47 protein-coding genes, 3 tRNA genes, 1 rRNA gene and 1 pseudogene are annotated in these 57,671 nt (G+C 24.5%); 21 read left to right on the top strand and 31 right to left on the bottom strand.

The window, feature by feature from the left end; genetic code table 11:
• Positions 1 to 46: 46 nt before the first annotated feature.
• Both cls and hns read left to right on the top strand, forming a co-directional pair.
• Positions 47 to 1,513 carry a cardiolipin synthase gene (cls, locus tag LDP10_RS00885; protein ID WP_265196865.1) on the top strand — a complete coding sequence of 489 codons (1,467 nt, stop codon included), beginning with the start codon at positions 47 to 49 and terminating at the stop codon, positions 1,511 to 1,513.
• Between the two features lie 729 nt (positions 1,514 to 2,242).
• Positions 2,243 to 2,650: a histone-like nucleoid-structuring protein H-NS gene (gene hns / locus LDP10_RS00880; RefSeq protein ID WP_265196864.1), complete on the top strand. Its 408-nt coding sequence runs from the start codon at positions 2,243 to 2,245 to the stop codon at positions 2,648 to 2,650.
• A gap of 486 nt (positions 2,651 to 3,136) precedes the next feature.
• Here hns and ribA read toward each other — a convergent pair whose 3' ends face one another.
• The 10 genes from ribA to mnmA form a co-directional block, all read right to left on the bottom strand.
• Entirely contained in the window at positions 3,137 to 3,745 is a 609-nt protein-coding gene (gene ribA / locus LDP10_RS00875; RefSeq protein ID WP_265196863.1) for a GTP cyclohydrolase II, read from the bottom strand.
• A 450-nt stretch (positions 3,746 to 4,195) separates the two neighbouring features.
• Positions 4,196 to 4,906: an orotidine-5'-phosphate decarboxylase gene (pyrF, locus tag LDP10_RS00870; RefSeq protein WP_265196862.1), complete on the bottom strand. Its 711-nt coding sequence runs from the start codon at positions 4,904 to 4,906 to the stop codon at positions 4,196 to 4,198.
• A 228-nt stretch (positions 4,907 to 5,134) separates the two neighbouring features.
• On the bottom strand, positions 5,135 to 6,004 hold the full coding sequence (gene lipA / locus LDP10_RS00865) for a lipoyl synthase (protein ID WP_265196861.1): 870 nt from the start codon (positions 6,002 to 6,004) through the stop codon (positions 5,135 to 5,137).
• 225 nt (positions 6,005 to 6,229) lie between these two features.
• Positions 6,230 to 6,865, bottom strand: a complete 636-nt coding sequence (gene lipB, locus LDP10_RS00860; RefSeq protein WP_265196860.1) for a lipoyl(octanoyl) transferase LipB — start codon at positions 6,863 to 6,865, stop codon at positions 6,230 to 6,232.
• A 78-nt stretch (positions 6,866 to 6,943) separates the two neighbouring features.
• A complete protein-coding gene (locus tag LDP10_RS00855; protein WP_265196859.1) occupies positions 6,944 to 7,585 on the bottom strand; it encodes a YchE family NAAT transporter in 642 nt (213 codons plus the stop codon).
• A 217-nt stretch (positions 7,586 to 7,802) separates the two neighbouring features.
• A complete protein-coding gene (locus LDP10_RS00850; RefSeq protein WP_265196858.1) occupies positions 7,803 to 9,749 on the bottom strand; it encodes an exoribonuclease II in 1,947 nt (648 codons plus the stop codon).
• Between the two features lie 250 nt (positions 9,750 to 9,999).
• On the bottom strand, positions 10,000 to 10,779 hold the full coding sequence (locus LDP10_RS00845) for an enoyl-ACP reductase (protein WP_265196870.1): 780 nt from the start codon (positions 10,777 to 10,779) through the stop codon (positions 10,000 to 10,002).
• Positions 10,780 to 11,286: 507 nt separating this feature from the next.
• Positions 11,287 to 12,660: an adenylosuccinate lyase gene (purB, locus tag LDP10_RS00840; RefSeq protein ID WP_265196857.1), complete on the bottom strand. Its 1,374-nt coding sequence runs from the start codon at positions 12,658 to 12,660 to the stop codon at positions 11,287 to 11,289.
• A gap of 67 nt (positions 12,661 to 12,727) precedes the next feature.
• The gene (gene hflD / locus LDP10_RS00835; RefSeq protein WP_265196856.1) at positions 12,728 to 13,363 is read right to left on the bottom strand and encodes a high frequency lysogenization protein HflD; all 636 of its coding nucleotides are present in this window, start codon (positions 13,361 to 13,363) and stop codon (positions 12,728 to 12,730) included.
• A gap of 55 nt (positions 13,364 to 13,418) precedes the next feature.
• Complete coding sequence (gene mnmA, locus LDP10_RS00830) at positions 13,419 to 14,531, bottom strand: tRNA 2-thiouridine(34) synthase MnmA (RefSeq protein WP_265196855.1); 1,113 nt, start codon at positions 14,529 to 14,531, stop codon at positions 13,419 to 13,421.
• Positions 14,532 to 14,957: 426 nt separating this feature from the next.
• Between mnmA and lepA the strand changes: the two genes are divergently transcribed.
• The 5 genes from lepA to acpS all read left to right on the top strand — a co-directional run bounded on the left by lepA (position 14,958) and on the right by acpS (position 19,826).
• Positions 14,958 to 16,757, top strand: a complete 1,800-nt coding sequence (gene lepA, locus LDP10_RS00825; protein ID WP_265196869.1) for a translation elongation factor 4 — start codon at positions 14,958 to 14,960, stop codon at positions 16,755 to 16,757.
• A 9-nt stretch (positions 16,758 to 16,766) separates the two neighbouring features.
• Positions 16,767 to 17,702: a signal peptidase I gene (lepB, locus tag LDP10_RS00820; protein ID WP_265196854.1), complete on the top strand. Its 936-nt coding sequence runs from the start codon at positions 16,767 to 16,769 to the stop codon at positions 17,700 to 17,702.
• A 125-nt stretch (positions 17,703 to 17,827) separates the two neighbouring features.
• A complete protein-coding gene (gene rnc, locus LDP10_RS00815; protein ID WP_265196853.1) occupies positions 17,828 to 18,508 on the top strand; it encodes a ribonuclease III in 681 nt (226 codons plus the stop codon).
• Positions 18,505 to 19,359 carry a GTPase Era gene (era, locus tag LDP10_RS00810; protein WP_265196852.1) on the top strand — a complete coding sequence of 285 codons (855 nt, stop codon included), beginning with the start codon at positions 18,505 to 18,507 and terminating at the stop codon, positions 19,357 to 19,359. Before rnc ends, era begins: the two co-directional genes overlap by 4 nt.
• An 83-nt stretch (positions 19,360 to 19,442) precedes the next feature.
• Positions 19,443 to 19,826, top strand: a complete 384-nt coding sequence (gene acpS, locus LDP10_RS00805) for a holo-ACP synthase (RefSeq protein ID WP_265196851.1) — start codon at positions 19,443 to 19,445, stop codon at positions 19,824 to 19,826.
• A 37-nt stretch (positions 19,827 to 19,863) separates the two neighbouring features.
• Here acpS and tadA read toward each other — a convergent pair whose 3' ends face one another.
• Positions 19,864 to 20,343, bottom strand: a complete 480-nt coding sequence (tadA, locus tag LDP10_RS00800; RefSeq protein ID WP_265196850.1) for a tRNA adenosine(34) deaminase TadA — start codon at positions 20,341 to 20,343, stop codon at positions 19,864 to 19,866.
• Between the two features lie 118 nt (positions 20,344 to 20,461).
• Positions 20,462 to 20,950, bottom strand: coding sequence for an SsrA-binding protein SmpB (gene smpB / locus LDP10_RS00795; RefSeq protein ID WP_265196849.1), 489 nt, complete (start codon positions 20,948 to 20,950; stop codon positions 20,462 to 20,464).
• A 79-nt stretch (positions 20,951 to 21,029) separates the two neighbouring features.
• Between smpB and LDP10_RS00790 the strand changes: the two genes are divergently transcribed.
• Complete coding sequence (locus LDP10_RS00790; RefSeq protein WP_265196848.1) at positions 21,030 to 21,314, top strand: RnfH family protein; 285 nt, start codon at positions 21,030 to 21,032, stop codon at positions 21,312 to 21,314.
• A gap of 86 nt (positions 21,315 to 21,400) precedes the next feature.
• Here the strand turns inward: LDP10_RS00790 and grpE are convergent, their stop codons facing one another.
• The 4 genes from grpE to dnaQ form a co-directional block, all read right to left on the bottom strand.
• Complete coding sequence (grpE, locus tag LDP10_RS00785) at positions 21,401 to 21,970, bottom strand: nucleotide exchange factor GrpE (protein ID WP_265196847.1); 570 nt, start codon at positions 21,968 to 21,970, stop codon at positions 21,401 to 21,403.
• A gap of 191 nt (positions 21,971 to 22,161) precedes the next feature.
• A complete protein-coding gene (gpt, locus tag LDP10_RS00780; RefSeq protein ID WP_265196846.1) occupies positions 22,162 to 22,623 on the bottom strand; it encodes a xanthine phosphoribosyltransferase in 462 nt (153 codons plus the stop codon).
• 422 nt (positions 22,624 to 23,045) lie between these two features.
• A tRNA-Asp gene (locus LDP10_RS00775) sits at positions 23,046 to 23,119 on the bottom strand.
• Between the two features lie 73 nt (positions 23,120 to 23,192).
• Entirely contained in the window at positions 23,193 to 23,924 is a 732-nt protein-coding gene (dnaQ, locus tag LDP10_RS00770) for a DNA polymerase III subunit epsilon (RefSeq protein WP_265196845.1), read from the bottom strand.
• Positions 23,925 to 23,964: 40 nt separating this feature from the next.
• Here dnaQ and rnhA point away from each other — a divergent pair, with 40 nt between their 5' ends.
• The gene (gene rnhA, locus LDP10_RS00765; protein ID WP_265196844.1) at positions 23,965 to 24,447 is read left to right on the top strand and encodes a ribonuclease HI; all 483 of its coding nucleotides are present in this window, start codon (positions 23,965 to 23,967) and stop codon (positions 24,445 to 24,447) included.
• A 50-nt stretch (positions 24,448 to 24,497) separates the two neighbouring features.
• Complete coding sequence (gloB, locus tag LDP10_RS00760; RefSeq protein ID WP_265196843.1) at positions 24,498 to 25,265, top strand: hydroxyacylglutathione hydrolase; 768 nt, start codon at positions 24,498 to 24,500, stop codon at positions 25,263 to 25,265.
• Here gloB and LDP10_RS00755 read toward each other — a convergent pair.
• From LDP10_RS00755 to LDP10_RS00745, 3 genes are all read right to left on the bottom strand, one after another.
• A tRNA-Ala gene (locus LDP10_RS00755) sits at positions 25,257 to 25,329 on the bottom strand. The genes gloB and LDP10_RS00755 overlap by 9 nt on opposite strands.
• A gap of 21 nt (positions 25,330 to 25,350) precedes the next feature.
• Positions 25,351 to 25,427: transfer RNA gene (locus tag LDP10_RS00750), tRNA-Ile, on the bottom strand.
• A gap of 53 nt (positions 25,428 to 25,480) precedes the next feature.
• Positions 25,481 to 27,042 (bottom strand): 16S ribosomal RNA (locus LDP10_RS00745).
• 413 nt (positions 27,043 to 27,455) lie between these two features.
• Between LDP10_RS00745 and argS the strand changes: the two genes are divergently transcribed.
• Complete coding sequence (argS, locus tag LDP10_RS00740) at positions 27,456 to 29,186, top strand: arginine--tRNA ligase (protein WP_265196842.1); 1,731 nt, start codon at positions 27,456 to 27,458, stop codon at positions 29,184 to 29,186.
• A gap of 77 nt (positions 29,187 to 29,263) precedes the next feature.
• On the opposite strand, the gene flhA is transcribed toward argS, so the two are convergent.
• Together flhA and flhB are read right to left on the bottom strand one after the other, a co-directional pair.
• Positions 29,264 to 31,357: a flagellar biosynthesis protein FlhA gene (gene flhA / locus LDP10_RS00735; RefSeq protein ID WP_265196841.1), complete on the bottom strand. Its 2,094-nt coding sequence runs from the start codon at positions 31,355 to 31,357 to the stop codon at positions 29,264 to 29,266.
• On the bottom strand, positions 31,350 to 32,486 hold the full coding sequence (flhB, locus tag LDP10_RS00730; RefSeq protein WP_265196840.1) for a flagellar biosynthesis protein FlhB: 1,137 nt from the start codon (positions 32,484 to 32,486) through the stop codon (positions 31,350 to 31,352). The genes flhA and flhB overlap by 8 nt, the downstream gene beginning before the upstream one ends.
• Before the next feature lie 263 nt (positions 32,487 to 32,749).
• On the opposite strand from flhB, the pseudogene proS reads away from it, so the two are divergent.
• A pseudogene (gene proS / locus LDP10_RS00725) lies at positions 32,750 to 33,637 on the top strand (proline--tRNA ligase); the annotation flags it as partial.
• A gap of 3 nt (positions 33,638 to 33,640) precedes the next feature.
• The gene (locus LDP10_RS03545; protein ID WP_414734433.1) at positions 33,641 to 34,045 is read left to right on the top strand and encodes a His/Gly/Thr/Pro-type tRNA ligase C-terminal domain-containing protein; all 405 of its coding nucleotides are present in this window, start codon (positions 33,641 to 33,643) and stop codon (positions 34,043 to 34,045) included.
• 99 nt (positions 34,046 to 34,144) lie between these two features.
• On the opposite strand, the gene dnaE is transcribed toward LDP10_RS03545, so the two are convergent.
• The 9 genes from dnaE to rpsB all read right to left on the bottom strand — a co-directional run bounded on the left by dnaE (position 34,145) and on the right by rpsB (position 46,449).
• On the bottom strand, positions 34,145 to 37,642 hold the full coding sequence (gene dnaE, locus LDP10_RS00720; protein WP_265196838.1) for a DNA polymerase III subunit alpha: 3,498 nt from the start codon (positions 37,640 to 37,642) through the stop codon (positions 34,145 to 34,147).
• 47 nt (positions 37,643 to 37,689) lie between these two features.
• The gene (gene rnhB, locus LDP10_RS00715) at positions 37,690 to 38,262 is read right to left on the bottom strand and encodes a ribonuclease HII (RefSeq protein WP_265196837.1); all 573 of its coding nucleotides are present in this window, start codon (positions 38,260 to 38,262) and stop codon (positions 37,690 to 37,692) included.
• A gap of 145 nt (positions 38,263 to 38,407) precedes the next feature.
• Positions 38,408 to 38,857, bottom strand: a complete 450-nt coding sequence (gene fabZ, locus LDP10_RS00710) for a 3-hydroxyacyl-ACP dehydratase FabZ (RefSeq protein ID WP_265196836.1) — start codon at positions 38,855 to 38,857, stop codon at positions 38,408 to 38,410.
• Between the two features lie 109 nt (positions 38,858 to 38,966).
• Complete coding sequence (bamA, locus tag LDP10_RS00705) at positions 38,967 to 41,330, bottom strand: outer membrane protein assembly factor BamA (protein ID WP_265196835.1); 2,364 nt, start codon at positions 41,328 to 41,330, stop codon at positions 38,967 to 38,969.
• A 316-nt stretch (positions 41,331 to 41,646) separates the two neighbouring features.
• Positions 41,647 to 42,366, bottom strand: coding sequence for a polyprenyl diphosphate synthase (gene uppS, locus LDP10_RS00700; RefSeq protein WP_265196834.1), 720 nt, complete (start codon positions 42,364 to 42,366; stop codon positions 41,647 to 41,649).
• Between the two features lie 946 nt (positions 42,367 to 43,312).
• A complete protein-coding gene (gene frr, locus LDP10_RS00695) occupies positions 43,313 to 43,870 on the bottom strand; it encodes a ribosome recycling factor (protein WP_265196833.1) in 558 nt (185 codons plus the stop codon).
• Positions 43,871 to 43,964: 94 nt separating this feature from the next.
• Positions 43,965 to 44,690, bottom strand: coding sequence for a UMP kinase (gene pyrH / locus LDP10_RS00690; RefSeq protein WP_265196832.1), 726 nt, complete (start codon positions 44,688 to 44,690; stop codon positions 43,965 to 43,967).
• Between the two features lie 138 nt (positions 44,691 to 44,828).
• Complete coding sequence (gene tsf / locus LDP10_RS00685) at positions 44,829 to 45,623, bottom strand: translation elongation factor Ts (protein WP_265196831.1); 795 nt, start codon at positions 45,621 to 45,623, stop codon at positions 44,829 to 44,831.
• Between the two features lie 136 nt (positions 45,624 to 45,759).
• A complete protein-coding gene (gene rpsB / locus LDP10_RS00680) occupies positions 45,760 to 46,449 on the bottom strand; it encodes a 30S ribosomal protein S2 (protein WP_265196830.1) in 690 nt (229 codons plus the stop codon).
• A 236-nt stretch (positions 46,450 to 46,685) separates the two neighbouring features.
• Here rpsB and map point away from each other — a divergent pair, with 236 nt between their 5' ends.
• Complete coding sequence (gene map, locus LDP10_RS00675; protein WP_265196829.1) at positions 46,686 to 47,504, top strand: type I methionyl aminopeptidase; 819 nt, start codon at positions 46,686 to 46,688, stop codon at positions 47,502 to 47,504.
• Between the two features lie 150 nt (positions 47,505 to 47,654).
• Positions 47,655 to 48,476 (top strand): 2,3,4,5-tetrahydropyridine-2,6-dicarboxylate N-succinyltransferase, encoded by an 822-nt coding sequence (dapD, locus tag LDP10_RS00670; protein ID WP_265196828.1) that lies wholly within the window; start codon positions 47,655 to 47,657, stop codon positions 48,474 to 48,476.
• Between the two features lie 69 nt (positions 48,477 to 48,545).
• Here dapD and LDP10_RS00665 read toward each other — a convergent pair whose 3' ends face one another.
• Complete coding sequence (locus LDP10_RS00665) at positions 48,546 to 49,976, bottom strand: Do family serine endopeptidase (RefSeq protein WP_265196827.1); 1,431 nt, start codon at positions 49,974 to 49,976, stop codon at positions 48,546 to 48,548.
• A 579-nt stretch (positions 49,977 to 50,555) separates the two neighbouring features.
• Here LDP10_RS00665 and LDP10_RS00660 point away from each other — a divergent pair.
• From LDP10_RS00660 to LDP10_RS00635, 6 genes are all read left to right on the top strand, one after another.
• Positions 50,556 to 51,578, top strand: a complete 1,023-nt coding sequence (locus tag LDP10_RS00660; RefSeq protein WP_265196826.1) for an FAD:protein FMN transferase — start codon at positions 50,556 to 50,558, stop codon at positions 51,576 to 51,578.
• A gap of 204 nt (positions 51,579 to 51,782) precedes the next feature.
• Positions 51,783 to 53,513, top strand: a complete 1,731-nt coding sequence (gene ilvB, locus LDP10_RS00655) for a biosynthetic-type acetolactate synthase large subunit (RefSeq protein ID WP_265196825.1) — start codon at positions 51,783 to 51,785, stop codon at positions 53,511 to 53,513.
• Positions 53,510 to 53,986: an acetolactate synthase small subunit gene (gene ilvN, locus LDP10_RS00650; protein WP_265196824.1), complete on the top strand. Its 477-nt coding sequence runs from the start codon at positions 53,510 to 53,512 to the stop codon at positions 53,984 to 53,986. The genes ilvB and ilvN overlap by 4 nt, the downstream gene beginning before the upstream one ends.
• Positions 53,987 to 54,082: 96 nt before the next feature.
• Positions 54,083 to 55,027: a 16S rRNA (cytosine(1402)-N(4))-methyltransferase RsmH gene (rsmH, locus tag LDP10_RS00645; protein WP_265196823.1), complete on the top strand. Its 945-nt coding sequence runs from the start codon at positions 54,083 to 54,085 to the stop codon at positions 55,025 to 55,027.
• Positions 55,028 to 56,255: 1,228 nt separating this feature from the next.
• Positions 56,256 to 56,600: an iron-sulfur cluster insertion protein ErpA gene (gene erpA / locus LDP10_RS00640; RefSeq protein WP_265196822.1), complete on the top strand. Its 345-nt coding sequence runs from the start codon at positions 56,256 to 56,258 to the stop codon at positions 56,598 to 56,600.
• Between the two features lie 76 nt (positions 56,601 to 56,676).
• Positions 56,677 to 57,366 carry a 5'-methylthioadenosine/adenosylhomocysteine nucleosidase gene (locus LDP10_RS00635; RefSeq protein ID WP_265196821.1) on the top strand — a complete coding sequence of 230 codons (690 nt, stop codon included), beginning with the start codon at positions 56,677 to 56,679 and terminating at the stop codon, positions 57,364 to 57,366.
• The last annotated feature ends 305 nt before the right edge of the window (positions 57,367 to 57,671 follow it).

The raw sequence follows: 57,671 nt of genomic DNA, 5'->3' as shown, positions 1-57,671 counted from the left end.
TATAACTATTTATATATTATAGTAGCGTAAAGAGGACTTCAATTAGATGACTACTCTATATATATCTCTATTTACTTGGCTATTCTTTTTTGGATATTGGATAATATTAATTAGTATAACTTACCAAATACTTACTAAAAGACATTCTACACCAGCTGCTATAGCATGGTTTTTAATTATTTATATTTTTCCTATAATTGGAATTATTACCTGGTTATTTTTTGGTAAATTATACTTAAGCGAAAGAAGATTTCAATTAGCTAATAAAATATGGTCAAAAACTAATGTTTGGTTAACTGATTTTAAATCTTGTGAAACTTTCTTTGAAAAAAAAAATAGTGACGTTGCTACTTCATTGTTCCAATTATGTAAACATAGACAAGGTATATCAGGAATTAAATGTGATCAGCTAAAATTATTAACTAATGCAAAAGAAATAATAAAAACTTTAATACATGATATTTATTTAGCTAAAAATAATATAGAAATGGTATTTTATATATGGAAACCTGGTGGTTTGGCAGATGATGTCGCCAACGCTTTGATCTCATCAGCAAAAAGAGGTATACATTGTAGATTAATGTTAGATTCAGCTGGTAGTGTTGATTTTTTCCGCAGTAAATGGGCACAAATAATGCGAAATTCCGGTATACAAGTAGTAGAAGCTTTAAAAATTAATATATTCCGTATATTTATACGTCGTATTGATTTAAGACAACACAGAAAAGTTATCTTAATAGATAATTATATTACATATACTGGAAGTATGAATTTAGTTGATCCTCGTTTGTTTAAGCAATCTGCTGGAGTAGGACAATGGATTGATTTAATGGCTCGAATAGAAGGGCCTATAGCAAGTACTGTTGGAATTATCTATTCTTGTGACTGGGAAATTGAAACAGGTAAAAAAATTCTACCAAAAACACCAAAAAAAAATAAAAATTTTTTAAAATTAAAAAAAAAACATAATTCAATTCAAGTAATTGCTTCAGGTCCTGGATTTCCTAAAAATATGATTCATCAAGCTTTATTGACAGCTATTTATTCAGCTAGAAAAGAATTAATTATAACTACTCCATATTTAGTACCAAGTGATGATGTACTCCATGCTATTTGTACAGCAGCACAAAGAGGTATAAAGGTGAGTATTATCATACCAAGATACAATGATTCTCTTTTAGTAAAATGGGCTAGTCGAGCTTTTTTTAGTGAATTGTTAGATGCTGGTGTGAAAATATATTTATTTGAGAAAGGATTATTACATAGTAAAAGTATTTTGGTAGATCAGCAATTAAGTTTAATTGGTACTGCTAATTTGGATATGCGAAGTTTATGGTTAAATTTTGAAATTACTCTTGTAATTGATAATAGTCAATTTGGTAAAGATTTAGCATCTATACAATATGAATATATTTCTCACTCTAGATTATTAGATAAAAAATTATGGTCTATTCGTTCTCATTGGAAAATAATATTAGAAAATTTTTTTTATTTTTTTAATCCTTTGTTATAAACATAAAATTTTTATATTACAGAGTATATCTAAACGAACATATTCTTTTTAAGAACATTTTTGAATTAAAAAAAATATCTAAAAAAATAAAATCTTTATTTTTCAATCAAAATAAATTATTATTTTAAATATTTAAAATATTAAATATAAAATTAATAAATAAATTATGAAGTAATAACACTATATCTTTATTATATTTAATAATTATTTTTTTAGATATTATATTTCCAAATATAAATAAAAAATTAAAATTGTTTATATATAAATAAAATACATTAGATAAAATTTATGAAAGTTATATTTTATGATGAATAAAGAATTTTTTATAAAAATATATGTTAATATATAAATATAAAATTTAATTATTATATATTTAATATATATTGTATAATAATGAATTATTTTAATATAATATAAAAGTTATATTTTTATAAAATATTGATATTAATTTTAATATATTTGAAAAACCAAAAATATAAGTATTGATACTTAAATATTTTTTTATTATTATAAATATAAAAATTTAATTTTATTTACTTTTTTATATATAAAATATATATATTGATATATATTAATTTTTTAATAAAAATACATATTAAATATTAACGACTATTTATATTTTAATATGTATTAAAAATTTAAAATGAATTTTTACAAAAATAACCATAAATATTCAAAATGTATTTTTACAAAAAATACAGTTTTTTAATCATATTCTGAGATGGTACTATGAACGAAACACTGAAAATTCTTAATAATATTCGTACACTCCGAGCTCAAGCACGAGAATGTTCTTTAGAAACTTTAGAAGAAATGTTAGAAAAATTAGAAGCAGTTGTTAATGAAAGAAGAGAAGAAGAAAATCAAGCTCAAGCGGAAATAAAAGAAAAAACAAGAAAATTACAACAATATCGTGAAATGCTAATAGCAGATGGTATCGATCCAAATGAATTATTACAAACAATGACATCAAATAAAAATATAGGAAAACCTAAAAGAGCTACAAGACCTGCAAAATATAAATATATCGATGAAAATGGTGACTACAAAACGTGGACAGGACAAGGACGAACACCTGCTATAATTAAAAATGCCATTTTAGACAAAGGGAAAAATTTAGAAGATTTTCTATTATAGTTTTTTAAAACAAATTTTTCTAAGCAAAAAAAACAAGATAAAAAATAAAATTAATGTATAAATTATTATTTATATTTTTATATAAATTTTAATATTTAATAATTTCAAATTAAAAATATTTCATATATTAAAATATCAATAGATCAATATGGATCTCAAATATTGATAAAAATTAACATACTAAACATATTATTTTTTTAATGAATGAAAAATTCTAACATATTTAATTTTACTAAAACAAATCGTAATTTATTAAATATTTTTATTAATGTTCTTTATAGAATTGTTTAATACCTTCTATTATAAGTAGTAGAAGGTTTAAACTAAATTATCTTATTTATTTATAAAATTTAACTATAATATTTTATTTGAATTTAATCATTGTTATTTTATATTTAATAATTTTATATACAAATAATTTTTTATAAATTGCTAAAACATTTCATAAATATCTTTTAATTATTGATATAATTATCAAAATTAATATTAATCATGAAAATTATTTCTTTTTGAAAAAAAATGTCCCATTTTATTTGCTTTAGTATCTAAATACTTTGAGTTTTTAGGATTTCTTCCAACAATAAGATCTACTCTTTCTACAATGTTTATACCTGCATTTTTTAATTTTTTTATTTTAAATGGATTATTAGTTAATAACCTAATATTATTAATCTTCAATAATTTTAATATTTCGACACAAGGTGTGAAATCACGTTCATCTGCAGAAAAACCTAATTTATGATTTGCTTCCACAGTATCTAATCCCTTATCTTGTAAATAATAAGCATGTATTTTATTTAATAAACCAATATTCCTGCCTTCTTGTCTATGATAAATTAATAATCCACTACCTGCTTTAGCTATAGTTATCAATGCTGATTCTAATTGAAAACCACAATCACATCTTAAACTAAATAAAGCATCTCCAGTTAAACATTCTGAATGAATTCTAGTTAATATTGGATCAGCTAAAGAAATATCACCATAAATAAGAGCAATGTGATTTTTAATACCTATTTCTTCTTCAAATCCAATAATAAAAAAATCGCCCCATGGAGTAGGTAATTTTGCTTTAAATTTTTTTTTTAAGTTCATAAATTTCCCCAAAATTATTATCTTTTTAACAATAATTTTATATATTTTTGCAAATTAAAATTTAATTATATAATGTTACATATATTAAAAAAATTTCAAAAAATTTATTTAAAATAAATATCAATACATACTTTAAATTAATTATGAAATTATTTTATATATTACTATTTTATAAACAAAATTATTAATCTAATAATTAAATGAAAAATATAAAATCTATTAATATTTAAAATTAATAAAAATTACTAAAAAATATTTATAAAATTTTAAATAAAGTATTTAATTAATTTAAATTATGTTAATATTTTTAATATTAAAAAAATAAAATTGTTTAAATAATATTAAAATATGAATATTAATTCATTACATTTTGTATAAAAATAAAAATAAATTTAAGCATATATTATATATATTTATTTAAAACAAAAAAAATACATATTTACACTATGTTCATAAAAAAGAATTTATTTCTTTTAATGTATGTAGAGGATTTTTTGAAAAAGTTACAGTACGACCAACAACAATATAATCTACATAAAATTTCTTTGCCAAAGAAGGTGTGATGACTTTTTGTTGATCATATGCAGGATCTTCTTTTAACCTAATCGCTGGTGAAATAACTTTGAAATTAAAACCTAATTTTTTCTTTACATTCATCGATTCTGTACCGGGACAAACAACTCCATCTAAACCATTTTTCTTTGCTAAAGTAGATAACATTAATACTTGATCAGTAATGGAAGAGTTTACTCCTATTTCTCGTAGATCTTGTTCATTAAAACTAGTTAATACAGTAATACCAATTAATAACGGTATATCTTTTTTAAATGGATTTAAAGCCAATTTTGCAGCTTGCAACATTTTGCTACCACCAGATATATGAATACTAATCATCCATACGCCTAAATCCGCTGCAGCCGATACAGCTCCAAAAACTGTATTAGGTATATCGTGAAATTTTAAATCGAGAAAAATATCAAATCCAAGATTTTTTAATTGTACTATGAAAGATCTTCCAAAAATGGAAAACATTCTTTTTCCAATTTTTAAGCGATATATAGCAGGGTCTAAATTATTTATTAATTTAAAAGCTTTATTTTTGTCAGAATAATCTAATGCAATTATAATTTTTGTAGTAAATTTAGAAATAATTTCTGACATTAAAAAACCTTAATATAAAAGTAAAAGATTATAAAATATTACCATATTTTTTTAACAAAATAACATTTATTTTTAATATCTTTATTATTAAAAAATAATAAAAACATTACTTATTATTTTTATAACAATATAACGTTAAAATTCCTAAAAAGTTATATAATTTTTTTATTTATAAAAATGTTTATTATAGTATTTTTAATATGATAAAGATATAATATAAAACATTACTTAAGTATGATATTGAGAATGAGCATGATAAGATGAACGAACTAAAGGACCACAAAAAGCAGCTGTGAATCCCATTCTATATGCTTCTGTTTCAAATTGTTTAAATTCTAATGGTGTAATATATCTTTTCACAGGAAGATGTTTAGAACTAGGTTGTAAATATTGCCCTAATGTGATCATATTAACTCCATGAGAACGCAGATCATTCATCACTGATATTATTTCTTTATTTTTTTCACCTAATCCTAACATTAAACCTGATTTTGTAGGTATCTCTGGATTATATAATTTGAATTTCTCTAACAATTTAAGTGACAAATTATAATTAGCTCCCGGACGCACATAGGAATATAAACGTGGCACATTTTCTATATTGTGATTAAATACATCAGGAGGGAATTTATTGATAATTTCTAATGCTTGTTTACAACGACCTCTAAAATCAGGAACCAATATTTCTACAGTAATTTTATTCATTTTTCTAATTTCTTTAATACAATCTACAAAATGTTGAGCTCCCCCATCATGTAAATCATCACGAGTAACAGATGTAATTACTACGTAATTTATTTTCATTTTTGATATTACAGAAGCTAATTTTTTAGCTTCATTCTTATCTGGTAAAGAAGGTCTGCCGTTTTTTACTGCACAAAATCCGCAACGGCGAGTACATATAGATCCTAAAATCATAAAGGTAGCTGTATTATTGTTAAAACATTCTGATATATTTGGACACAAAGCCTCTTCACAAACAGAATGTAAATTATTCATTTTTAAAATATGTTTTATTTTATTTATTTTATTCGAATTAGATAATACTTTTACTTTTATCCAATTAGGTTTTTTTAAAAAATTAATATTATTACTCATTTTAATAAGTGGTATTAAATGTGATTTAAATTATTGTTATATTTAATTATTTTTATGTACATAATTTATTATTTATTTTTTATAAAAATAAAATTTTTAAATAGTCTAAAATAAAAATATATATAACAACTAAATGTTACGCTTTTAAAATATTAGAAGTTAGTATTTTTAATTTTAATTTAATTACATTGTATATTGATCAATATAAAAATTCAAATCTTATATTTATTTATAGATAATACTACTAACATTTAATAAATCAATTGTTTTTTTTATCAATACTAATTTTGCAATTTTGCAATTGACATTTTTTTTAAGATTACATATTTGTGTCATACGAATCTTATTATTCCCACAAGGATAAATATGAGAAAAAGGACGCATATCCATGCTAACATTTAAAGAAAAACCATGCAAAGAACAACTTTTTTTAATACGTAAACCGAAAGAACAAATTTTTCTGTTATTTACAAATATTCCTGGACATTCTTGAACAATGTGTGATTTTATTGAAAAATAATTTAATGTAGAAATTACAATTTTTTCTATTAAAGTAATAATATCTCTTATTCCTATTTTTCTTCTTTTTAAATCCAAAAGCAAATATATTATTTGTTGACCCGGACCGTGATAAGTGATTTTCCCTCCTCTATCAGTATGAAACATTGGGATTTTGCTAGATATCAGTCTATCTTTTTCTGTACCTAATGGACCTAATGTAAAAATCGGATAATGTTGTACACACCATAATTCATCTAATGTTTTTGTATTTCTAATAGCTGTAAATTTTTGCATTAAATCAGATACTTTTTCCCAATGTTGTAATCCTAAATCACGAATTATAATAGTATCATTATCCAACGGAGATCCTTATTATTTAAAATAAATTAAGATTAATTAATATAAAAATATTTTTTTAAATAAAAAATAAAACAATTTTTAACTAAACAAAAAAGCAGATTTAATTCCGTTAATAATAAATTCTACACCTAATGACATCAGTAATAAACCCATAATCCGCGTAATAACATTAATACCTGTATTTCCTAACATATGTACAAAAAAAGGAGCAGATCTAAATAATAACCAACATAATACCGAAAATAATATGATCGATATCATACAACCTAACATATGTTCAAATCCAGAATAACGGGTACTCCAAACAATAGTAGAACTGATTGCACCTGGTCCAGCAATTAATGGCATGGCTAATGGAACTACAGATATATTTTTAGAAATAGAAGATTTTATAGTATCTTGTTTTTCCTTCATATCTGATATTAATTTACCGTTTAACATGGACATAGCAATAATGATCACTAAAATTCCACCTGCAATACGAAAAGAATTAATAGAAATACCAAAAATATCCAAAATAGTATTTCCCAAAAATAAAGCCGTACATAAAATAATTATTACTGATACATTCGCTATAAAGTTAGTATTGTTCCTTTCCCGAAAAGTTTGATTGCTAGTCATACTTGCAAAAATAGGAATCATACCTATTGGATTAACCAAAGCACATAAACTAATAAAAAATTTTATATAAGTAGAAATATCAGAAAATAAGATATCCACATGTCACTCCTAATAGGAATTAAAGGTTTAATAGAATTATTATTAATAATAATTAATTTTAATAAATGGTATTTTATCATGATGGCTTATTATTGAAAAATAAAACTACTAATAATGCACATAAAATAGCAGTTATTTTAGCAAAATAACTAATCCAACATAAAAATATTTTTAAAATTCAATCTATATTGAATTAGTTAAATATCAGATATATTATTTAGGAACAATACACAGGTGTAGCTATGATATTACGTGATTCAATTTTTATTTCTTTTAATTTTACTTTAATTATATCGGAAATACGATAAGCTATTTTATTCTTAATATTTATTATTCCTTTTCCTTGATTACATACCACTTCATCTTTATTCTTATGTAAAAAAAACATAGGAATAAAAATATTCGCACCATTTTCTATTAATTGTGCTTTAATACCACCACGAGTAATATCAGTAATTTCAGCATCAAAAATATTTTTATTAAATTTTGTTTTGTTAAAAAAAATAACATATAGCCAATCTTCTACATTTCTTTCAGAAATTCTATTTCTACGACGACAATCGCTGATTTTAGAAGTAATAGAATTGCTCGGTGGCATTATTTTTTTATTTTGAATAATTGCTTTTAAAAAACGGTGGTTAACCATATCACCGTATTTTCTAATAGGAGAAGTCCATGTTGCATAAGATTTCAATCCTAAACCAAAATGAGGATAAGGTATTAAACTTATTTCTCCAAAGGATTGCAAACGGCGAATTCGACTACTAACATAGTTATTCGATAACTTACTGAGTATGCGATGAAGTTTGCAAAATCCTGATAACGTAGTAATTTCTTTTACCGTCATTTCAATGCCATAATGTAATAAAATTTCAACGACATGTTCTGCATTGATATAATCAAATCCAGAATGAACGTTATAAATTCCGAATCCTAAATATTTTGATAACACTTTTGCAGAACAAATGTTAGCAGAAATCATTGCTTCTTCAATTATTTTGTGTGCAATACGTCGTTGATCTCGAGATATACTTAAAATTTCTCCCTTTTCAGATATATGAAATTTATATTCAGCACGTTCTTTATGTACTAATGCATAAGTATTCCGCCACGTAGTACGAATTTTAGAAAAGTGATTTAATAATAGAATTTGATTGCTAATTTCATCTGTTTTTGGTTTCCATGATCCAATATTTTCTAACCAATCTGACACATTTTCGTATACCAATTGAGCTGCAGATTTTATCCATGCTAAGAAAAAATTAATTTTTTCTGATAAAATATTTCCTTCATTATCAATTACAATCCGACAAACAAGAACAGGTCGCTTTACATTGGGTTTTAAAGAACATAAATCTTCAGATAGCATACGAGGTAACATAGGAATATTGAATCCTGGTAAATAATTAGTAAATCCTCTCTCTAAGGCTGTTTTATCTATATTAGTATTCTCAGATATGTAAGATGTTGGATCTGCAATAGCAACAAATAAACTCATATTTTTATTTTTTTCTTTTTTAATAAATAAAGCATCATCTATATCTTTGGTATTTGAATTATCAATAGTTATAAATTCTAAATGTGTTAAATCTTGTCTATAAGGTAATTCATTAAAAACAATTTCTTCAGGATATACCTTTGGTTCATTTGTAGGAAGATTATGATGTGATAAAATTACTTTCCATGGAACTAAAAAATTATTTTCTTCTGTAATAAATTTTATTACTTTGGCACGAAAAATTTTTTCTTTTTGTAATTTATGTGAAATTAATTGTGCAATTACCCAATCTCCTGTTTTAAAATTATAAGAATTATTTTTTTCAATATTACATAAAATGGATTTTCTTAAAAAAGGGTAATCAGGTAATATAAAAATATGGTTATCTTTTCTTTCTATTTTCCCTATAAATCTATTTAAACAAGGTTCTATTAAACTTTCAGGTTTAGCTATTTCTCTGTTTTTCTCCATATGTATTCGAGCTGAAATTTTGTCACCATGCATTACTTTTTTCATATCAGAAGGAGGTATAAAATAACTTTTTTGTACATCCACATCGAGAAATCCAAAGCCTTTTTCGGTACTTTTTACAATACCTTCTACTCGAGGTAATTTATCATGCAATTTCTTTTTTAATTTTTTAAGTAATGGATTATTTAAAAACATAATAATTAGACCTAAGTTTTAAAATAAAAATAATTTTCAATATACGAGATTATGTTTGGTTTCTTAATAAACATATCTAAAATTCTATTCAATAGATAAAAGTATTGATTTTCCTAAATGCATTAAAAATATTATGTATAATATATATTTATATTTAATAAAATTAATAAAAAAATTACAAATAAATTAATATAAATTTATTTTTCAAAATGATTAGGTATTTGTATATTGATAGATATATTCAATGACATTAATCATCCAATATATTCATAGATGTAATATTAAAACCACCATCAACATAAATTGTTTGTCCCGTAATTCCACTAGATAAATCAGAACATAAAAAAGAAGCTGTATTACCTATATCTTGAGATGTAATCGATCTACGAATTGGTGCCATTGAAGAACATATCTTTAATATTTTTTTAAATTTTTTGATACCAAATGAAGATACAGTCTTAATAGGACCAGAAGAAATTGCGTTAACACGAATATTATCTGATCCCAAAGCATCTGCCATGTATCTCATATTAGATTCTAAAGACGCTTTAGCTAATCCCATCACATTATAGTACGGAACTACTCGTTGAGATCCTAGATAAGACAAAGTAACTAAAGAAGCATTTTTGTTTAACATTTTTTTACATTCTCTAGTCATTGCAACGAAACTATAAGAACTTATATTATGTGATTTTTGAAATATATTTTTAGTAATAGTATCGATGTAATTCCCAGACAAATTATATGTTGACGCAAAAGCGATAGAGTGAACAAAACCGTCGAATTTTTTCCATATATTAGATAATTTACAAAATAAATTTTTAATATTCTTATCAGAAACAACGTTACAAGGTATAACAATGTTTGAGCCTAACTCTGAAGAAAATGATAATATTCTTTTTTTCGATTTATAATTTTGACAAGTGAAAGCTAATTCTGCCCCATGAGAATACATTACTTTAGCAATACCAAAAGCAATTGAGAACTTGTTTGATATCCCAGTGATTAGTATTTTTTTTCCTTTTAGCATTTCTCTATTTTTCATTATTTTATTGTAGTAAAAAATTATTTCAATATAAATTAATCATAACTATTATTATCAATAAATGTTAAATTTTGATATTGTTACTTTAAATATATTCTCAATTTTTACATGTTAAATTTATTAATCATATATTGTTTTCTTATCGAAATAACTTTTAAAATTTAAATAATTTTTATGTATAAATAAAATTATTGTAATAATATATTATTTATTTTAAAATATTTAATATAAGTTATGACATTTTTTGCATTATTATTTAGATCTATAAAATTTTACAATTTATATTATATAATTAAAAAAATTAATTTCTGAATAATTCATTTTAATATTTTTCATATTTAATAAAAATTTTTAAAAATAATCTAAAAATATTTTTGAATATTATAAATGTTCATAAAAATTTATATATATTGATATACAATCATAGTTTTTTTAATACTAAAAAATGATTTATTTTTATATAATTTATTTAATAAATATTAAATAAAATTTCTATAACATGCTGTTTTTTACTAATTGTACTGCATCTCCTATGTAATTACCAGGAGTGAAATTAATTAATTTTTCTTTTTCTGATATAGGAATATTTAAATTATTAATAAATTTATGTAAAGTAATATTATTGATAATTTTTCCTCTTGTTAGTTCTTTTAATTTTTCATAAGAATTAATAATACCGTACTTTTTCATTACAGTTTGTATAGCTTCAGATAACACTTCCCAGTTTTCATCCAAATCTTTTAATAATTTTTCTGTATTGATTTCTATTTTTTTTATACCAATCAATACTGAATCATATGCTATTATTGAATAAGATATAATTACTCCTAAATTACGTAATACTGTAGAATCACTTAAATCTCTTTGCCAGCGAGAAATAAGCAATTTAGATGTTACATGATTAATGATAGCATTAGACAATCCTAAATTTCCTTCTGAATTTTCGAAATGAATAGGATTAATTTTATGAGGCATAGTTGAAGAACTAACTTCACTGGAAATATATTTTTGTTTAAAATAACCAAGCGAAATATATCCCCATATATCTTTATTAAAATCTAATAAAATATTATTAAAAATCGATATGCAATTAAAAAATTCGGCTATATAGTCGTGAGGTTCTATTTGTGTCGTATAAGGATTCCAAACTATTCCTAATGATGTCACAAATTCTTCGCTGATTTTATGCCAATCTATATCAGGATATGCAGCTAAATGAGCATTATAATTTCCTGTTGCTCCATTAAATTTGCCTAATATATCTATGTTTTCTAATTTCTTTAGTTGTCGTATCATCCGATAAGAAAAATTGAGCATTTCTTTTCCTATTGTAGATGGAGTTGCTGGTTGCCCATGAGTTCGCGATAACATAGGTATTTCTTTATAAAAGAAAGCCATATTATTTATAGCATGGATTATTTTTTTCCAATATACAATTATTACGTTTTCTTTAGCGTTTTTTAAAATTAAAGCATATGCTAAATTATTAATATCTTCAGATGTACAAGCAAAATGAATATATTCTGCAATCTGTCTTAATTCCGATCTGCTAAAAAATTTTTTTTTCAAAAAATATTCAACAGCTTTTATATCATGTTGAGTACTCTTTTCTAAAAATTTAATATATTCAGCATCTTTTTCGTTAAAATTGTTAACAATGTCATCTAAAAATTGCTCTGTACTATCTTTGAAATTGGTAATTTCTAATATTTTTGGTACTTTAGATAATTTTTTAATCCAATCAATTTCAATTTTAACACGCAATTTTAATAAAGCGTATTCACTAAATATAGATCTTAAAAAAAAAGTTTTTTCTCCATAACGACCATCTATCGGAGAAATAGCTGTTAAATTAGATAGTATCATTGATATTCCTGAGAATTGATGTGTATTTAATAAATAGATTTAAAAATTTCAAATTCTATTTACGTACTTATTTTATATTTACAAGTATGCGTTTAACTTCAGTATTAAAACGATTACGAAAAAATATAAGTTGCAATCTATTTCCACCTACTTGACGCCAAAGCACTGCAGAACGAATTCCAGCAAGTAATATTGATCTTAATTTGCTTTGTACTTCTATTTTTTTTAATATAGCAGATGCACCTACAATTTTAATCCTTGAACCTAGAGTACTAATAATATCCAAATAAATTTCAGAAAAATCATTAATTAGATTAATATCGTTTGTTTCAATATTTCTAACGGTGTTTTTTTTTATTATTTCTAAACGATAAGATAAATTTTTTAATGCAATTTTATTTTTTGTTAATTTCCGTTCTAATACCATGATACCAAAAATATATTTTATTAAATAAAAAGATATAGAAGTACTATTGGTTATGTTCAAAATATTAAGTAAGGTATTCAAACCTAAATTTAATTTTTTTTCATCATTTCCATACACTGACAAAACTGTTTTGGGATTCATGTTTAAAATACTTTCTATGTTCACTTTGAAAGCTTCGTCATCACAATTTCCTGTTTGTGATAATTGATATACTAAATAAGCAGATTGACACAAACCAGCAAGCGACAATGTAACAGAATGAATATTTTTAATCATTATTACATTTTCCAATATATAAGTTATGTATTAAAATAAATAATAATAATAATTATTATATCTGTTTTAACGGAATTAATGTATCGATAATTCCACCACCAATACATACTTCTAACAAATAAAATACTGCTGATTGTCCTGGTGTAACAGCAGGTACAGAATTTTTAAAAATAACTTTAATACAGCTATCGTTAATTGGAATTAAATAACACTGTATATCTTTTTGACGATATCTAGTTTTAACAGTACAAGCCATTTCTTTTTTTAATATTTTACCATTTATCCAACTTATTTTTTTTACTATTATCCCAATAGACATTAAATAAGGATTATTTTTCCCTTGAGCTACAACTAAAGAATTAGTTAACAAATTTTTTTTCACTACATACCATGCTTGATTGTTTGAGTTCTTTATGCCGCCTATTCTTAAACCTTTTCTTTGTCCTAATGTATAAAACATTAAACCATTATGTTTACCTATTTTATGGCCTTCAGCAGTAATTATCTTTCCTGTTTTTTTTGGGAAATAACAACTCAAAAAATTGTTAAATTTTTTAGGAGAAATAAAACATATTCCTGTAGAATCCTTTTTTTCTGCTACGCTTATATTTAATTTTTTAGCAATTTTACGTACTTGTATTTTTTTTAATTTACCTACTGGGAATAAAATTTTTTTTATTTTTTCTGTATTTAAAGTATATAAAAAATAACTTTGATCTTTATTACCATCGATACCTCTTAATAATCTTATTTGATTATTTACAATTTGAGTACGAACATAATGTCCTGTAGCAATAAAATTTCCTTTAAGTACTTTCAAAGCAAACTCAAAAAATACTTTAAATTTTATTTCCTTATTACACAAAATATCCGGATTAGGTGTTCGTCCTCTTTTATATTCTGATAAAAAATTTTTAAAAACATATTCCCAATATTCTGAAGAAAAATTTATTTTATGTAAGTAAATACCTAATTTATTGCATACTTCTTGCGCATCTAATAAATCTTGATGAGCTGCACAATAACTGTCAGTATCATTTTCTTCCCAATTTTTCATAAATAATCCTTCTACTTGGTATTTTTGCTTCAGTAATAACCAAGCAGATACAGAAGAATCCACACCTCCAGACATAGCTACAATAACTTTTTGAGTATTTTTTTTATACATTTTTCCAAAATTATATATAAAGGATTTAAAATATACTAACATAATCCAAAAAATGACTACAAATTATTATTTTAATAACAATTTTAAATACTAACGTAACATATCTTATTTTTAATTTAAAAAATTAAAGAAAAACTGATACTTTATGTATCAAATATAATGATGAAATCTTTATTTTTAAATAAACATTAATTTAAAATTAATAATTTTTATTCCTTATTTATTAAGTAACAAAATTTATTTTTAAAAATAAATAATTATCATATTTTATCAACACAATAATTTTAGAATTATAAAAAATAATTATTATTAATAATAATGTAATTTTCTTTTTTTTTCGATATTATTAAATAACAATTTTATATTAAAAATATAAAAACAAATATTCAATACATAACTTACAAAAATGGTATATTTATTAATATGATTAAGCAAATAAGAAATTTTTCTATTATTGCGCATATTGATCATGGAAAATCAACACTTTCTGATCGTTTCATCCAAATATGTAATGGTTTATCCAAAAGAGAAATGCATAACCAAGTTCTTGACTCTATGGATTTAGAAAAAGAAAGAGGAATCACTATTAAAGCACAAAGTGTCACTATTAACTATAAAAATAAATATGGTAAATTATTTCAATTAAACTTTATAGATACACCTGGTCATGTTAATTTTTCTTATGAAGTTTCACGTTCTTTATCTGCGTGTGAAGGGGCTTTATTAGTTGTTGATGCTTCGCAAGGAGTAGAAGCGCAAACTGTTGCTAATTGTCGTACAGCATTAGAAATGAATTTAAAAATTATTCCTGTATTAAATAAAATAGATTTATCAACTGCCAATCCTTTACGTACATTAAAAGAAATAGAAGACATCATAGGAATTTCTACATCTAATGTTATTCAATGTTCTGCAAAAACAGGTTACGGAGTAATTGATTTATTAGAAAAAATTATTACAGAAATTCCTTATCCTAAAGGAAACATAAAAGAACCATTACAAGCATTAATTATTGATTCATGGTTTGACAATTATTTAGGAGTAGTATCACTAGTCTGTATTAAAAATGGATTACTCGAAAAAAATACCCAAATAAAAGTCATGGATACTAATAAAATTTATAAAGTAGAACAAGTGGGAATTTTTACACCGAAAAGAAAAGTTAAAGAAAATTTGCAATGCGGAGAAGTAGGATGGGTTATATACGGTGTAAAAGACATAAAAAGCGCACCTGTTGGTGCTACTCTTACTTCATTTTTAAATCCATCAATTAAAAAATTATCAGGATTAAAAAAAATAAAACCTCAAGTGTATGCTGGATTGTTTCCTATCAGTTCTGAACAATACGAAACGTTTCGAGATGCTTTAGGAAAATTAAATTTAAATGATGCTTCATTATTTTATGAACCAGAAAATTCTACTGCTCTTGGTTTTGGGTTTAGATGTGGATTTTTAGGATTATTACATATGGAAATAGTGTTAGCAAGATTAGAAAGAGAATATAACTTAGATTTAATTGCAACTATGCCTACAGTTGTTTACGAAATTGAAACTATTGAAAATAATATTATTTATTTAGATACTCCTTGTAAATTATCAGCTCTGAAAAACGTTAAAACTATCAGAGAACCCATTGCTGAATGTAATATATTATTACCTCCTAAATATTTAGGAAATGTTATAAAATTGTGTATAGAAAAAAGAGGTATACAAAGTAAGATGATCTATCATGTTCATCAAGTTATTCTTACTTACGAAATTCCCATGTCTGAAATTATTCTTAATTTTTTTGATCAATTAAAATCCATTTCTAGCGGCTATGCTTCCTTAGAATATCACTTTAAAAAATTTAAAATTTCTAATTTAGTATGTGTAGATGTATTAGTCAATTCTGAAAAAGTTGATGCGTTATCATTTATCACTCATCAAAATTGTTCTCGATATCAATCGCGTGAAATGATAAAGAAAATGAAAGAATTAATTCCGCGACATCAGTTTGATATTCCTATCCAAGCAGCGATTGGAAAACATATTATAGCTCGAGAAACTATAAAACAATTGCGTAAAAATGTATTAGCAAAGTGTTATGGTGGAGATATTACTAGAAAGAAAAAGTTATTACGAAAACAAAAAATAGGAAAAAAAAGGATGAAAAAAATTGGTAATATAGAAGTTCCAAAGAATGTATTTCTTGCTATTTTAAATATTGATAAAAATAAAAAATAAGGTAACTTTATGTCCGATATTTTGGCTATATTTTTTTTAATAGCTACATTAATAACAGCTATTTTTTGGATAATAAATAAAAAACAAAATTATCAATTTAAAAATAATAAAAATATAAAATACTATAATTTTTTAAAAAAAATAAAATATATTTCATATATTGCTTCTTTTTTCCCAATATTTATAGTTATATTTATAATTCGTTCTTTTCTTTATGAGCCGTTTCAAATACCTTCTGGCTCTATGATGCCAACATTATTGACAGGAGATTTTATTTTAGTAGAAAAATTTTCTTATGGTATCAAAGATCCTATTTTACATTATAAATTTTTTGATATAGGAAAACCAAAAAGAGGAGACGTAGTAGTTTTTAGAAAACCACATAATACAAAAATTTTTTATATTAAACGGGTTATTGGTCTACCTGGTGATCAAATTACCTATGATGCTATCAATAAAACATTTACAATTCATCGAGAATGTTATAAACAAAAATATTGTCAAAAGAATGTTGCTATAACACATGAAAAATACATATTGAATAAAAATATTAAAAATGAAATTAAATTAACCAATAATGAGGAAAACACAACTTCATATTATGTTAATCCCAATAATAAAAAACTTATTCCTTTAACATTTGATATTTTTCAAGAAAAAATAGATGAAAAAACATTTAAAATTCTCTTATCTGATCAAATCACAGATCAAATAAATGAATATTATCAACAAAAAGGTCAAAAAAAAGGTGTTTGGATTGTTCCTAAAGATCAATATTTTATGATTGGAGATAATAGAGATGATAGTTTCGATAGTCGTTATTGGGGTTTTGTTCCAGAAAAAAATTTAGTAGGAAAAGCAATTATAATATGGATGAGCTTTAATAAAGAAGAAAATAAATGGCCAGTTGGTATCCGATTAAATCGAATTGGAAACATTTATTAAAAAAAACTAATATATTTATTCAATAAATACATTATTTAATATTTTTAAAAATTACCAACTGTAAAAAATATTTTCATTGTTTTTATAATCTTAACAATTTTAAAAAAATTAAATTTAACAATAATATGAACTATATCCTAATAGATAGGCTACAGCAGACACTTGGCTATACTTTTGTGCAAAAAGAGCTTTTAACTCAAGCTTTAACTCATCGTAGCGCTAACAGCAACCATAATGAACGTCTTGAATTTTTAGGTGACTCTATTTTAAGTTTTGTGATAGCCAATGCTTTATATCATCATTTTCCATATGTAAATGAAGGTGATATGAGTAGAATGAGAGCAACTTTAGTTCGAGGTAATACTTTAGCCGAAATAGCAAGTGAATTTGATTTAGGAGACTATTTACAATTAGGACAAGGAGAATTAAAAAGCGGAGGATTCCGTCGCGAATCCATTTTAGCTAATACGGTAGAGGCTTTGATAGGTAGCATTTTTTTAGATAGCAATATTGATATCGTAGCAGAATTAATTCTAAAATGGTATGCTAAACGTTTAAAAAAAATTAGCCCTGGAGATACACAAAAAGATCCTAAAACTAGATTACAAGAATATTTGCAAGCTAAACATTTACCTTTACCAACATATTTAGTTGAACAAGTATACGGTGAAGCTCATAATCAAGTTTTCACTATTCACTGTGAAATCAGCGGCATTACTGAACGTTCAGTTGGTATAGGCCCAAGTCGTCGAAAAGCAGAACAAGACGCTGCTCTAAACGCTTTAACAAAATTGGAGATAGAATGAAGAATAATCAATATTATTCAGGATTAATTACAATTATAGGAAAATCCAATACAGGAAAATCTACAATATTAAATAAAATAATGGGGAAAAAAATATCAATTACTTCTCATACATTACACACTACTCAAAGGAATATTTTTGGTATTCAAACACAAGAAAATTATCAATCAATTTATATTGATACACCTGGAATTCAAAAAACAAAAAAAAAATATATTACAAATATAATAGACAAAAAAATAGATGGAATTATTTTTAATTCAAATATTATTATATTTGTAGTAGAACACATAAAATGGAACATCAACGATGAAATAATATTAAATAAAATAAGGAAAAATAGTATTCCAACTATACTTGTAATAAATAAAATAGATCTTATTAAAGATAAAAAATTATTCTTACCCCATGTTAATTTTTTACAAAAAAAAATATATTTTAAAGAGATTATTTTTGTTTCAGCAAAACATGGAGAAAACATTAAAAAATTATCTGATAAAATAAAAGATTATTTACCTCTAGCTTCGCATTGTTTTCCAAAAGAACAAAAAACTAATTATTCTAAAAAATTTATTTTCTCAGAAATAATACGTGAAAAAATAATACGTAATTTAAATAAAGAATTACCATATATAATTAAAGTTAAAATTAAAAATTTGATTCATCAACAAGAAAAAAAAATTATTCATGCTCTTATTTTTGTAAAAAATATTAATCAAAAAAAAATATTAATAGGAAAAAATGGTAGAATTGTAAAAAAATTTAGCGTTTTAGCTAGAAAAGAAATAGAAAAACAATTTAATATTAAAGTATCTTTATATTTATGGATTAAAATAGGTTTTAATAAGTAAATACGTATATATTTGAATCGTTATTCATATTTAACTTAAATATATTTCTCATATAATAAATTAAATTAGGTTAAAATTATAATATGGCTATTATTGGTATTGGAATAGATATCATAAAGATTTCACGTATAGAAAAAATAATTAACAGATTAAATTCTAAATTAGCAAAAAGAATTTTGTCAAAAAAAGAATTTTGTCAGTATTTAATAATAAAAAATAAAATTAATTTTTTAGCAAAACGATTTGCAGCTAAGGAAGCTGCTGCAAAAGCTTTAGGGTTTGGGATTAGGGATGGTATTAAATTTAGTGACTTTGAAGTTTATAATGATAATTACGGTAGTTCTAAATTATTGTTGTTGAATCAAGCTAAAAAACTTGCACATAGTATGAATATAAAACGTAATCATATTAATTTAACAGATGAAAAAAAGTACGCATATGCAATTGTAATTTTTGAAAGTGAATGATCTTTTATTATATAAAACATAATTATTATATAATTAATTATGATCTTTTATTTTTGAAAAAACTGTTAAGAAAACTACTACATTCTTTTTCTAAAATTGATTCAGTGATATTTAATTTATGATTAATATTATTTAAATATTTTTTTAAAATATCTATTTTATTTTTTTTTTCTTTTGCCCCAAAAACTAAATTTTGTATACGACTATGAATAATTGCTCCAAAACACATAATGCACGGTTCTAATGTTACATATAGTGTTGTATTCAATAATCTATAATTTTTTAATTTTTTCCCTCCCTGACGAAGTGCTAAAATTTCAGCGTGAGCTGTAGGATCATTATGATATATAGATGAATTACTACCTTTTCCTATAATATTTTCTTTAAAAACTAATACAGCCCCAACAGGCACTTCTCCTTTTTTTTTAGCTATTAAGGCTAATTTTAATGCATGTTTCATCCAATATTTATGACTATTATACGAATACATTACGTTTCTATATGAATTAACTGCCATTTATTATAAAATGTTTTTATTTAACACGAATAAATATAACAAAATTATTTATATTGATAAATATCAATATAAAAAAATTGAAACTAATCATGATTTATATCATAAAATTAACATATAATTAAATATGTTTTTTATTATTCTTAAACATTTTATTTTTTTCCAGTTCCCATTCACGTTTTTTTTTGTTTTCACGTTTATCTGATTTTTTTATACCTTTTCCTATACCTATTTTTACTTTACACCAATTCTTTTTCCAAAATAAAGACAAAGCAATTAATGTATATCCTTCTCTATTAACTTTACCAGTTAAAAAATATATTTGTTTTTTATGTAAAAGTAACTTTCTATTTCTTGTTGGATTACATGTTATATGAGTAGAAACAGTAGGCAAAGGCTCAAACGTTGCAGAGGAAAGACAAGCTTCATGGGAATGTAAAAATACATAACTACCATTAATATTTACTTTTTTTTCTCTTAAAGATTTTACCTCCCATCCTAATAATATTATACCTGATTCATATTCATCTTCAATATTATAATTGTATCTGGCTTTTTTATTAATAGAAATAACTGATAAATCATGGGATAAAAATGTTTTTTTTTTCATTTAATTATAAAAATCCTATTTTACTAATTTTTTAACTAGTTTAATATTAAAAAATAAAAATATATTAATAATTTTATTTATGAATAAAATAAAAGTTACTGTTATTTATGCTTTACCAAACATACAATTTTTGAGAAAAATAATAATTAAGTCTGGATCAACAGTTGAAGATGCACTTTTAGCATCAAATATCATTTCAGAAGATAAAAAAATAAATATTTATAAAAATAAAATTGGAATATACGGTATTATTACACATTTAAAACATATAGTTAAAGAAGGAGATCAAATTGAGATTTATCGTAATCTTACGATAGATCCAAAAGAACTAAGAAGAAAAAAATTAAATTTCAATAAAAACTAATTTATTAAATGTATATAAATATATTTGCAGAGTTATTAAATAAAATGATTAACCAATATCTCTGCACATTAATTTTATTAAAAATATTATTTTTTTACTTGTGATACAATCACCATTGCTGGACGTAATAATCTATTATGCAATAAATAACCTTTTTGCAAAATAGATATCACATGATTATCTTTTATTGTCTCTGAAAATTGTATTGACATAGCTTGATGAATATCTGGATTAAAAGGTACATCAATAGTATCAATTACTGATACACCAAATAAATTTAAAATATCTAAATACAATTTTATAGACAATTCCAATTTGTTAATAATTTCTATAAAATTATCATTTAATTTATTTGATAAATTCAACGATCTTTCAAGATTATCTATTATTTCCAATAATTCATTGATAAACTTTTCTAAAGAAAATTTATAAGTATATTCTATATCTTTTTGAACTCTTTTTTTTATTTTATCAATCTCTTGATCTATATGTTTTTTTTTATTAAATAAATTACTTTCAATTAATAAAAATTCTTTTTCAAGTTTTATCACTTCTTCATCAAGAGATTGTTTAAGTTTTTTCAATGAATCTGTAGATTCTTTAATCACAGATTTATTTAAATTATCATTACATAATTCTTTTCCATCTTTATTCATTTTAAATTATCCTTTACTCTAAAATTAATATGTTGATATATAAAATATATCTATAATATTTTAATAAATCAATTTTTATTAAAAAATAATTAATTTTATAAATCAAAAATATTTTATCCTACTAAATATCCAAAACTTAAATATAATACTTTATAAAAATGAAATAATATTAAATTAAATTTAAACAACTTTTAAATATCTTTCACCAAAGGTTTTATATAAGAAATACCCATATCCCATGGTTGTTCAATCCAAACATTTTGAGGAATATCCATAATATAGTCATCAACTAATAAACGACCGAGTGGTTTAGCAAAAATAGTTACAAAATAAGCATTTGGATACATTTTTCTAATTACTCGAGCTGTTCCGCCTGTATCTACTAAATCATCTACAACAATAATATTTTTACCGTAACCTTTCGCTTTTTTAATTATTTTCATATTACGCAAATGATTATAATCGTAACTAGAGATACATATAGTATCTACAAAACGAATTCCCAGCTCTCTTGCTAAAAGAGCCGAAGGAATTAAACCACCTCGACTAACTGCAATAATACCTTTCCATTGATCAACTGAAAGTAATTTTTTTGCTAATTGTCTAGCATGAATTTGCAGCATATCCCAAGTAACAATGTATTTCTCACTCATATAAGCACATCTCGCAACTATAAAGTGCCATAAATTTAGTAATAAAAATAAGTAAAATGATGATTGAAATTTATTATTGTTAAACATAACTTCTCAATTATTTATACTTTATTTTTTAAGTATACTCTTTATGAAATAGCTATTTTATGTCTTTAAAATTTTTAAAAATGTAAATTTAATAAAAATTAATATTTAATATATATATTTTATATATAACTTATTCTATAAAATATTTATACAAATAAATTAAACATATTTTATATATATTTAATTAAAAATTTATATTTAATTTTTTAAAAGAAAATTGGTAATTTATGAAGAGATAAAGAAGGATTTTAAAAAAAGTAAGGTTTTATAATTTTTTAATACAAATATTTTATAAAATATTTGTATTAAATTATTAAGTAAATTAAAAAACTACTCGGTGCGGACGGGATTTGAACCCGCGACCCCCGGCGTGACAAGCCGATATTCTAACCAACTGAACTACCGCACCTATATAATTTAAAGTAATAATTTTACATTAAAATATAAATTCTGTCAAATTAAAATTAGTACTATCAAAAATCTTATTTATTAAAATACCAGAGACATTTTTTATTTTTTTCCATCATATATTCCAAATATAATTTATGCAATTTTTTTTCACCTGCGGAAGCCCAACGTACTTTTAAAAAGTTAAAATTATTCTTTTCTTTCGTAAAAACACTACAATTATCTTTTTCTTTAGTATCATCAAAAAAGTCTATTGATTCTTGAAAACTAGTCATAGCTAAATATACTTTAGCCAATAATTGAGCATCCAGCAATGCACTATGTAAATCTCTCTCGTTATTCCTGATAAAATATCTAGAACATAAAGAATCCAAAGTATTTTTTTTACCAGGAAAAATTTTTCTAGATAACAACAAAGTATCTACAACTGTAGTACAAGACAAAATATTTTTTATATGCAAATTTAACATACTCAATTCATAATTAATAAATCCAATATCAAAATCGGCATTATGTATAATTAACTCAGCACCATTGATATAATTTAAAAAATCTACAGCTATATCATTAAATATTGGTTTATTTTTTAAAAATTCGTCAGAAATACCATGTACAGAAAAAGCTTTAGGATCTACCGAACGATTTGGTTGAATATATGTATGAAAATTGTTTCCTGTAAAATTACGATCAATTATTTCAATAGCACCAATCTCAATAATACGCTGTTTTTCATAAAAAATACCTTTATTATTGATTCCTGTGGTTTCAGTATCAAGTGCAATTTGTCTTATTTTGTTTTTTTTCATATAATTATATAATATGTGTATCAAAAAGAAATATTTTATAATGTTAAAATTAGTTTATGTTTTTACAGATGGTTCTTGTTTAGGAAATCCTGGTCCAGGAGGATATGGAATTTTATTTCGCTACAAAAAACATAAAAAAATATTACATGCCGGATTTTATTTAACTACTAATAATCGCATGGAATTAATGGCTATTATTATAGCATTAGAATCTCTAAAACAATCTTGTCAAGTACATATTGTAACAGATAGTCAATATGTAAAAAAAGGTGTTGAAACTTGGATACATCAATGGAAAAAACAAGGTTGGAAAAATAAAAAGAAACAACCTATAAAAAACATAGATTTATGGACCAGATTGTATAATATACTACATCAACATCAAATATACTGGAAATGGATTAAAGGACACTCAAATCATATAGAAAATACATTCTGTGATAAATTAGCACATATATCCGCAAATAATCCACGTTTTCAAGATACGGGTTATAATGTAAAAAAAATTTTTAAAACATATTAAAATTTTTGTTAGATAATTATCTACTATACTGAAATTAAGGTATTACTATGATGATATTAAATCTTATAAAAATTCTTCATGATAATTATGTTTGGTTATTAACTAATAATAAAGGTTTATCTGTAATAATAGATCCAGGTGATGCATCGCCTATCATAAAATATATAAATAAAAAAAATTACCATCCTGTATCTATTTTAATTACACACTATCATAAAGATCATATTGAAGGAACTTTAGCATTACTGAAAAAATATCCAAAAATAAAAATTTACGGTCCGCCAAAAAAAAATAATATAAATAAAAATATTAATTTTGTTTATGACAATGAAATTATTCACGTTTCAAAATATAAATTTCTTATTATTTATACTCCAGGACATACAAAGCATGATGTTTCTTATTATTTTCCACCTTATCTTTTTTGTGGAGATATTTTGTTTTCTGGTGGATGTGGGAAAATAATTTCAGGTGATTCTACTTTGATGTTTAACTCATTAAAAAAAATTTCATTTTTCCCTGATGACACTTTTGTTTGTTGTGGACACGAATATACATTACCTAATTTAAAATTTGCACGATATATTTTACCAAAAGATAATGCAATCCTAAAATATTATATAAAAATAAAAAAAATGATAAAAAAAAATAAATCAAGTTTACCGAGCCTATTAAAAACTGAAAAAAAAATAAATATATTTTTAAGAACCAATGAATTTTTATTACAAAAAAGAATAGGATTGAAAGAAATTAAGGAAAACGAAGGGGAATGTTTCTCAATATTGAGAAAAATGAAAGATAACTTTAATTGGAGCTAAGCGGGATCGAACCGCTGACCTCCTGCGTGCAAAGCAGGCGCTCTCCCAGCTGAGCTATAGCCCCTTTTTAACTAAATTTTGATATTGGTAGGCCTGAGTGGACTTGAACCACCGACCTCACCCTTATCAGGGGTGCGCTCTGACCAGCTGAGCTACAAGCCTGTTTTATATTTTATTAAATAATTTGTGTGGGCACATCTAGTAAGTATTATTTTTAAGGAGGTGATCCAACCGCAGGTTCCCCTACGGTTACCTTGTTACGACTTCACCCCAGTCATGAATCACAAAGTGGTAGGCGCCATCCAAAGAATAAGGTTAAGCTACCTGCTTCTTTTGCAACCCACTCCCATGGTGTGACGGGCGGTGTGTACAAGGCCCGGGAACGTATTCACCGTGGCATTCTGATCCACGATTACTAGCGATTCCGACTTCGTGGAGTCGAGTTGCAGACTCCAGTCCGGACTACGATGTACTTTATGAGGTTTGCTCATCTTTACAGGGTTGCTTCTCTTTGTATACACCATTGTAGCACGTGTGTAGCCCTGGTCGTAAGGGCCATGATGACTTGACGTCATCCCCACCTTCCTCCGGTTTATAACCGGCAGTCTCCTCTGAGTTCCCGGCTTAACCCGATGGCAACAGGGGATAAGGGTTGCGCTCGTTGCGGGACTTAACCCAACATTTCACAACACGAGCTGACGACAGCCATGCAGCACCTGTCTCACAATTCCCGAAGGCACTTTTCCATCTCTGAAAAATTTTGTGGATGTCAAGACCAGGTAAGGTTCTTCGCGTTGCATCGAATTAAACCACATGCTCCACCGCTTGTGCGGGCCCCCGTCAATTCATTTGAGTTTTAGCCTTGCGGCCGTACTCCCCAGGCGGTCGACTTAACGCGTTAGCTACGGAAGTCATTTCTCAAGGAAACAACCTCCAAGTCGACATCGTTTACGGCATGGACTACCAGGGTATCTAATCCTGTTTGCTCCCCACGCTTTCGCATCTCAGCGTCAGTATTCGTTTAGGAGGCCGCTTTCGCCACAGGTATTCCTCCAGATATCTACGCATTTCACCGCTACACCTAGAATTCTACCTCCCTCTACGATACTCTAGAATTTCAGTTTCAAATGCAGTTCCTAGGTTGAGCCCAGGGATTTCACATCTGACTTAAAAAACCGCCTACAAGCTCTTTACGCCCAGTAATTCTGATTAACGCTAGCACCCTCCGTATTACCGCGGCTGCTGGCACGGAGTTAGCCGGTGCTTCTTCTTCGGGTAACGTCAAGAGAAATAAGTATTAATCATTTCTTTTTCCTCCCCGCTGAAAGTACTTTACAACCCTAAGGCCTTCTTCATACACGCGGCATAGCTGCATCAGGCTTCCGCCCATTGTGCAAGATTCCCCACTGCTGCCTCCCGTAGGAGTCTGGACCGTATCTCAGTTCCAGTGTGGCTGGTTATCCTCTCAGACCAGCTAGAGATCGTTGCCATGGTAAGCCTTTACCTTACCATCAAGCTAATCTCATCTGGGTTCATCCGAAAACATGAGGCTTATAAATAAGTCCCCCATTTTGGTTTACAAAAAATAATAAACATTATGCGGTATTAGCCATCGTTTCCAATGGTTGTCCCCCTTTTTCGGGCAGATCCCCAGATATTACTCACCCGTTTGCCGCTCGCCGACAAGAAAGCAAGCTTTCTTTCGCTGCCGCTCGACTTGCATGTGTTAGGCTTGCCGCCAGCGTTCAATCTGAGCCATGATCAAACTCTTCGATTAAAAATTTGCTTAAAAAATTAAGACTTTTAATAGATTCAAAACAAAATTGACTTATTTTGATGTGCCCACACAAATTATCTAATATTTTTTTAAAGAGCATAAAACTAACTTTTTTAATGTTATATCTTTTTTTACATTTTGTCAATCTTTATCGACATATATTTTTATATTATTTTATTCTAAAAAAAATATAAAAATTTTATTTCTACAATAAATTATTTCTTCAAAATAAAAATATTTTTATATACAAAATAAATTTAAATACATTTTTTTATTTAATAATTAAATCGATATTTAAAATATCTATTTTTTATGTTATACCAATAACATTTAAAATTTCACTTAATAACAGTATTATAATATAGTATATAAGTAAATATTAAAAATATTTAAATAAGCTTTAGGAGATAGATATGAATGTTCAAAATTTAATTTCAATAGACATAAAAAAAGCTTTAATTCATTCGGGTGCACCTAAACATTGCGACCCTTTAATATTCAGAACTTTAAACTTAAATATTAGTGATTACCAATCTAATGCTGCTATGAAAATTGCTAAAATATTAAAACTTGATCCTTATCAATTCGCAAAAACCGTCATATCAAAAATAAAAAATAGCAATATGTATCATACAATAAAAGTAGCTAAACCAGGTTTTATTAATATAATTCTTGATCGAAATTGGTTGTCAAAAAAATTGGAAATAGCTCTCTATTCCGATAGATTAGACGTAAATTCTGTCACTCCAAAAAATATCGTAGTAGATTATTCTTCCCCAAATATAGCAAAAGAAATGCACATCGGACATTTACGTTCAACTATTATAGGAGATGCAACTGTAAGAATTATTGAATTTCTTGGTCACAACGTAATTCGATCTAACCATATAGGAGATTGGGGAACACATTTTGGAATGCTAATCGCGTATATATATAATGATAAAAAAAAATCCATATCAAAAATCTCTTTAACAGATATAGAAAAATTATATCAAAAAGCAAAAATAAAATATGATCATGATCCAGAATTTGCAAAATTATCGAAAGAATATGTCGTTAAATTACAAAATGAAGATCAATACTGTCAATATCTATGGAAAAAATTAGTTAGTGTCACGATTAAATATAATGCAAAAATATATAAAAAATTAAATGTGACATTAAAAAATGAACATATTAAGGGAGAAAGTTCATATAAAAATATGTTGCCAGAAGTAATTTCTGATCTTAAAAAAAAAGGTATTGCTGTAAAAAATAAAGGTTCTCTTATTGTAGTATTAGAAAAATACAAAAATAGATATGGAAATCCAATGGGAGTTGTTATACAAAAAAAAGATGGTGGATATTTATACTCCATTATAGATATAGCTTGTATAAAATATCGTTGTGAAATATTAAAAGCAGATAAAATCTTATATTATACAGATTCGCGTCAAAATCAATATTTATTACAAATTTGGGAAATAGCTAAAAAAGCGAGTTATATACCTCAACATGTAACAATAGAACATCATATGTTTGGAATGATGTTGTCTGATAATAAACGTCCTTTTCAAACTCGAACAGGAAACACAATTAAATTATCTCTGTTACTTGATGAAGCAATAAAAAAAGCAAAAAAAATAATAAAACAAAAAAATCCAGATTTATCAGAAGAAAACATTCATAAGTTATCCAATATCATTGGTATTGGTGCAATTAAATATGCTGATCTATCTAAAAATAGAATAAAAAACTATATTTTTAACTGGGATGAGATGTTATCTTTTGAAGGAAATACAGCTCCTTACATTCAATATGCATATACAAGAATAATGTCTATTATAAGAAAGTCAAAAACACATCCTTTATCTCTAAAAGGAAATATTATACTATCTAAAAAATTTGAAATTGAATTAGCACTTATCCTCCTTCAATTTGAAGAAAAAATAACTTATGCTGCAAACAAAGGAACTCCTCATATTATTTGCAGTTATCTTTATAAACTTTCAGAAATATTTTCTAATTTTTATGAAAATTGTTCTATTTTATTTGCAGAAAATACAGAAATTTCTGTTAGTCGTCTAAAATTATCCTTATTGACAGCGAAAACAATTAAATTAGGATTAAACCTACTCGGTATTAATACTATAGATTATATGTAATTTAATTTATTTTATAAAATAAATATACTTATTAATAGATAAAAATCTAATTCTAAAAAATATAAAATTACATTATACTAATTTTTTTTACCAATAATACTTGTCATTCGTATTTCTTTAGCGTCACATACTTCCATATTCGATAATACACTTAATTCTGGAAAACTATCATGAAAAAATTGAAACAAAAATGTTCGTAAAGTATTATTTACTAATAAAACAGGTGATACTCCTATTGATTTTTGATATTGAATTGCTGCATCCATATCGTTTAACAATTTATCAGCCAATCCAGGTTCTACGCTATTATTTCCATTTTGAAATGTCTGTAATAATAAATTTTCTAATTCAACATCTAATCCTATAACTTGAATTTTATCATTATCAAATAAATTTTGAATAATAAATTTACCTAACGATACACGTACCAAACTAGTCAAAACATCGATTTCATTTTTTTTAATTGATGCATATTCTATCAAAGTTTCTATTATGGTATTCATATCTCTAATGCTGACATTTTCTAATAGTAAATTTTGTAACACCTTATGAAAAACAGTTAAATTAATTGTATTAGGAACTAAGTCTTCTATAAGTTTTGGCATTCTTTTAGTTAAATAATTTAACAAATCTTGAGCTTGTTGTCTCCCAAATAACTGATTCATATTCCTACGCATAATATAATTTAAATGAGTAGCTATCACTGTACTGCCATTAACAATTGTAAAACCCTTTTTTTTGGCTTCTTCGATCTGGTTTATATTAATCCAAAATGCAGGTACATCAAATACAGGTTCAATAATTTTTTTTCCATCCAATGTTTTAGATCTATCTTCGGAATTAATAGCCATAACACGATTTAAATATACTTCACCTACAGCAATTTCGACTCCTTTTATCAAAAATCTATAAGAATATGAGGATAAATTACTATTATTTTGAATATGTACTAATGGAGGTAAAAAACCCATTTCTTGAGCAAATCTTTTCCTAATGCCACGAATTAAATATAACAATTTTCCTTTTTTTTTCACATCGACTATTGGAATAAGTTTATTTCCTATTTCAATACCTATCAAGTCTTCTATCTTTACATCATTCCAAGATACTTCTGAAATTCTATTTATATCTTTAACAACACTTTTCCCATTTTCCAAAGAAAAAAAGTTCATATTTTGATTTCTACTAAATAACCATCCAGATAAGAAAAATAAAACTGTTGTAAATGATAAAAATATCACACTCGGCATACCTGGAACTAATCCTAATATTCCCAGTACTACTCCGCTTAATAATATTACCTTAGGATTATAAAACAATTGACTAATAATTTGTTCACCTACATTTTCTTCCGTACTAACACGTGTAACCATAACTCCGGCTGCTGTAGAAATTACCAAAGCAGGAATTTGAGCAACTAATCCATCTCCAATTGTTAAAAGTGTGTATACTTCAATAGCTTTTCCAAAAAACATATTATGTTGAACTATACCGATCACTAATCCACCAAGGATGTTAATAATCATTATAAAAATCCCAGCAATAGCATCCCCTCTAACAAATTTGCTCGCACCATCCATAGAACCATAAAAATCAGCTTCTCTAGTAACTTCAATACGTCTTCTTTTTGCTTCTTTTTCGCCTATTAATCCTGCATTTAAATCAGCGTCAATAGCCATTTGTTTTCCCGGCATTCCGTCTAATGTAAATCGAGCTCCTACTTCTGCTATTCGACTTGCTCCTTTAGTTATAACCATAAAATTGATAATAACTAATATGATAAATACAACTATACCAATAGCATAATTTCCACCGACTAAAAAATGTCCAAATGCTTTAATAACATTTCCGGCTGAATAAGCCCCAGTATGACCATATAACAAAATTACCCTAGTAGAAGCAACGTTAAGCGCTAAACGCAATAAAGTAGAAAATAATAAAACAGTAGGAAATGCTGTAAATTCTAGTGTTTGTCTGGTAAACATAGACACTAATAAAATAATTATGGCTAATACGATGTTAAAAGTAAAAAAAATATCTAAAAATAAAGAAGGTAATGGAAGTACCATCATCGACAAAATTATTAAAATTAATACCGGACCAGATAAAGCTTGCCATTCTGTATTTTTTAAATTTTTAATTATTTTAATAAAATTATTAATATTAATCACCGGTGAAATCCTCTTTTAAATCTGTTAATTCTGGAGGAACATGTAAATTTTCAGGTTTTTTAGGGAAAATACCTCCTTCTTTTTCCCATATTTTAACTTGCCAAACCCAAGCTAACACTTCAGCTACTACTTTGTATAAAATACCAGGTATATATTGACCTAATTTACTATGAAAATATAAAGCACGAGCTAAAACAGGTACTGCAATGATAGGCACATGATGCTTTTTACCTATTTTGCGAATTTTACATGCCAAATCACCAGCTCCTTTTGCTATTACTTTAGGAGCGTACATTGTTTTTTCGTCATATAATAATGCAATTGAATAATGTATAGGATTTATCACAATTACATCTGCTTTTGGAATATCGGATATCATTCTATGATTAGCTAACATTTTCATTGCTTGTCGCATTTTCCATTTGATATATGGATCACCTTCCGTTTGTTTTAATTCATCTTTGATTTCTTTTCGACTCATTTTAAATTGTTTTTGATAAATGTAGTTTTGCCAAAAAATATCAAAAATCACCACTGGAATTAACGACGCTACTGACAAGAAAAAACATGAAATTAAAAAATTAAATCCTGTTATTAAAGCTATTTTGGGTGTTGCATTAACCAAAGACAATATATCTTCAACATGCTTTGAAAGATAAAAAATCATAACTCCTATAACTAAAAATAATTTTAAAATTATTTTAAAAGATAAAAAAAATATATGAAAAGAAAATATTGTTTTAAAACCTTTTAATGGATTTAATTTTTTTAAATCACACTTTATTAATCTTAAATTAAAATTAACACCTCCAAATAATTTTGCAAAAAATATTACAAAAAAAATAGGAATAAAAATAATGAAAAGAAAATAAAATACATCAAAAAAAATTTCTCCATTACCATAATCAATAAAATTATTATCATTAATAATAAAATGATTAAACTTAAAATGAGAAAATAAAATTTCAAATATATGCGCAAAAATTATATCTTTATATAAAAAAAGAAAAAATCCTCCAAAACTTAAAATAATTAATGAATTTAATTCATAAGAATATCTAATTTTCCCTTCTTGACGTACTTTTTTAAATCTATAATCAGTAGGTTTTTCTGTTTTTTCTTCATTCATACTATTACCTTAAAATCTATGTTTTACATATTATTTTTATATATGATAGAATTATAATATGTTAGGTAAAAATTCCATATTAAAGATATTTTAAAAATAAAAATATTAAATTTTAATATTATAATTAATTATTATTGATGTTGTTAAATTTATATTTTTTAAAATTTTTAATTACTGATTATTTTGACATTATAAACTGATAATAAAATATAATTAAAATTATATTTTTATATAACAATTATTTTATTTCAATGAGACAATACATGAGAGCAAATAAATATTTTTTCTGTACTATAAAAGAAAGACCACATAACATTGATATTATTAGCCATCAACTGATGTTGAGATCAGGTATGATTCGTAAGACTGCTTCCGGTATCTATACCTGGTTACCGACAGGTCTGAGAGTCCTTAAAAAAATAGAAAATATTGTAAGAGAAGAACTTAATAAAATAGGTGCTATAGAAATATTTATGCCTATAATACAACCTGTACACCTATGGAAAATTAGTAAAAGATGGAATACTTATGGAAAAGAGCTACTAAAAGTGATTGATCGTCATAATATTACCCATATATTAGGACCTACTCATGAAGAAGTAATAACGTTTTTAGTAAAAAATGAAGTACATTCTTATAAACAATTACCTTTGATATTATACCAAATACAAACAAAATTTAGAGATGAAATACGTCCTCGTTGTGGTGTGATGAGATCAAAAGAATTTATTATGAAAGATGCTTACTCTTTTCATGCTGATATAACTTCATTACAAACAACATATCATAAAATGCATCAAACCTATACTAAAATATTTCAACGTATGAAATTAAAATTCACAGATATAAAAGCAAAAAATGGAGAAATGGGAGGTAATATTTCTCATGAATTTCATGCATTTACTAATAATGGTGAAGATAAAAATATTTATCCCGATACACTGAATAATTCTCATAATATAAAAAAAAATTATAGTATTCAGAATACTATTAAATCTAATAATAAAGAAGGAAAAAAAAGTTTAGATGAACATGATTGTTTAAATATTGAACGTAGTATAGAAATAGGACATATATTCCAACTTGAACAAAAATATTCTAAAACAATAAACGCTTATATCTTAGAAAATAACGGAAATAAAAATTTTTTAAATATGGGATGTTATGGGATAGGTATAACACGTATTATATCAGCTATTATAGAACAAAATCACGATAATCGAGGAATCATCTGGAACTCTTCTATTTCCCCTTTCCAAGCGGTTATTCTACCAATTAATTTCCACAAATCAAATATAGTTCAAGAAATATCAGAAAAAATATACCTTCAATTAAAAGAAAAAAATGTTGAAACAATGTTAGATGATAGAAATATACATCCAGGCATTATGTTTACCGAAATGGAGTTAATTGGTATACCTCATAGTATTATAGTTAGTGAAAGACATATTTATAATAATGAAATTGAATATATATCTAGATTTAATAATAAAAAGAAATTAATAAAAATAAATAATATTTCCGATTATATAACAGAAAAAATAAAAAAAAATATCTAACGATACTCATTGAATCTTATTTATAAAAAATAAGGTAAAATTTAAATATCAATTTTTTAATAAAATTAACATAATTAATAAATTATATTGAATAAACATTTAATGCCTAAAAAATTTTAATTTTACTTGATCTAATCCTACTAATAATCTTAATTCATCCAAAAAATTATTACTTAACAAAAAATATTTATTAACGCTAAAAGGAAAATTAAATTTTATATCGTGATTTTTATAAAAAAAATAGACAGGTACTACACCCACATCTGTCGATTCTAAAACTTTTTTTAAAAATTTTAAAAATACAGGATTATTCTGTTTTTTCGTTAATAAAACTAACACTTTAGCAACTTTTTTATCTCTATATTTACATAAGTCTACAAAACTACGAGCAACAAATCTGTAACAATTACCAAAATTATCAAAATTAAAATACCCATAAATAACGATAATACAATTATTTTTTAAAAAATGTTCATATTTTTCTAAAATATCATTAAAAACTATCACATTTAATTTTTTAGTACTGTCATCTAACATAAAAAATGCTATACGATTTTTATTTTTTGTGTATTTTATAATAAAATTAGTTACCATGCCGACAACTATAATATTTTTTTTTAAAATAGAAAAACAACATATATCCTTTAATGTTTTTCCTTTCATATAATATTTTATTTCATCCAAATATTGATGCATTGGATGTCCTGAGAGATACGTTCCTAACATTTCATACTCGTAACTTAATTCAGTATTTTTAGACCACGTATTGATTTCAAAATTATTAATATAATTTAATTCTTTGGCATCATTTAATATAGACCCAAATAAATCTTGTTGTTTTACTGATTGAGAAATCAAATATTGATTGGCAATTTTTATGTTATCATTTAAAATATTCATTAATATTCCTCGATTTAATCGAAAACAATCACAGGAACCAGAAAAAATTAATTTTTCTATTACACGACGAGTAACTTTTTTAGAATCCGTACGTATACATAAATCTAGTAATTGTTTAAAAATTCCGTATTTTTTTCTAATTCTAATAATCTCATATATTGAATTTTCCCCTATTCCTTTTATTGCTCCAAGCCCATAAACAATTTCATTTTTTTCGTTAACATAAAAATAATATTTACTATAATTAATACTAGGAGATAAAACTGTCAACTTCATTCTTTTACATTCATCGATCAAAGAAACTATTTTTTTTATATTGTCCATATCTGCACTCATAAGTGCAGCCATAAACTCAGTAGAATAATGGGTTTTTAACCATAATGTTTGATACGATATTAAAGCATATGCTACAGAATGAGACTTATTAAAACCATATCCTGCAAAATTTTCTACTAAATCAAAAATTTTTATAGATAGTTTTTGATCTATTCCATTTTTCTTAGATCCTTCTTGAAAAATAGCACGTTGTTTACTCATTTCTATTGGATCTTTTTTCGCCATAGCTCGACGTAATATATCTGCATTACTCAAAGTATACGAAGCTAACACTCGTGCAATTTCCATAACCTGCTCTTGGTATAAAATTATTCCATAAGTAGACTCCAACACTTTTTTTAATAAAGGATGCTGCCATTTACTATCCGGATAATAAATACTTTCCTTTCCATGTTTTCTATTAATAAAATTATCAACCATTCCAGATTGTAACGGACCTGGACGAAATAAAGCAACTAAAGCAATTATATCCTCGAAAGAATCTGGTTTTAATCTTTTGATCAAATCTTTCATGCCTAAAGATTCTAATTGAAATACACCTGTTGTTTCAGACTCCTGTAGTTTTTTAAAAGTTTTAATATCATCTAAAGGAATTAAAGAAATGTCAATTTTGCTTTTATTTTTTTTTACTCGATTTTTATTAATCATCTTTAATGCTAAATTAATAACAGTTAAAGTACGCAACCCAAGAAAATCAAATTTCACTAATCCTACATATTCCACATCATTTTTATCAAATTGAGTAACTTGATTCTTGCCATATTCATCACAATATAATGGTGAAAAATCAGTAATTTTAGTAGAAGAAATAACTACTCCTCCAGCATGTTTACTAACATTTCTAGTAACACCTTCTAATTTTTTAGAAATATCAATTATTCTTTTTACTTCTACATCTGACTTATACAATTCCAATAATTCTGTTTGATTCAATAGCGCTTTATTTAATGTTATACCTAAATCTAACGGAATTAATTTAGAAATACGATTCACAAAACCATATGGATAACCCAATACCCGACCAACATCTCTAATAACTGCTTTTGCAGTTAAAGTCCCAAATGTAATAATTTGCGCAACAGCCTCTTTCCCGTATATTTCTGATACATGTTCAATTACTTTATCCCTCTTATCCATACAAAAATCAATATCAAAATCAGGCAAAGAAATACGATCCGGATTTAAAAATCTTTCAAATAACAAATCAAACGATAAAGGATCAATTTCCGTTATTTTTAATGCATAAGCAACTAATGAACCTGCACCGGATCCTCTTCCTGGACCAACAGGTATATCATGATCTTTTGCCCATTGTATAAATTCCATGACAATTAAAAAATAACTAGGAAACCCCATTTTGTTTATTATTGACAATTCACTTTCTAAACGAACATCATAATTTTTTCGTACCTGATTACGGATGTTTTTTTCAGGAAAAGCGAAATTTAACCGTTCTTCCATACCTTGTTTAGCTTTCATTATTAAAAATTTTTCAGCACTTATCCGACCAGTATAAAAATTAGGTAAAAAAGATTTTCCTAAATTCAATATAACATTACACCGTTTTGCTATTTCTACACTATTTATAAGTGATTCAGGAATATCAGAAAATAATTCACACATGGTTTTTTCATCGCGCATAAATTGCTGACAACTGTAATTATGGATAAATTTAACATCATCCAATCTATAAGATTTATTAATTGCGACACGAATTTTATGCACTTCGAAATCTTCTTGGTTAATAAAACAAACCTCATTGGTCGCCACCAATGGTATAGAATTTTCAATTGCCAATTTTAAAATAATATTTAAATATTTTTCTTCATTTATACGACCTGTACGCATTATTTCTAAATAATAAAAATCAAAAAAATATTTTTGATAAAAAGATAAACACTGATTTGCTAATTTTATATTACCTCTTAGTAATAATTTTCCCACATCACCATAACAACCCCCAGATAACAAAATTAATCCTTCTTTATATTTTAGTAACCATTTTTTTTTTATAGTTACTCCGACTAGGTTATCATACCCATATCGATATCCATGAGATATTAATAAAATAAGATTTTTATATCCAATATTATTGCTTGCTAAAGCAGTAATTTGCGATAACTCTCCTTCCAGAAATTCAGAATCTATTTTAAAATCTACACCTATAATTGGTTTAATACCTTTTTCATGAGCTGATTTATAAAATTTAATAACTCCGTAAAAATTACTAAAATCTGTCAATGCCAACGCAGGCATTCCTAAATTAACTGCTCGTTCAATTAATAATTCTGGTTTAACTAATCCATCTATCAAGGAATAATCACTGTGAACACGAAGATGAATAAATCGTTTTTCATACATATAAAAGTATCCTTTTAATAAAAAATAAAAATAAAAATTAAAATATTTTATTTAATATTTTTTCTCATTTTTGTAATAGGAGAAAATGTATGACGATGTTGAGGTATAGGACCATATTTTATTAACATAGATACGTGTTTTTTAGTTGAATAACCCTTATGATCTGAAAATCCATATTGAGGAAATAAACGATGTAATTCTAACATTTCTCTATCACGAATTACTTTTGCTACAATAGAAGCAGCACTGATTTCAGGAATTAAATTATCACCATGAATTATAGACATTGATGGAATAGGAACTTGAATAGAATATTTCCCATCTATAAATAAAAAATCTGGTTTATATATTAAATTATCTACAGCTCTCTTCATCGACAAAAGCGATGCATTTAAAATATTTAAAGTATCTATTTCTTTAGAATTAGCTGATCCTACACTCCATGCTGTTGCTTTATTTATTATCTCATTAAATAAAAATAATCTATTTTTATCTGATATTTTTTTAGAATCTGTTAAACCATGAATAAAAACCGATGGATTTAATATAACAGCAGCACTAACTACATTACCCACTAAAGCTCCACATCCAACTTCATCTATACCTGCTATAAATTTCATATTTAAAATAATATTAAATAATACAAAAAATTAATTTTATAAAAATATTATATATATATTCAATACGAATATAAACTGGATTTTACTGACATCAATAAAAACATATTTAAATTAAGCTAAATATTAAAAATATATTTTATATCTTTCAATTTTTTTTAAGCATACATGTGATAATTGCTTTACAAACAATATTGTTATTAACTTTTGCTAAACCTCGGAACCGAGTAAGATTTTTTTTATTTTTTTCAATTACAACTTCAATGAAAATTTGGTCTCCGGGGACAACTATTTTTTTAAAACGAACTCTATCAATAGAAGCTAAATAATAACTTATATACGATGATAAGTTTTTAAAACTATTTATAACTAATAATCCTGAAGCTTGTGCCATAGATTCTATAATTAATACACCTGGGAAAATAGGATTATTAGGAAAATGTCCCTGGAAACATGATTCATTTATTGAAACATTCTTAATAGCATAAATATATTCATATTTTTTTATCTCAATGACACGATCAATAAATAAAAATGGATATCTATGAGGTAAAAATCCAAAAATATTTTTTACATCTATAACATTTATATTATTCATATAATCACCAATTCAATGATTTAAATTCTCATAAGAAATATTATTTATAATAATAATTATCTCTCATCAAAATTCGAATCTAATTCAATAGTTAAGTCATAATTTTAAATTACCAAATTTTCCCTATATTAAATTGAAAAGATTCTATTTTATCTTTATCATTATATTTTAATGGATAAGAATATGAAAAATTTAATGGACCTAATGGAGAAATCCATTGCAAAGAAATACCCGTGGACACACGAATATCATAAGGATTACTATAATCGAGGAAATGAGATAATTTACTGTCCAGAGAATTGATCCAATGAGTGTTCCAAACAGTAGTTGAATCCAAAAATACAGAAGCAGTAATTACACTTAATTTATAGTTATCATTTAATAATATTTTTTTTATCAATTCTAAATTAGTATTAATTATTGCATTCCCTCCTGTAGAAATATCGGATTGACAAAATTTATAAAATTGCTTACCGATACAAAAATTATTATATTTATTATAATAAATATCTTTAGGGCCTATACTATTAAATTTAAAACCACGTATAGAACCAATTCCTCCTGCATAATAATTTTCATAAAAAGGAAATTCTTCATCAATATGATTACTGTTTCCAAAACCTAAATAAGTACGAGCAAATAGTATCAAATTTTTATTATATTTAAATCTAAAATATTCCCTTGATTCTAATTTTATTTTATTAAAATGATTGTCAGAACCTAAAATAGTAGATTTTCCACTCAATGTTGTATAATTTCCTAATAAATAATAATTTTCATGGCGTAAATCATTAAAAATCCAAAAAAAACTCATCAATATATCATCAGTGTTATATTTTTTATAATTTGATTTTAAAGATTTAATATAACGCCATATAGAAAAAGGAGATTCAATATTAGAAATATTGTTGTGTACATAATGTATTCCGACATTAAATTCATTTTTTTTGTTAATTAAAAATCCTAAAATAGTATCTAAACCATAACGTTTATTTTGATAAAAATTACTATCAACTTCATTAAACTTAAAATAATTATAAAAAAATTGACCTTTTAAGTTATTTTGAAATACGTTTAAAAAAGGATATTTAAATATCAATGAACCAGATATTTGATTCATATCTTTAAGAATACTTAACTGAATTTTAGACCCTGTATTAAATAAATGATTTCGAATCATATTTAAATTTAAATTTATGCCACTTTCCATACCATAACCAAAACTGAAATTAATATTTCCAATATCATTTTCTTGTATAGTATAAACTGCATCAATTTTTTTTGATCCATTATTAAAATTATAAAAATTTAATTTTATATCTTTAAAAAAACCAGTTTCTAAAAGATCTTCTCTGCCTTTCACCAGCAAAAGAATATTTAACCAATCGCCTTCTTTATGTTTAATTTTATCATGTAAAAAATCATTTGTAGTAAATTTATTTCCTGCAAAATTTATTTTGTTTAATATATAACGTTGATTAGGATAAACATAGAAATACAAATCTACATTATCATGTAATGCATTTTTCTTAAAATAAACAGAAACATTTACATTAGGATAACCATCACAAAAAAACATATTTTTTATTATTTTTTTTAATTTAAAAATATGAATACAATCAATGTGTTTTTTTGTTATACCATAAATAATGGTATTAATTTTTTTATAATAGAACAACACATTACCACGAATAAAAAATTTAGATACACAATATTTTGATCCTTCTTTTAAAAAAATATTTATATCAACTTTCTTTTTATCAAGAGAAAAAACAACATGAATTTTACTAAATTTAAAAAATATATATCCATTTTGTAAATAGAAATTTTTTATATTTTTTAAATCGTTACTAAACTTTTTAACAAGATAATCTTTTTTATCTATAAAAAAAGAAATGTTAGATCGATTATATAATTCCAACAAAGAAACAATTTTATTTGAAGAAAAAACATGATTACCAAATATATTTATATTATTCACTACAGCAAATTGTCTTTCTAAAATTAATATTTTAAAATAAACTGTTTTATTTGATTTTATAAAAAAAATAAATTTAATATCAACATTGTATTTCCCTATACTAAAATAATATTTTTTTAGCATATTTTTAAATAAATTCAAATAATGTGAATTTAAATTATCTCCTATTTTTATATTATTACTTAATAACATTTTTATAACATCATTAGGAATAACCATACCATCAGAAAAATCAATATGATATATATCTGATCGTTCTTTTATTTTAAAAATCAAATTATTTTTAAATTTTATTACTCTAATATTTTCAAATTGGCCGGTTTGTAATAAATTATAAATCACTTTATTTAAATTATTACAACTAACTTTATTACCATGATATTTTTTTATATAATTAAAAACATTTTTTTTAGAAAATCTGTGTAATCCAGAAAAAGTAATATCTTTTGTTGACCACTTATCTTTAGTATATCCATCAATACTAAAAAACAAAAAAAATAAAATCAATAATTGTTTTATAAATAGCATAATTATTTAAATTTATTAAAAAACTCTGGTAATCGACACTTCATTGCGTTTATCAAAAAATATATAAAAAAAATATTTATTGATTAATAATAAAAACTATTATTATTTTAAAAGTGTTGGGGTAGTTAAAAAATTATAACATATATTATGTTTTTTTTATATAATAAGGAAGTTATAGATCGATTTTATAATACTTAAAATTATATCATGTTTATGATATTAATACTAAATTATTATAAAACATAAAAAAAATTTTTAATATAAAAAATATTTTTTATATTTAAGAACCAAATCTACGTTTCCTTTTCAAGAATACTTCTATTGCCAATTTAAAAATACAATCGTTAAAATCAGGCCAAAGAACATCGGTAAAATATAATTCTGAATAAGCTATTTGCCACAGTAAAAAATTACTAATACGATATTCCCCTCCTGTTCTAATAACTAAATCAACAGGAGCTAAATCTTTAGTACTTAATACATTTGATAATGTGCTTTCTTCAATTTCATTTACATGTAAAAAACCGGATTCTATTTTTTTTATAATTTTCTTTATCCCCTCGATAATATCCCATTTTCCTCCGTAATTGGCAGCAATAATTAATATTAATCCATTATTGTTTATGGTTGACATTTCTGCTAATTTAATCTTTTTTTGTAACAAATCATCAAAATACTTGATATCTCCAATAAATTTTACACAAACATTATTTCTATTGAAATTAGCAATTTCATCATCTATTTTTTGCAAAAAAAATTGCATTAACAACTTTAATTCTAACATGGGACGATACCTATTTTCGCGACTAAAAGCATATAATGATAGTACTTCAATACGATTAAGAATTGCGAAATTTATAGTGCGATGAACAGCTTTAATCCCTTCCTGATACCCTAATATAAAAAATCTACCTTTGTTTTTTGCCCATCTTCTATTCCCATCCATAATAATTGCTACATGACGTAATTTTTTTTTTAATAATTTTCTGCATTTTAACATATTTATTGAACACATAAAATAAAAATATTCTCTATTAAAACCAATCAAATAAAATTACACCAATATTAAAAAAAATACTGGAATATAGATATAATTATTCATATTTAGTAAATATGTATATAAACACCTATTTAAAATATTACTATAATTATCTACTAAATTAAAAATAACCAAATTAATATCTATTATCATTTTTTATTTAATAAAGATAAACCATAAAATGTTTCTTATATTAAGTTTAATCATTAATTGAATACTCTATAAAAAATTTAAAATTTAATGTTTTATTAACTAATAAAAAAACGAAAAAATTAAATTAAAATTCATTTTTTATACTCAATAAAAATACAACACATTTTAAAATATTTAAAAAATAATAAATATATTTTCTTTTTTAAATCAAAATCATCTAAATTTTAATTAACACTGATAAATCATAAAAAATTAAATCAAAATAATTAATAATAAAAACTATAGTATACGTATGAAATTATTTCATAAATATTGTTAGCATTAATAGTTCATTTGCAAAAAACTATTTTTACTACATATTTTATATGAACAAAATATATATTTATCAAGCTAAAAAAAATCAATAATTACCATTATTAATACATCAATATTTTATATATATAGCAATATTCTCAATAATACCATTAAAAAAAATTAAATAATAATCTTATTATCTAAAATAAAATAATTCTTGATCTACTCTTAATATTAAATAAAATTTAATATCAACATTAATATAAAAATCAAAACTAAAAATATATTACTAAATATTTTTTATTTCTTTAAAAGAACAAAAATTATTAAAAATAAATATTTAAATTCTAAAAAATTAACATTATTATACAAAACTATTTTTTATATAAACAAATTTTAAAAAAAATTTGTTTATATCCTACAAAAAATAATAAAAATTAAAATAATTTTTTTAAATATATTAAAATACCATTAAATCCTTTTCTTTTTCTGATAAAAGAACATCAATTTTTTTTATAAAATTATCCGTCATATTTTGTATTTCATTTTGAAATAATCTCTCTGCATCTTCGTTAATGATTTTTTTTTTCAAAAAATTTTTAATTTTTACGTTTGCATCTCGTCTGATATTCCTAATACTAATACGACTACATTCACTAGCATGTTTTATTATTTTAATTAATTCTTTTCTTCTACTTTCTGTCAATGAAGGCAGAGGGACTAGAATAGTGTTCCCTTTAGAATAAGGATTTAAACCAAGATTTGCATTCATGATAGCTTTTTCAATCAATTTAATAACAGAAGAATCAAAAACATTAACTTTTAAGGTAACAGAATCATCTAATACAACACTAGCAAGTTGACGAATAGGTACTTTTTTACCATAGTATTCTACTAATATACCATCCAATAAATGTGGAGAAGCACGATTCGTTCTTATTTTTAAAATATTTTTTTTAAAATTTTGTAAAGATTTTTCCATATTACTTTCTGTATCTTTTTTAATATTATTAAGCATGATAAACCTTATAAAATGTTTTACTATATGTAAATATCATATATAACATCAAATGTTACATACATCCGTATATATTTATTAAAATAATCTTCTTTCAACTAATTATTAATGTTCCTTCTTGTTCGCCTGTCATTATTCTATATAATGCACCAGATTTATACATATTAAAAATACAAATTGGTAAACTGTGATCTCGAGCAAGTATAATAGCAGTTGGATCCATAATTTTCAGATCTTGGTTTAATACATCTTCATATTTTATATTTTGATACATAATGGCATCATAATTTGTTTTAGGATCGGAAGAATAAACTCCATCAACTTTAGTAGCTTTTAAAACAATATCAGCTTTAACCTCAATCCCGCGAATACAAGCTGCAGAATCAGTTGTAAAAAATGGACAACCAATGCCTCCAGAAAAAACTAAAACACACTGCTTAGATAATAAATAAATTGCTTTCTCTACATTGTAGATTTGACAAATACCAGAAACAGAAATAGCAGACATAAGTTGAGTCTTTATAGTATAACGATTCATTGTATCTGTTATAAGCAACCCATTAATAATTGTTGATAACATACCCATATGATCAGCGGTATTAACACTGACACCAATTTTTTTTACATTTGAACCACGAATTAAATTTCCACCGCCGACAACAATACCTACTTGAATACCAATTTTTATTAAACTTTTAATTTCTTTTATCATGCGGTTTAATAAATGTAAATCAATTTCCGATTCATAATTACTCTTTAATATTTCTCCACTAATTTTTAATATTATACGTTGGTATACAAGTTTTGCGTTCTTTTTCATATTTTTAAACCTAATACATAATATTAATAAAAAATATATCATGAAAAAATAAAAAAGAACCGCTGACAAGCGGCCCTTAAAAAAATAATATTTTAAAAATATTTAATTTTATTACACTATCTAAAAATAAAACTAAATTTATTCTCCAATTTCAAATCTAATGAAAGATGTCACTTCAGATTTACTATCTAAAAGTAATTGACCAACAGTTTTTTCGACATCCATGATAAATTTCTGTCCTATTAAAGTAATTTCAGAAAAAAATTTGTTCATTTTCCCCTGTACTATTTTTTCAGATATTAACTTATTTTTTTTAAATTTTTTAGCAATATCTAATTGAATTTTGTATTCTCGATCAATGACAGATTTTGGAACCTTATTTTTATTTAAAAACTCTGGTTTACTAGCAGTAATATGCATGGCTATTTGTTTTATTATCTTTTTATTACTATCTGAAGTAGCACCAACTAACACTCCAATACGAGAATCATGTACATAAGAAACAATTTTTTCAGCTTCCAATAATGCTATACGTGTAATATTGATATTTTCACCCACTTTTAATAATAAAGAAATTCGCTTTTCTTCAAAATTTTTTTTCAATAAATCAATATTACTTATCTTTTTTAGACAAGCTAACTCAACAATTATCTGTCCAAAAGAAATAAATTCAATATCTTTAGCTACAAAATCACTTTCACAATTTAATTCTAAAATCGCAGCTGTATTTTTATGTAAGTACGTAAAGATAGAACCTTGAGCAGTAATACGACTATTTTTTTTTTCTGCCTTAACATGTCCTGTTTTTCTTAAAAAATCAATAGATAATTCTATGTTTCCACCAGAATCTATCAATGCTTTTTTACATTCCATTATTCCTGCTCCTGTTCGCAATCTCAGTTCTTTTACAAGCGAAGCAGTAACTTTAACCATATTTGTAATTCTCCATGTTCCTATTAAAAAATAAATTGCGTTGCTTATATTAATTTCATTAAATCTTTATGTACCGCAATATCAATCATATGTATAAAAATACACGGATATTACCAAGTCTTAGCAGTATCATTGTTTAAAAATTTTTAGAAATACCCTGCATTATAACAAGAGTAACCGATTTTAAATACAATCTTACCGATCTAATTGCATCATCATTTCCAGGAATAATATAATCTACACCATCAGGATTAGAATTAGTGTCCACTATGGCAAAAACAGGGATACTTAAATTATTTGCTTCCTTTACTGCTATATGTTCGTGTTCTGAATCTACTACGAATAATGCATCAGGCAAACCTCCCATATTTTTAATACCACCTAAACTATTCTCTAATTTAGCTAATTCACGCGTACGAAGTAAAACTTCTTTTTTCGTCAATTTTTCAAAAGTTCCATCTTGAGATTCTATTTCCAAATCCTTTAAACGTTTTATAGATTGTCGAACTGTTTTCCAATTTGTTAACATACCTCCTAACCAACGGTGATTTACATAAAATTGTTTACAAGATATAGCAGACTGCTTAATTTCTTTACTCGCTGCTCGTTTGGTACCAACAAATAATATTTTCCCTTTACGTAAAGATATTTTCTTTAATTCTTTTAAAGCAATATTAAACATAGGTAATGTTTTTTCCAAATTAATAATATGTACCCTATTCCGAGATCCAAATATGAACGGTTTCATTTTCGGATTCCAATAACGCGTTTGATGACCAAAATGTACACCAGCTTTTATCATATCTTTCATAGAAATATCTGTCATAATTTACCTCATTATATATTTTTTAAAACTAATAATATTTATATATTACTATATATGTATATTATTTATTTATAAATAGAGTAGACATTAAAAATATCATATATAAAATCATAAAAATAATTAAATTAAAAAATAACTATTTAAACAATTACATTTTATAAAAATGGAATAAAATTATTTTTTATTTTTAATAATAAAAAATTTTTTATTATATGTACTTATATCAAGAGAAAAATATGAAATCAATGTTAATTAAAAACGATGAAGAAATCAAAAAAATGAGAAAAGTAGGAAAATTAGCTGCGGAAGTTTTGGATATGATTGAAAGCCACATAGTACATAACATTACAACAGAAGAAATAAATCAAATTTGCCATAATTATATTATTAAAAAACAAAAATCCATTCCTGCTTGTTTAGGATACAATGGATATCCCAAATCTATTTGTACTTCTGTAAATGACGTGGTTTGTCATGGGATTCCCAACATTAAACAAAAGTTAAAAGAAGGAGACATTATAAATATTGATGTGGCATTAATTCATAATGGATATCATAGTGATACGTCAAAAATGTTCATTCTTGGTAAACCGAGTATACTTAGTAAACGTTTATGCCATGTCGCGCAAGAAAGTTTATATTTGGCATTAAACTTAATAAAACCGAATATGCCGTTATACGAGATAGGACAAGCTATTGAAAAATATGTTAAAAAACAAAAATTTTCTGTAGTAAAAGAATATTGTGGACATGGCATTGGAAAAAATTTTCATGAAGAACCACAAATTTTGCATTGCGATAATAGAGATCCAGGGATAATATTAAAACCAGGTATGACTTTTACAATTGAACCTATGATCAACACAGGCAGTAACCAAGTAAGATGTATGAAAGATGGTTGGACAATAAAAACTAAAGATCATGGTTTATCAGCTCAATATGAACATACTATTTTGGTTACAGATAAAAGCTGTGAAATATTAACATTACGTAAAGAAGAAAAAATTGATCAAATTTTAAACATTAATAATAAAAATTTAAAATATACTCAATAAAATCAAATAAAAAAATCTAATTTAGATAAAGAGCTAATAAAATTAATTACTATACAAAAAAATGTTAAAAGTTTTACTAATAAACAATATAAATTTTTTTTTAAAATAATTATTTTTTAAAAAACTATAAAAATCGGAACATTTAAAAATATGAAAAAATTAAAAAAAATAATTAAAAACGTTTTCGAAAAAAAGACCAGTATTAAATATGAAAATATGTGTAAATCTGAAAAAGACGCTATAAATCAAGTAATAAATATGTTAGATATCGGTACTTTACGTGTTGCAGAAAAAATAGAAGGTGTTTGGATAACTCATCAATGGTTAAAAGAAGCAATATTACTTTATTTATATCTAAAGAAAAATGAAGTAACAAATGATGCACATACTGCTTATTATGATAAAGTTCCACTAAAATATAAAAATTATGACGAAAAAAAGTTTAAAGAAGAAGAAATACGAATAGTACCTCCTGCAACAATAAGAAAAGGTTCTTTTGTAGGGAGAAAAACAGTACTCATGCCTTCCTATGTAAATATTGGCGCTTATATTGACGAAGGGAGTATGATAGATACATGGGCCACCATAGGTTCTTGCGCCCAAATTGGTAAAAATGTTCATATTTCAGGAGGTGTTGGAATTGGAGGAGTATTGGAACCATTACAAAATAATCCTACAATTATTGAAGATAATTGTTTCATTGGTGCTCGTTCTGAAATAGTAGAAGGAGTCATTATAGAAGAAAACTCTGTGATCTCTATGGGAGTATATATTGGGAATAGCACTAAAATATACGATCGAGAGACAGGTAACATATTTTATGGAAGAATACCAAAAGGATCTGTAGTGGTATCCGGAAGCTTACCTTCTGATAATAAACGTTATAATCTATATTGCGCTGTAATAGTAAAAAAAGTAGACGAAAAAACTATTAAAAAAACCTCAATCAATCAACTTCTTAGAAACATATAATCGTATATTGCAAAATATATTGCCTGAATCATTTGTACATTCAGGCAATATAAACACATTTCAATATCTTTACTGTAGTACCAAATAAATATCCGCGTTATTTCTTTTTATTTTAAAAACCAAAACTGAATATCCAGTTCTAATTGTATCACGTAATCCTTCTATATCAGATATTCCATTCTTATTTACACCAATAATTATATCTCCCTTTCTAAATCCTATATGATGAGCAGCTGTATTTTTTTTTACATTATCTATACGCACTCCTTGTATTCCATTAAAAATATAATTACTCAAATTAGCACCTGCAATGTCAGACAATAAAGTTGCCGATTCTACTTTATTTTGAATCCTATTTTTTAATTCTACCGTAATTGATTTTATTTTTGTATTTCTTAATATTCCTAACTCTAATTTAGTATTAACTGGTAAAGAACTAATTTCAGCTCTCAAAGCAGAAAAACTATTCACTGGTTTTTTATTATAATAAATAATGACATCCCCAGACTTAATCCCTGCTTTTTCTGCAGCAGAATTAGGTAAAACCTGAGTAATAAAAGCACCTCTTGTAGTATTCAATTTCATTACTTTTGCGAGTTGAGAATTTAATTCAGTACCAACTATACCCAATTCCCCACGTTTTATTTTTCCATATAATAAAATTTGATCAGTTAAATTTTTTACCATATTTCCAGGAATAGCAAAACCAATACCTATATTCCCTCCTTCTGGAGCTAAAATAGCAGTGTTTATACCTATCAATTCTCCTTTCAAATTAATTAATGCTCCACCAGAGTTTCCACGATTAATAGCAGCGTCAGTTTGAATAAAATTTTCATAATTTTCAATATTTAAACCACTACGGCCCAAAGCAGAAATAATACCCGAAGTCACAGTCTCCCCTAACCCATAAGGATTACCAATTGCTATTGTATAATCTCCAACACGTAATAAATCTGAATCTCCTAATTTAATAGAAATTAAATTTTTTGTATTTTTTAATTTAATTAAAGCTATATCAGAACGAGCATCCTTACCAAGTACTTTAGCTTCATATTTAGTTCCGTCATTTAAAAATACCATAATTCTATTTGCATGATCTATAACATGATTATTAGTTACAACATAACCTTTTTCTGCATCAATAATAACTCCTGAACCAAGAGCTCGAAAATGTCTTTGATCAGGACATCCACCAGATATTACATTACATAAAGGAGAAGAAAAAAATGGAGATCTACTTCGACAAAATGGAGAATCCTTACTCCAAAAAGGCTCAAATTTTTTGGATAAATGAATATTTTTAACTGGAGCAATACCTTCAATATTAATACTTACTACTGCAGGCATAACTTTTTCTAACATAGGTGCTAAACTAGGTAAATTCAATTCGGAAGATACCTTATGAATAGGTAATATATTACTCCAAGACATTCCTACACTTAAAAACATAGCAGATAAAAATAATGTTGTTTTTAGTAAAAAAGACAATTTTTTCATAATTGATACTCTAATTAAAATTTATATTTGATATCTATATTCGTGTTACCGTGCTAAGTGATACTTTCTATCTAATATAAAAGAAATATTTATTCATAAAAAATTTAACTCAGTCGTTTAAACATCAATCTATTTATTAGCAACATAATTAATATTTTTAAAATACGATATTTCCCACTTTAAAACATATAAAAATATTAATCATACATAAACATATATAATTGTATAAAAAACAAAACTAATATTATATTAAAAATAAATAAAAAAATATTTAATAAATTAAATTAATTTAATACTATCAATAAAAAATGATATTATGTTATATAACATATAATATCATTATATTTATTTAGAAATGAAAATATTTTATTTCAGAAAATATTAAAATGTTTTACATTTGTACTTTGAAAAATATTTTCTCCTATCTATTAAAAATATATACAAATAATTTTTATTTAAAAATAATAATATCTTTGATGTTAATATTGATAAAAATATTTTTTATACATAAAACATCGTGATTTTTAAATAATACAATTATTTATATGATATCGATTTAACTAGGAATTTGCATAATCCATGCTATGGACTTTAATTTTAAATATAATTTTCATCATCATATTAATATGCACAGGCAATAAAACAAAATTTTTAATATCTAAAAAATATAATTTTACTGTTATAACAGGAAAAACAATGGGAACAACATGGAAAGTAAAATTATTAAAACAAAAAAAAAGAAAAAAACTATATCTTAAATCTATACTACAAAAAGTACTTGATCAAGATGAACAAGAATTTTCTACATGGGAAAAAAAATCTGCCGTATCCAAATTTAATAAATATAAAGAAAACAAACTATACCCTATAAATAAAAATATGCAAAATATTATTACTACAGCTTTAACCGTGGGAGAAAAAACATCAGGAGCATTGGATATTACCATTGGACGACTGGTAAACATGTGGGGATTTGGTCCTAAAAAAATACCTAAAAAATATCCATCTATAAAAAAAATAAATAAAACTCTTTTCTTTACCGGATTACACCATTTACAAATAATTCAAAATAACTCGGGATATTTTTTAAAAAAAGATTTAGAAAACATTCAAATTGATCTTTCTACTTTAGGAGAAGGATTTGCGGTAGATCATATAGCTGATATACTAAATAAAGAACAAATTTCTAACTACATAATAACAGTGGGAGGCTCGGTTTTTACCAAAGGATCAACAAAAAAAATTGGTATAAAATCTCCAATAAAAAACGAAAATACCACACATATAATTGTTTATTTAAAAAACAAATCTATTAGTACATCAGGAAATTATTTAAATTATTTTTATTTGGAGGGAAAAAATATTTGCCATATTATCAATCCGTTAACAGGTTTACCTATACAACATAATTTAACGTCAGTTAGTATTATTGCTAATAATGCATTAGAAGCTGATGCTTGGGATACAGGATTGATGGTAATAGGATTTAAAAAAGCAAAAAAATTAATCATACGAGAAAAATTAAATGCATGTCTGATTATTAAAAGAAAAAATAAACTTTTAACTTGGATCTCTCCAGAATTTAAAAGATCTCTGATTTAAAAAAAAACTATTTAAAATAACAGTAAAAATTATATTTCATTAATATAAAAATTTTAAAACAAAATTAAAATAAATGAAAATATTAAATATACACTATAAAAAAAATTAAATATTTATTTAAAATAATATGATGAATTATATATAAAATACATTTATTTAAAAAATCTAACATTATTTTAAAATACTTTAAAATTAGGAATAAAAATGAAAGTTTTATCAGGTGCAGAAATGGTTGTTCAATCGTTGATTGATCAAGGAATCGAATATATATTTGGTTATCCTGGAGGAGCTGTTCTGGATATCTATGATGCATTAAAAACTATTAATGGAATCAATCATATCTTAGTAAGACATGAACAAGGAGCAACCCACATGGCTGATGGTTACGCTAGATGTACTGGTAAAGTTGGGGTGGTTTTAGTAACATCTGGACCTGGTGCAACGAATGCAATTACTGGAATAGCTACAGCGTACATGGATTCCATTCCACTCATAGTAATTTCAGGACAAGTATCTTCAGAACTAATCGGTTTAGACGCATTTCAAGAATGCGATATGGTTGGAATTTCTCGTCCTGTAGTTAAACATAGTTTTTTAGTTAAAAAAACGGAAGATATTCCTATCACTTTTAAAAAAGCCTTTTGGATAGCTACAACCGGACGTCCTGGTCCAGTAGTAATTGATTTACCCAAAGACATATTAAATGCAACAGATAAAAAACCTTATATTTGGCCAGACTCTGTTAATATAAGATCATATAATCCAAAAATAAAGGAAAATATAAAACAAATTAAAAAAGCTATAACTATTTTATTACATGCAAAAAAACCGATTATATATGCAGGTGGAGGAGTGATTAGTTCAAATAGTCACCATGAACTTCGTATGTTAGCAGAAATATTAAATATCCCTGTTACTACGTCATTAATGGCATTAGGTAGTTTCCCTGGAACTCATCCTCAAAGTATCCATATGTTGGGAATGCACGGAACTTACGAAGCAAATATGGCTATGCACCATTCAGACGTTATTTTTGCTATTGGAGTCAGATTCGACGACCGTACTACCAACAATTTAAAAAAATATTGTCCATTTGCAAATATATTACATCTTGATATAGATCCAACATCTATATCTAAAACAGTAGTTGCCAATATTGCTATTGTAGGAGATGCTAAAAAAGTATTAAAAAAAATATTAGAAATATTAAAAAAAGAAAAAGAAAAAATAATATCAAGAAATCTAAACCCTTGGTGGAATACCATTAACACATGGAGAAAATCTAATAATTTATCTTATGATAAAAAAAGTATTAAAATAAAACCACAATTAGCTATTCAAGTGTTATGGAAGTTAACAAAAGGAAAAGCATATGTTACATCAGATGTAGGTCAACACCAAATGTTTACCGCTTTGTATTATCTTTTTGATAAACCTAAACGCTGGATTAATTCAGGAGGATTAGGAACCATGGGATTTGGTTTACCAGCAGCATTAGGAGTAAAATTGGCTTTGCCAAAAGAAACTGTTATTTGCATCACAGGAGATGGAAGTATTCAAATGAACATTCAAGAACTATCCACCGCAATGCAATATAAATTACCAATATTAATTATTAACTTAAATAATCATTCATTGGGAATGGTAAAACAATGGCAAGATATGATCTATTCTGGAAGACATTCTCATTCCTATATGAAATCATTACCTAATTTTATTCAGTTAGCAGAATCTTACGGTCATATAGGCATATCAATTACTAATCCTGCAGAATTAGAAAACCAATTAAAGTTGGCACTAATAAAATTAAATAAAGGACATTTAGTATTTGTAGATATATTGATTGATGCCTCAGAACATGTATATCCTATGCAAATCAAAGGAGGAGGTATGAATGAAATGTGGTTAAAAAAAAACGAGAATAAAAAAATATGAAAAGAATCTTATCTGTTATATTAGAAAACGAATTTGGAGCACTATCCAGAGTAGTCGGATTATTTTCACAAAGAGGTTATAACATAGAAAGCGTAACTGTTGCACCTACTGAAGATCCTACTTTATCAAGAATGACAATTCAAACTGTAGGTGATGATAAAGTTATTACACAAATCGAAAAACAATTACACAAATTAATAGACGTATTAAGCGTTACAGAAATTGGACATATTGCACACATAGAAAGAGAAATTATTTTGGTTAAAGTTTATAGCATAGGAACTGCTAGAGAAGAAGTAAAAAGAATTACCGAAATTTTCCGAGGACAAATTGTCGATATAACTACATCTATGTACATTATACAATTATCTGGAACTAGTAAAAAACTAAATGCTTTTTTAAAAATAATAAGAGATATAGCGAAAATTACTGAAATTGCTCGTTCTGGTATTGTGGGGTTATCAAGAAGTTAAAAAAGACATTAAAAATTAATACCGAATTATTTATTACTATTTTAAATAAAAATTAAAATCTAATATCATTAAAACTTTTTATTTTAAAAATAAATTATGACAAAAATATACCAAAAACATATTCCTGTATTACTACAGGAATCTATACATTCCTTAAATATAAAAAAAAATGGCATTTATATTGATTGTACATTTGGAGAAGGTGGACATACTAAAAAAATATTAAAAAAACTGGGAAAAAATGGAAAATTATATAGTATCGACAGAGATCCTTATGCTATTTCTGAAGCTAATAAAATTAAAGATCACCGTTTTTGTATAATTCAGGGATTATTTTCAAACATATTAAATTATGCAAAACAAAAAAACATAATAGGGAAAATTAATGGAATTATATTAGATTTAGGTATGTCATCCTTACAATTAAATAATCCCACAAGAGGATTCTCTTTTATGCAAGATGGTCCTTTAGATATGAGAATGAATCCTAAAAAAGGCATTTCAGCAGCATCTTGGTTAAATAAAGCGAAAGAAAATGAAATTGCATTCATACTAAAAAAATTCGGTGAAGAAAAATTTGCAAAACATATTGCAAAATCTATCTTTAAACAAAAAAAAATAAAACCTATCTTGCGTACTAAAGAACTTGCTGATTTAATTGCTAAATCTATTCCAAAATATAATAAATTTAAACATCCAGCAACTCGTAGTTTTCAAGCAATAAGAATTTATCTTAATCAAGAAATAGAAGAAATCAATTTAGTGTTAAATAATGCATTAAAAATATTAATACCAGGAGGAAGATTGTCAATAATTAGTTTCCATTCCTTAGAAGATCGCATTGTAAAAAAATTTATAAAAAAAAATAGCCAAAAAGCTCAAGTACCTATTGGCTTACCTATTACAGAAAAAAAAATCAACCAAATAAAAAAAATAAAATTAAAAATCATTAATAGAATATTCCCTAGTGAAAATGAAATTTATATTAATCCAAAGTCACGTAGTTCTATATTAAGAGTTGCTGAAAAAAGTAAGGAATAAAAATTATTAATTAAAAAAAATTATATAAAATCAAACTAATTATAATCATATAACATCCAGCAATATATTTATTTAAAATAATTAAAGACTATTATCACTGTTTCAATAAAACAAAAATTATTTTTTTAAGAAAATGTAAATATTTAATAAAAGATTATAAAAATGTTTTCTATTACTATATGAGTAAATACCTATCAATATTAAAATTTAATACAAAAAAAATAAAAAATAAATAAAATATATTGATTATATTTATGTAAATTGAATACTTAAAAATAATAAATATTTCTTACACATAAAAAATATTTAAGTAATTTATTATTTTATAACATTAAAAAAATAAAATGATAAAAATCAAAAAAAATAAAAAATATAAAAAAATTACGCATATGAATATGTTATAAAAAGTAAATTAATAAAAAAATAAAAATATATTTTTAATACTCATAAAAAAAAACTCAATAATCAAATTTAAAATTGTTGTATTAAATAATTCAAATTTAAATTAATAAAAATTAAATAAAACTTTCATTTTATCCATCATTAAATTCTTTTAAAAATAAAAAATATAAATATTAAAATGCAAATGTATTGAATTCCTTAAATAAAGTTAATATCTAAAATATAACATTTTATATATATTAAAAATAATAGATATTATTTCCTTAAAAATAATAAAAATATTAAATAAATAAAATATTATATTTATAATAAAATTAATAAACATTTGATCAAAATAAAAAAAACTACTTTAAACTTTTTTTATTTACTAAAAACATCAGTATCACTCTATATTTTAAATTTCTTAAAAAATATAATTTTAAATATAGAGAAATATAAAAAAATTTTATTAAAAAATTACCTTATCTAGAGATAAAATTCCCAATTTTTGCAATTTTAAAATTAAGAAAGAAACATAACATCAAAAAATAAAAATTTTAGTTGCTGCAAGAAATACATAAACGAAATAATTAATTGCGTTATGTCAAATACCGATATAAAATATATTATTGTCAATATTAAAATAAAAAATAATTTATTATCCGATAAAGTTAATAAAAAATATATCTCTAGTAATATTTAATTATGAACATAATTCCAAATTTTTTAAAATAAATCAAATATAATATATTGAATAAAAATGTAATATATATTACATCATATTTGTATCAAAAAAATAAAATAAAATATATACAATTTTTATATTATAAAAAATATGAGATCTCTAATGGAAAATACGTTGGAAATATCTTTACATGTTTCAAACACCGCTATAAAAAAAATAAAAAAATTAATAAAAGAAAAAAATAATTCTAATCTCAAATTAAGAGTATATATTACAGGAGGAGGATGTAGTGGTTTTAAATATGGTTTTATCTTCGACAAAAACATTAATGAAAATGATATTCTCATTAAAAAATACAAAAATTATATTATCATTGATCCTATTAGCTTACAATATTTAATAGGTGGAAGAATTGATTACAAAGAAGATTTAACAGGATCCAAATTTATAATTTCTAATCCAAACGCAAAAAATACCTGTGGATGCGGTTTATCATTTAGTATATAAAAATATCAATTACTTTATATTTTCCTATATGATAAATTTATTTCTTATGAATCAAAATTACTAAAATTATAAAATAATGAAAATTGGAATAATAGGTGCTATAAAAAAAGAAATCATTTTTCTGCTAAAAAAAATAAAAAAATGTAAAATAAAAAAAATAGAAAATTTTAAATTTTATACCGGTTATTTACACAATACAAATGTTATCATATTGCTATCAGGTGTTGGGAAAGTTTCTGCAAGCATAGTTACTACTTTACTAATTATTTATTATGATCCAAATGTAATTATCAATGTTGGTTCTGCTGGAAGCGTAAATCCTTTATTAAAAATAAAAAATATTATCCTTCCCAATAAAACCTGTTACTATGACGTAGATGTAAGTATCTTTACATATCCTATAGGTCAAATCCCTAAATATCCTAGATTTTTTTTAATAAATACTAAATTGTTAAATTTAGCAAAAAAATGTATATATCGATTGAAATATAAATTTCAAGAAGGACTTATTTTAACAGGAGATTCTTTTATTTACAAAAAACACATGTTAAAATCTATACTTAACCATTTTCCATTAGCTATCGCCATCGATATGGAATCTACTGCGATTACTCAAGTATGTTATAATTTTAAAAAACCAATTCTAATTGTTCGTGCTATATCTGATTGTGCTAATAAATATGCCACATGGAGTTTTAAAAAAAATGTTAAACAAGCTAGCTATTGTGCCTCACAAGTGGTCGAAGAAATATTAAAAATATTATAAAATTTATAAATACTTAAAATTTATCAAATTAAAAAAATAAAAATCAATTTTAAAAATTTACTACTCGTAAAAAAATATAAAGAATACATAAAAATCATTTCAAAAACAGAAAAAATACAAAAATTACATCGTATAAAACACATAAAAATGTAAAATAAATAATCAAAAAAAATATGTGAAAATCAAAATTTGGAAATAGAGAATATATATTTATATCTAATTTTCTCTATTTCCTAAAATTTTATATCTATATAAATATTTCTATTTAATATTCATTAGATCTGTAATTTTCCCTTGAAAAACTT

The sequence above is a fragment of the Buchnera aphidicola (Pemphigus obesinymphae) genome (assembly GCF_026122815.1).
Lineage (GTDB): Bacteria > Pseudomonadota > Gammaproteobacteria > Enterobacterales > Enterobacteriaceae > Buchnera_C > Buchnera_C aphidicola_BJ.
This window is presented reverse-complemented; position numbering and strand designations above follow the sequence as displayed.

Coding starts and splice junctions, on each gene's coding strand:
- cls (WP_265196865.1), top strand. CDS start 47: ATGACTACTCTATATATATCTCTATTTACTTGGCTATTCTTTTTTGGA.
- hns (WP_265196864.1), top strand. CDS start 2,243: ATGAACGAAACACTGAAAATTCTTAATAATATTCGTACACTCCGAGCT.
- ribA (WP_265196863.1), bottom strand. CDS start 3,745: ATGAACTTAAAAAAAAAATTTAAAGCAAAATTACCTACTCCATGGGGC.
- pyrF (WP_265196862.1), bottom strand. CDS start 4,906: ATGTCAGAAATTATTTCTAAATTTACTACAAAAATTATAATTGCATTA.
- lipA (WP_265196861.1), bottom strand. CDS start 6,004: ATGAGTAATAATATTAATTTTTTAAAAAAACCTAATTGGATAAAAGTA.
- LDP10_RS00850 (WP_265196858.1), bottom strand. CDS start 9,749: ATGTTTTTAAATAATCCATTACTTAAAAAATTAAAAAAGAAATTGCAT.
- LDP10_RS00845 (WP_265196870.1), bottom strand. CDS start 10,779: ATGCTAAAAGGAAAAAAAATACTAATCACTGGGATATCAAACAAGTTC.
- purB (WP_265196857.1), bottom strand. CDS start 12,660: ATGATACTATCTAATTTAACAGCTATTTCTCCGATAGATGGTCGTTAT.
- hflD (WP_265196856.1), bottom strand. CDS start 13,363: ATGATTAAAAATATTCATTCTGTTACATTGTCGCTTGCTGGTTTGTGT.
- mnmA (WP_265196855.1), bottom strand. CDS start 14,531: ATGTATAAAAAAAATACTCAAAAAGTTATTGTAGCTATGTCTGGAGGT.
- lepB (WP_265196854.1), top strand. CDS start 16,767: ATGTCCGATATTTTGGCTATATTTTTTTTAATAGCTACATTAATAACA.
- rnc (WP_265196853.1), top strand. CDS start 17,828: ATGAACTATATCCTAATAGATAGGCTACAGCAGACACTTGGCTATACT.
- era (WP_265196852.1), top strand. CDS start 18,505: ATGAAGAATAATCAATATTATTCAGGATTAATTACAATTATAGGAAAA.
- acpS (WP_265196851.1), top strand. CDS start 19,443: ATGGCTATTATTGGTATTGGAATAGATATCATAAAGATTTCACGTATA.
- tadA (WP_265196850.1), bottom strand. CDS start 20,343: ATGGCAGTTAATTCATATAGAAACGTAATGTATTCGTATAATAGTCAT.
- smpB (WP_265196849.1), bottom strand. CDS start 20,950: ATGAAAAAAAAAACATTTTTATCCCATGATTTATCAGTTATTTCTATT.
- LDP10_RS00790 (WP_265196848.1), top strand. CDS start 21,030: ATGAATAAAATAAAAGTTACTGTTATTTATGCTTTACCAAACATACAA.
- grpE (WP_265196847.1), bottom strand. CDS start 21,970: ATGAATAAAGATGGAAAAGAATTATGTAATGATAATTTAAATAAATCT.
- gpt (WP_265196846.1), bottom strand. CDS start 22,623: ATGAGTGAGAAATACATTGTTACTTGGGATATGCTGCAAATTCATGCT.
- dnaQ (WP_265196845.1), bottom strand. CDS start 23,924: ATGAAAAAAAACAAAATAAGACAAATTGCACTTGATACTGAAACCACA.
- rnhA (WP_265196844.1), top strand. CDS start 23,965: ATGTTAAAATTAGTTTATGTTTTTACAGATGGTTCTTGTTTAGGAAAT.
- gloB (WP_265196843.1), top strand. CDS start 24,498: ATGATATTAAATCTTATAAAAATTCTTCATGATAATTATGTTTGGTTA.
- argS (WP_265196842.1), top strand. CDS start 27,456: ATGAATGTTCAAAATTTAATTTCAATAGACATAAAAAAAGCTTTAATT.
- flhB (WP_265196840.1), bottom strand. CDS start 32,486: ATGAATGAAGAAAAAACAGAAAAACCTACTGATTATAGATTTAAAAAA.
- LDP10_RS03545 (WP_414734433.1), top strand. CDS start 33,641: ATGGGATGTTATGGGATAGGTATAACACGTATTATATCAGCTATTATA.
- dnaE (WP_265196838.1), bottom strand. CDS start 37,642: ATGTATGAAAAACGATTTATTCATCTTCGTGTTCACAGTGATTATTCC.
- rnhB (WP_265196837.1), bottom strand. CDS start 38,262: ATGAAATTTATAGCAGGTATAGATGAAGTTGGATGTGGAGCTTTAGTG.
- fabZ (WP_265196836.1), bottom strand. CDS start 38,857: ATGAATAATATAAATGTTATAGATGTAAAAAATATTTTTGGATTTTTA.
- uppS (WP_265196834.1), bottom strand. CDS start 42,366: ATGTTAAAATGCAGAAAATTATTAAAAAAAAAATTACGTCATGTAGCA.
- frr (WP_265196833.1), bottom strand. CDS start 43,870: ATGCTTAATAATATTAAAAAAGATACAGAAAGTAATATGGAAAAATCT.
- pyrH (WP_265196832.1), bottom strand. CDS start 44,690: ATGAAAAAGAACGCAAAACTTGTATACCAACGTATAATATTAAAAATT.
- tsf (WP_265196831.1), bottom strand. CDS start 45,623: ATGGTTAAAGTTACTGCTTCGCTTGTAAAAGAACTGAGATTGCGAACA.
- rpsB (WP_265196830.1), bottom strand. CDS start 46,449: ATGACAGATATTTCTATGAAAGATATGATAAAAGCTGGTGTACATTTT.
- map (WP_265196829.1), top strand. CDS start 46,686: ATGAAATCAATGTTAATTAAAAACGATGAAGAAATCAAAAAAATGAGA.
- dapD (WP_265196828.1), top strand. CDS start 47,655: ATGAAAAAATTAAAAAAAATAATTAAAAACGTTTTCGAAAAAAAGACC.
- LDP10_RS00665 (WP_265196827.1), bottom strand. CDS start 49,976: ATGAAAAAATTGTCTTTTTTACTAAAAACAACATTATTTTTATCTGCT.
- LDP10_RS00660 (WP_265196826.1), top strand. CDS start 50,556: ATGCTATGGACTTTAATTTTAAATATAATTTTCATCATCATATTAATA.
- ilvB (WP_265196825.1), top strand. CDS start 51,783: ATGAAAGTTTTATCAGGTGCAGAAATGGTTGTTCAATCGTTGATTGAT.
- ilvN (WP_265196824.1), top strand. CDS start 53,510: ATGAAAAGAATCTTATCTGTTATATTAGAAAACGAATTTGGAGCACTA.
- rsmH (WP_265196823.1), top strand. CDS start 54,083: ATGACAAAAATATACCAAAAACATATTCCTGTATTACTACAGGAATCT.
- erpA (WP_265196822.1), top strand. CDS start 56,256: ATGGAAAATACGTTGGAAATATCTTTACATGTTTCAAACACCGCTATA.
- LDP10_RS00635 (WP_265196821.1), top strand. CDS start 56,677: ATGAAAATTGGAATAATAGGTGCTATAAAAAAAGAAATCATTTTTCTG.